This is a genomic window from Nocardia abscessus (assembly GCF_015477775.1).
GTDB lineage: Bacteria > Actinomycetota > Actinomycetes > Mycobacteriales > Mycobacteriaceae > Nocardia > Nocardia abscessus_A.
In genome coordinates this window covers 1-57,153 of the sequence record NZ_JADLQO010000026.1, presented here as the reverse complement: position 1 = coordinate 57,153, position 57,153 = coordinate 1, and the positions used below count along the sequence as shown (strand labels likewise).

Here is a 57,153-nt window from a genome sequence, read left to right as displayed (position 1 = left end):
CGGGTCGGTCGATGTCGCCGCGCTCGACTCGGATCGCACCGCCGGCGATGCGGACGCGGAAGCGGTCGTCGCCGAGTCGTAGAGCGACCGCCATCGCGGCGCCCGCAGCGGCCTCGGGATCGAATGTCGCTCGCAGCGAGAGCATGAGCGAGTCGACGCTGCTGTGGATGTCGTGGCGCAGCAGCGGGGATCGTCCACCCCAACGCCCGAGTTGGGTGACCACGGGCGCCAGTTCGGCTCCCCACTCGGTCAGCTCGTAGACCCATGCGGCCGCTGGTGGCGGCAGCCGATGCTGCCGGACGACGCCGGCCTGCCGCAATTCGCGCAGCCGCTGCGACAGCATGTCAGGGCTGGCTCCAGGAAGGCCCGAGCGGAGGTCGGTGAACCGCTTCGGTCCGAGCAGCAGTTCGCGCACCACGGGCAGCGCCCATCGGTCGCCGATGAGGTCGAGGGCGTGCGACACCGCGCAGCCGTCGTTGTACCAGCGCTTACCTGCCATGGCCCCCACCCTACCAGCCGTTATCCCGAAGAACCCACTTCATAGTTGACTTTTCCTACTATTGGATCTTATATTCCAACTTATGGTTGCTGATCCGACGCAGGACACGAGTAAGGCATTCGTAGTGCGGTACCGAACGCATCCCGACCGGGCCGAGGAGAATCGGAGGCTGATCGAGCAGGTATTCGCCGAGTTGACGGACGAGAACCCGGGTGGCTTGCGATATGCCACATTCCAGCTGGAGGACGGCGTGACGTTCGTCCATGTCGCTCTGCACGAGGGGGACGGGCGAACACTGGCCCGATCACCGGCGTTCGCGAGATTTCAACGCGGGATCGGCGGCCGCGTCACCGAACCGCCGATGGTCGCGGAGGCCGCCGTCGTCGGATCCTATCGATTTCCGGTCAACTGAGAACAGAGGAGTGCGTCATGCCGCAGATTTTCATCGAGGCTCCATCGGGGGTCCGAGGGGAGGCCAAGCGTGCCATGATGGCCGCGATCACCGAGGCGGTGGACGAGGTGTTCCACATCGACGACGTACGGGTCTGGCTGCGCGAGTATCCGGCGGAGAATGTCGCGCTGGACGGCCGGATCAATGCCGAACCGCTCAAGCCGCTCTGCGTCCTGGAGGTGCCTGAGCTGCATGACATGGGCGCCAGGCGCATGTTGGCCGAGAAGCTGCACGCGGCGATCCATGCCGCTTACCAAGGTCTGGCGAACACCGACGAGACCCTGATCCTGATGAACCACTACCCGTTGGAGCACACCGGCTGGGCGGGTCGTCTGCAGTCCGATATTCCCGAGATGGTCGAGGCGGCCGCGAATCTGGGCAGAGGTGGCGATCTCGGCGCGGATCGTCACCACGATGCTCATCCGGCTTGACGAACGTGTGTTGCCCGAAATCGCGATGGTGACGTCCCGTACTGCTGGAGGAAGGCGAGGCGCAGCGTCTCCGCTGAGCCGAACCCACACCGCCGTGCGATGCCCGTCATCGGCAGCGATGTCGTGATGAGCAGATTCGCTGCCGCGTCGACGCGCGCCTTGCGGACGTATCGGCCGGGCGGATATCCGATCTGGTCCACGAAAAGTCGGGCGAGGTGCCGCGCCCCGACACCGACGTGCGCCGCCAACGCGGCCGTGGAGAGGTCATCGTCGAGGTGGGCGGTCACGTAAGCGGTGACCCGGCGGACGAGATCGTGCTCCGGCGGAGGACTCGCGGTGAACACACTCATCTGCGCTTGATTGCCGGGCCGTTGCAGGTAGGTCACCAGATAGCGGGATACCGTTCGCGCCACGTCGGCGTCGTGGTCTTCCTCGATGAAGGCGAGCGCCAGATCCAGCGCGCTGGTTACTCCGGCCGCTGTCGTGACGTGTCCGTCGCGGATGAAGATCGGGCGCGGGTCGACCATGACTTCGGGGTAGCGGGTGGCGAATAGACCGGCGTACTGCCAATGCGTAGTTGCGCGCTTGCCGTCGAGGATGCTTGCCGCGGCCAGGATGGTGACGCCGGTGCAGACGGACGCCACCCGTCGGCTCTCCTTGGCCAGACGCCGGACGTGACCGACCAGTTGGGGATTGGCGGCGGCGGCCTCATGGCCCAGCCCGCCCGAGACGATCAACGTGTCCAGCGGCCCTGTGAGGCGTTCGAGGGAACTCGGACCGGTCAGTGTCAGACCCGAGTGCAATTCGATCGGCCGACCTCCTGGGGTGGCGACGACGATGCGGTACGGGCGGTGGGCTCCCATGTTGTTCGCCATCCCGAGGGCTGTTGTCACACAGGCGATGTCGAGTAGCTCCGCGCCGTCATAGCCGACCACCACCACGATCCGCTCCCGCACAGCCCGACCCTACAGCGGAAAGACGAAGATCCCAAGATTTCGGACATCGACCGTCGGCCCACTCGCGTGGCGTCGCGCCGGTCAGAACTGTGAGCTGTATGAACATCTCTTCCGCCGCGCGAGTCGGCATAGTCAAGAGTCGCTGGCCGACGCTGGCCGCGGTCGTCGCCGTCGTCGTCTTCTTCGCCGACGGGGCTTCGGAGCTGAGGCCCTTCACTGTGCTCTTACCCGTCATGGCCGTCTTCTACCTGCTGTTCGGCGCGTTTCGAGGCGACCTGTGGCACCGCGGCGAATTCGCACTTCAGGTGGCGGGACTGGCTGCCTTCAGCGGCATCGCCCTCGCGGTTTCGACCGCGGACGAGAGTCTCGGCCGCTACCTGCTCGCGGGCGGCTGGCTGGCGCACGGCGTCTGGGACTTCGTCCACCATCGCCGCAACCGCGTCGTGCCCAAGGCGTGGTCGGAGTGGTGCGGGGTGGTCGACGTCCTCGGAGCGGCGGCGATCGTCTTTCTTCCGTGATCGCGTACGAAGGGAACAATCGTCGACAACAGGAGGGGAGTCGATGAGGGGCCCCGCAGGCACGATCATCGCGGATGATCGGCATGATGCCGCCGAGGTCTTCGTCGGCCGGGAGCCCGAGCTGGCGCAGGTCGTCAGCTTGCTACTCGGCCGGGCGCGGCTGATCACCTTGCTCGGGCCGGGCGGTATCGGCAAGACCAGCCTCGCCGCGGAGGCGCTACGGCGGTATCGGCGATCCATCAAAGCCCCGGTCCATTGGGTGCGACTCGCGCGGCTGGCCGCTGGCTCGGATACCGACCTGGTGGCCGAGGAAATTCTGCAGGCTGTGGTCGAGGCGGACTTCTCCGGCCGGACCTCGTGGGAGTCCTTGACCACCGCTCTGAGCCCCACCGGCGGTCGCGCGAAACTGCGTCGGCCCCTGCTGGTCATGGACAATTGCGAGCATGTTCTGAGCGCAGCGGGCGAGGTGGTCAGCCGCTTGCTCGCCGCTGTGCCACAGCTGACCATCCTCACGACAAGCCGCGAAGCGATCGATTGGGTCGACGAGTATCGCGTCGTAGTCCCGCCTTTGGCCCGGCGGGACGCGATCGAACTCTTCCGGCAGCGATCCGAGATGGTCGGACACCGAGTGACGGGCGAGAGCGGAGACCACACGATCGGCGCCATCTGCCGACATCTCGACAATAACCCGCTGTTCATCCGTTTGGCCGCGGCCAGGCTGATCCGTCGGTCACCGGCGGCGGTTCTGCGCGAACTGAGCGCCGCCTCCTCCGACGACATGCGGATGGACTGGACGCACGGTTCGCAGTTGGGCGTCGAAATCCGGCACCGACGAGTGGGCGACGTGATCAAGTGGTCGTACGATCTGTGTCCGCCCGAGGAGCAGTTGCTGTTCGAACGCCTTTCGGTGTTCGCTGCCGGTACGGCGGTCGACGCGGATGATGCTACCGATCTGTTCGGCGCGGATGTGGAGGCCATCGAAGCCATCTGCGCCGACGACACTCGGCCCGGACGCGATCGGGAAGACGAGTCCGGGGCCACCGAAACGGTCGCTCTGGCGGCGACCGAGGTTCGGCAGCTACTCGACCGACTGTGCGATCGCTCCTTGGTCACCGTCCACATCGCATCGGACACCGTGCGCTACTCGCTGCTCGAGAGTCTGCACCTCTTCGCGCAGCGAAGGCTCCGTCTCCGGTCGAGCGGTGGAACAGACGAATCGGCGCGACTGGCTCGACGGCATATACGGTACTACCGCGACCGGGTCGCGTACGCGGCCGCTCACTGGTTCGGTCCGGCCGAATCGGAGTTGCAGGATTGGGCGCAGGCGGCGTGGGACAACATCCTCACCGCGGTCGAACGGAGTCTTTCCCTTCCCGGCGAGGCAGTTGCGGGCCTGGAAATCTGCGCGGGAGTGCTCGCACTGCAACTCCCATTCCGCAAGGGCTCGTTCAGGGAAGCGCGCCGTTTGACCGAGCTGGCGCTGCGCTCGACGCACGCATCGGCGCAGGCGCCGGTCGAGCTGCAGATTTCTACTAGGGCTTTGACGGCGTGGATCGCACTGTGCCAGGGCGAGCTGGATGAGGCAGAGCGGCTGTTGGCGATGTGCGTCGAGGCATACGCACCCGAGAGTGACTTGCGCGAGAGTTGGCGAAGTACCCCCGAAATCGACATCGGACTTCCTGCTGCGGTGGAATTTGCTTGGGGCAATTTGCTTTTCGTTCTGCGGGACACGAGGTCGACCATCGTGCTCTGTCGTGCCCGCGCGAAGTTCGCCCGAGTCGGAGACGGCAGTGCCGCATCGATCAGCGAACTGATCGCTGCCCTCTCGGCGGCCCTACTCGGGCCTGCGGACCGAGCCATGGCGCTTGCCGCTGCCTACCTCGACAACGCCGATGCCTCGGGCACGTCGTTCGCGAAAGGTTGGGCGGACCTCGTCTGGGCGATCACGCTGACCAAGCATGGTGATGCGTGTTCGGCTCTGCATCCCGCACGCCGAGCCCTGGACTTGCAGCTGAGCAGGCGCGACGAATGGGGTGCGTTATGGTCCGTGCAAGCCCGTGCCTGGGCTCTCGCACGAATCGTCGACGACGGTGCCCGCGGCGCGGCAGTCGACCGTGCTCGAATGGTGGAGTCGGCCACCGAGATCGCCCGACTCATCGGCGGAACTTCGGCTCTGCGAAGCAGGCTGGGCATCGATATCACGGGGTTGGGGCCGTTTCAGGACGAAACGGTGCATGCCGTGCGGGTCGCGCGAAAAATACTGGGCGCCAGAGGTTTCGCCGCCGCAGAAGCCGACGGCGGAAGCTTGCGGCCCGAGATGCACGAAGTCCACCAACTTGCTCTGGGCACGCTGCCGCCCGCCCGCCTGTCCATCGCACATGGTGAGCGGCAGCACGCTCCATGGCAGCGGTTGACCCGGGCCGAGCGGGATGTGGCGGTCCTCGCCGCCGCGGGCTGGCCGAACAGCGCGATCGCGGTACGCCGCGGAAGCGCGCCCAAGACCGTCGACGCACAGGTCGCCGCCATCCTGCACAAACTCTCGATACCTTCCCGCGAGCACATCATCACCTCGGTCCCGCCCGGCCTCGCGGATCGAGTCGAGGCCGAAGCCGCTCGCCGACCACCCCGGTGACAACCGCCCGCCCAGGCAGGCCACTCGTCGGCTAGCGGTTTCGTTCGGGAAGTCGGCGAGCGGCGGCCGCGCGCACGCGGCGCGTTCTTCCCTGGCCGGCGAGCAAGGTGAGGACAGTGGGGGAGGTCGCGATCTCCACGGCTTTGCGCTGGAACCAGTCGGAGGTGCCGCGGACCTGGTCGGCAGTCCACTCTTCACCCGTGCTGATCGACCTCAGTAGAGCCCATTCGCGCAGGCGGCGGGCGACGTACTCGCGCTCACCGATCGCTTGCGCGATGGCGCGTGCCCATACGTGGAATCCGGGGTCGGTGAGCAGTATCGCGGCCCGGCGGTCGAGGTGTCCGACCACCGCGGCCTCCGCCATCGCCTTGTCCGGATCGCCGAGGACGGCGCTTATCATGTCGCTTTCGTGCTCCGGCAGCACCCGCGCCAACTCTCGGCGGTAGCGAGCGTATCGCTGATGCTCGTCATCCGGAGGGAAGGCAGAGTCGGTCTCGCTCAAACTTCGACTCCTCACGACCTGATTCGGCCGACGAGTTCGTCGGCGATCCGGATCGCAGCGGTCTCCGGTGACTCGAACACCGCACTCGTTGTGGGCTGCGCGGCGGTTCGACAGCTGGTTGGCGAGACATCCAGGGCAGTCCTGATTTCGGTGCGCTTCTCGATCGCCATCACGCTGACGGACCAAGTCCGGGTGAGGACGAGAACGCTGTTCGCTGACCCGCATCGATTCGCAGGATAACCGTGGTCAGTAGTACGGCGGCGAGCGCGTACAGCAGGGCGGACGTCCACAGCATTGGAGCCACCAGGTATGCGAGCCCGATCCATCCGACGACCCACGCCGCGACCCAAGCCAGCCACCACGCCACCACCGGCCCGCGAAAAGGTGACGAGCCGCGGTAACTCACGCGGTACACGTCGTCCACGACGATGGCGGGAACAATGAAATTGCCCACCGGCACGAACCATCCGCCGAGAGCCCAACCCCTGCCGAGACGCTGCGCAGCCGGGTCCAATATCTCGGCGTTGATTCGGGCGCGCAGGAGCCAGAAGAGGAATACGGATCCCGCCGCAAAGAGAGCAAGCGTCCACACGGCGAGACCGGACAGTATCCAAGGCGCCCAATCATCCATGGCCGCTTCGTATTCGGCTGTTCCTTTCGTCGTGTTCTGCACGTCCCCGGATTCGGACACAGCCATCGCGACAACGGCAGTCGCGGCAACTACGGTCAGCGACAAGCCCGCGGCCACGTTGCCGAGCACGCCGACAGGCTCGAGCGGTCTCATCGGAGCCGGGGCGGTGTGCTGCCCGAGGTTTCGCTGGACTGCAACGGGCGGCTGTAGGTGAGCATTGCCATCGGCTTGTACGGTCGCCGACGCGCGCGCCTCTTGCCAGCGGGTGACGCGGACAACGATCACGGCCAACGTGACGGCCGCCGCGACGAGCAGCAACATGCCGCCGAAACCGATCAGCATGCCGAGGGCCGCGCGATCGGTCCCGGCGGCGCCCGACCGGGGTGCGATGCCGAACAACGAGGCGGCGAAGAGCAGGGTCGAGCCCGTGACGAACCCGATCCACCAGATGACGACCAGCGGCGTCGTCGAGTTGGCCACGAGCCGGTGGGCGTTCGGCGGCGTCGCCGGGTCGCTGGCCCGTTGGATGTCATCGACCACGACCGGTGGCAGGAACCAGTTCACGATCGGCAAGAAACCGGCTATCGCCCATCCGCTCGACAGCCGATGAGTTGCCGCACACAGTAATTCGGTGTTGCGCCGCGACCGATAGGTCCAGATGACGAACAGTACGCCACACACCATTTGTGCAAGCCACGCCACCGACGAAGCCCAGGACAACGCCGTCTGGCCCTCGATCTCACGCAGGTACTGCTCCGCACTCGACGCACGGTTCTCGAAGTCGCGAATCAGCGCATAGTTACGCCAGTACTCCACCAATTCGACCGCACGGGCGACCACGACGACAGCCGCGGCGAGGATTACCGCAACGGCCCAGCCGAGGACGCTTCGGAACGTCTGTGGCGTCGACCGGCCCGGAGTCGTCATCGCGACGTAGCCGGTATCGTCCCGTCCGGAATACTCGACCTGCATCAAATCCCTCCCGTGGAAACACACCTCGACGCTCCTGGAACCCGCATCCGAGGCGCACAGTGACCAACGACCTGCCGCGCCGATCAAGGGTCGCCGAGGCGGCCGTCATGCACCGGCACAACAGTGAGTCTCGGCTACCCATCGAGGCGAACGCATCGGTAGGCCGTAGGTAGTTCGGTCGAGACGGGTCGGACGACCCACCAGGCGATCGCGGTCCATATCGAAGACAGCAGGACCGCGCCGAGGACGTCGGTGGGATGGTGCGCACCGGCATAGATGCGCTGCACGCCCACCAGCACGGGAATCAGAATCGGTGCGACGGCGAAAAGCCGGTACCGGCCTCGGCGGGCGGTGGCCCACAGGAGCGCGGCGGTGCCTCCGTAAAGCGTCAGGGAGGCAGCGACGTGCCCGGAGGGAAAACTGGCGGTGGGTGGAAGCTCGGGATCGAGGTGTGGGACCTGAGGGCGGTCGCGGTCGACGATCGCGGCGGTGGCGAGAAACAGCGTGATCTCACCCAGCAGTGCGATGCCGAGGAACAACACCGGTCGCCAGCTGCGCATCAGGCCCACCGCCAGTGCGGCGACGATCAGGGCGACCGTGATGACCGCGGTGGTATTGCCGAGTTCGCCGAACACTCCGAGGACGGAGGTGAGCGTGGGGTCACGATGCTCGGCGAGCGCCGCCACAATGCTGTGGTCCCACCGCAGGACAGGGGTCTCGGTCTCCGGGGCGCGCACCAGCATGCCGATTCCGACGAGCAGCCCGACGAGCAGCACCCACGCGACCGCGAGTTCGCCGATCCCGCGCCATGGGTGGGGCAGGGTGGGCGGATGCCGAAGCGGGACCGGCCGCAAGTCGTCTTCGTCGGCCGGCGGTACGTCACCGGGTAACGGGCCTGCGTTGTCGACTCGCGCGTCGCCACGCCAGCGGTGGAACGCGACGGTGGCCAGCACGAGCCAGAGCGACCCGAGTAACCAGCCCGCGAGGACGTCGGTGAGGTAGTGCACGCCGAGGGCTATCCGGCTGAGCCCGACCCCGATCACGATCAGGATTGCGAATCCGATCAGCGCGCGGCGTGGGCCCGCTTGCAGGGCGGGTGCGAAAACCAGCAGGACAACGCCGTAGCACACCAGTGAGCCCATCGCGTGTCCGCTGGGGAAACTCCACCCGCCTGAGCTGTAGACGGGAGCCTCCACCACCGGACGTAGCCGTGCGACAAGCTCTTTCACGACCGGGTTGAGAATCAGTCCGCCCGCGCCTGTGAGCACCACGTAGACGGCGAGTCGTGGTAGGCGACGCAGCAGCAGCCAGAGCCCGCCGACGGCGAGCACCAAGACCAGCGTGCCGGTCCCTCCGAGATCGGTGATACCGATGAGAATCCTCTGCAGAATCCTGTTCTCCGCCACCACGGAGACCAGGCTGTCCGTGACCGCCTGATCCGCGGTCTGCAGTGGTGCCCACCGCGCCCGGACCAGTGCTGTGAGCACACCGAACCCGATACCGACCGCCGCCACGCCCAGCAACGCCGCGGTACTGCGGACAGCGAATCGTTCGGCGGCCGCGGCCTCACTTCGATGGACCGGGCCGCCGGGGCGGTCAGCGCCCGTCCTGGCATACCTGTCGTGCCGGTCGACAGACAACGCAACACCTCCTGCGATCGTGCGACACCCGCCATGCAGCGAAGACCCACGACAGGCCGCCGGAGACCCTTCGGGTCCGGATGTCGTTCGTTGTCCACGGTTTCCCGTTGGTAACGGCCGCAATCAATCCGGAAAGTCGTGGGTCGACACTCCCCGCAATCTCCGCGATGAGGCTGGGCCCTCGTACGTGCTCATAGCAGCGCCGCCGCGTACCGTTCAGCAACCCGGCCTCTGGTGATCACGCAGGCAACAGCGCCAGCGGCGCGGCGTCACCGGCGCAGACCACGAGCAGTACGTGGTGTTCGGGGCCCGATGCCCCGGGATCCATCGAGGGCGCAGCGGCAGCGACCGAAAGCGTTGCGGTGGGGTACCTTCCGTTGCTCAGCGGTCCCAGCGCCGCGACGCCTACGCGGCCTGCGGGGCGCGTCCGGGGTCGCCGGGTAGATCCTGCTGAAGGGTACGGTGCGACTCGCATCGATGTACCGGACCGGGCGAGATGAACGCGGGGTCCAGTCGTTGCGCGAAGCTGAGGTTGTCACGGCGCCAGCAATCGGTGCACACCGGCTTGTCCATGGGGTCCTCCTCAGGTCTCACGGTGCGAGGCCTCGAGGCTTTAATTCCCTTTTGCGTAGGAGATTGAACACCCGTTTCCATCCGCTCCACCGGAAGCTGCCGGATCGTTACCGCACGGCGCCGCGGCGGGTTGACCTGGATGGCGCGGGCGGGCATGGTGGCCCGGTGGGCCAGGAAGAGGTGCGCCACGGCGTGGCGCTGTCCAACCTTGATCAACCGCTGTTCGACGGTGCCGAGGCGACCAAGCGAGATCTGGTGGACTATCTCGAGGCAGTAGGGGAGCGGTTGGTGCGCGTGCTGCGGGACCGGCCGCTGTCGGTGGTGCGTGTGCGACCGGGCCAGGACCCGTTCATGCAGAAGAATTTGCCCAAATACACGCCCGACTGGGTACGGCGGGTGACAGTGTGGGCCGAGAGTTCGCGGCGCGAGATCTCGTATGCGTTGTGCGATGACCTGCGGACCCTGGTGTGGTTCGGTAATCAGCGTGCCGTCGAGTACCACCCGACGCTCCTGCCTGCCGACCATGCTCTCGGTCCGACGCATCTCGTGCTCGACTTGGACCCGTTTCCCGGGCAGACGTTCCGGCATGCCGCGGAGGCGGCGAAACTGATTCGCGCGGCGCTGGCGAACGAGGGTTTGGCAGGCGCGGTGAAGACCAGTGGCGCCAAAGGGGTGCACGTGTTCGTCCCGGTTGAGCCGGGCACGGCTATCGAGAACGCTGCCGCGGCCACCCGAGCGATCGCGGCCAGGGCAGAGCGGCTCGATCCCGATCTCGCCACCACGGCGTTCATCAGAGACGACCGTGAGGGGAAGGTTTTCCTCGACTCGACACGCGCGGGCGGCGCGACGGTGGTCGCGGCCTACAGCCCGCGCATCCGTCCCGGGACGCCGGTCTCGTTCCCGCTCGCGTGGTCGCAACTCGACGATGTGGTGCCCGCGGATTTCACGGTGCGGACGGCGCCCGGCCTGCTGGCCGAGCGCGATCCGTGGGACACCGAAATGCCTGCTCCGCAGCGGCTTCCGGCCGAGCTGGTCGCCGAGGGCCACACCATTCCGGTGGCGCGGGTTCAGGCGATGCACGAGGGCAAGCGGCGCGCTCGCGCCCGTCGCGCCGGTTCGGACGGGCTGCCCCCAGCCGATACCGAGTGAGCGCCCGCGGAGAAGGTCGGTGACTCGTCGCTGCGGGGCGGGGTTTCACGATACGAGAACTGTCAGCGGTTGATCCACCGCTGCATGTGCTCGGGGTAACGGTCTCCCTCGATCTTCACCCGCTCGGCCGCGGTGTCGATGTCGGCGAGGTCCTCCGGGCCGAGGTCGACATCGACGGCGGCACCCGGACGTCGGGGCCCTCGAGTTCACCTACGAAGGATTGGCGCTGCCGGACGACCTGGGATGGATGATGTTCGTCTACACCACCGCCCCCGGGTCACCGACCGAGGAGCGTATGAAACTCCTCGGGAGCCTCGCAGCGACTGCCACCACCGCGGCCAAGGAAGCACCCGAGGACTGACCGACCGAGAGGCGGGCCACCTCAGTGTTATCGAAGATGGTGCGCCGCTCACCCCGTCGAGAACTACCCGCGAATCAGCTCTGAAGCACAACGGATCTCGCATCCGGCATGCCGGACAAATCTCTTGGATTCTCGGCGATTACTACCGGAATCCCTTTTCGGAGCCGCAAACCCACGCAAATGCGCGCCATCTGACCAGGCGTTTTCTGCAAACTGGAGCTGTTGGGTCCGGCGGGTGGCTGCGGGCGCAAGCGCCCGCCGGTCCCAACCCCTTTACAACACACGCGACACCTGTGAAGTGCGGTTTCAGGCACATCGGGGTGGGGCCGATCTACCATCCCTGCCGTCCCGAGTTCCGCTCCAAGACTCGTGACAGCGCAGAGGACAACCACGCACGCCGGGGCCTCGTTCGGCACCTCCCTCGTTGGGCGGGTCCCTGGGCGTGTCCGCCGATGCGAATCCCCACGTGATCCACAAATTCACAGGCGATGGCAGGCCCGCTCGATCCGTAGCGAACCCTTCAAGGGCGGGCCTTCACGCCTCGGGGCTGTCTGTTGCCTCGGATGTGTTGATCGGCCAAACTCTCTTGGGTCGGCCCTCACTTCAGGTGCCGGGCGAAGAATCGGTTCCCGTCGTCCCCCTCGAAGTCTGGGACGCCGGTGTGCCCGCCCATATTGGCGTGCAGCGTCTTCTCTGCGGAACCGAAGGCGTCGAACAGGTCCAGGGCCAGTTGCCGGTCGTTTCCTTCGTCGTCCCACTGCAGCAGGAGCTGCAGCGGAATGGTGATCTGGCGGGCCTCCTCGAACATGGTGCGGGGCACGAAACTCCCGGCGAACAAAAGGGCGGCCGAGATGCGCGGCTCGAGCACCGCCAGCCGGATGCCGATGGCGATCACCCCTCCCGCGTACCCGACCGGGCCGCCGATCTCGGGCAGCGAAAGTAGGGCGTCCAGGGCAGCCCGCCATTCCGGGACCGCCTTGTCGACCAGCGGGAGGACGAGCCGGTCGACGATGTCGTCGTCGACCGGCTCGCCGGCCTCCAGCGCCCGGTGCAGGTCGGCGCGGGCCTGCTCGGCGGCGGCGGAACGGGGACGGTCACCGCTCCCGGGGAGCTCGATGGTGGCCGCGGCATGTCCCTCCGCCGCGGCGTGCCTGGCCCGGGCCACCAGTCGGGGGTACATCATGTGCAGTCCGCCGGGGTGGCCGACCAGGATCAGCGGGGCCGGTGCGGATGCGGATGCGGGCGTCCACAGGATGCCGGGAATCTCGCCGAGGGTGAATTCGCGTTCGAGAATGTCGTCATCGAGGCGCTGTTCGGAAGTGAATTGCATGGTCGTGCCTTTCGGGAGTGCTCTCGAGCGGCGCTCCCGGACGACCTATCGCCCGACCGTGACCCTGGAGGGGAGCACCCATGTAGATACTGCGTTCACGGGTACCACCTCCTCGTTCTCTGGCACGGCTTCCGGAAAGGTAGCAGTGGTCGCCGCAGTCTGCCAACGGGTTTTGCGGGGCGTCAGACGAGGCAGATCAAGAACGCGTTGACATTCACGGCGGGCGGGAGGATCAAGGGCAAGCAAGGTGGGGCCGAGAACCCGGCCATGGCTTCCTGGCGCTGTGCCGTTGCCGGAGCGGCCGCCGGGTCGGCCGTGGCCGCACTCGACGCGATGACGATGCCGAAGGCGATCGCCAGGGCTGATACCGTCGCACGCACCTTCTTGTTCATGACGCACCTCGCTGTCGTGGGTGCCGGGCGCCCCCCTCCGGCGAATTCGGTTGCTGACGGAACTGGGGCCGCCGAATCGGCGACCCGACGGCGAGGCGGGATATCACCCGCGTTCCTCAATTACCTCGCTTCGCGGAGTCGCCCGCAAGGGGTGATCCCGGAGTGAACGATCTCGGGTGCGCTCACCGGCGGAGTCCGGCCGCACACTGCACGTCGGGGTTATTCTCGCCTGCAGAGTATCTCGATCATGGAGAGATCCGGCGGAGGGAGAGACGATGGCGGCACCGAGCGCACGGGAAGAGACCTTGGGTGCGCTGCGCGAAGAGTTGCGGAGGCAGGCGACCCAGACGGTGGTGTTCCATTCGGCGGTCGCCGGGCGGCTCGGTATCACGGTCACCGATCTCAGTGCGCTGAATCTGCTCAGCATGCAGGGCCCGCTCACTCCGGGCCAGCTGGCCGACCAGCTCGGCATCACTCGCGGCGGCGCGATCACCACGGTTGTCGATCGGTTGGAGCGGGCGGGATATGTGCGGCGGAGCCGGGATTCGGAAGACCGGCGGCGGGTCCGGGTCGAACTCGTGGCGGTCCGGGCCGAGGTCGCGGTGGCCCCGCTGTACGGGGAACTCGCCGCGCTCGACGAAGGCCTGCCGGACGACGACGCGACATTGCGGACCCTGCTGGGGTTCGTCCGTGACGTGAACGCGGCGCTCGTCCGGGCCACGAGCCGGGTTTCCGGAGCGCACACCGTCTGACTCGTGGGGACCGACCCGGCGTATTGCGACTTTCCAAAATGAGAATGATATTCTCTGACCAGTGCACGCGGTGCTGCGACAGGGAAGAAGGTCGACATGCTGTTCGAGTTCGACGCCGACCAGCGACTATTGCGCGAGACGGCGCGGGAGGTCACGGCGAAGCAGTGCCCACCCGCTCTGATTCGTGACATCGTCGACAAGGATGTCGAACCCGATCCGCTGTGGCAGACGTATGTCGACGTCGGCTGGACCGAGCTGACGGAGCCGGCCCTCTCCGTCGAATTGGGTATTGTGCTCGAGGAACTCGGCCGCGCCACCGACCCCACCCCTTTCCTGGCCTCGATGTCGCAGTTCGCTCCTCTCGTCCCGGATGAGGCGCGGGTCGAACGCCCGTGCGCGGCGGTCTATTCCGGGGTTGTCGCCAGGCGTGACGGCTCGGGATGGCGGTTGGACGGCACGGCGCACAATGTTCTCGACGGCGACCGGGCGGAGCGGTTCGCCGTGGTCACCGATGCCGGTGTGTTCGTCGTGCCCGCCGCTGCGGTGACCGCGCACCGCGTCTCGGTCTTCGATCCGGTGCTGCACGTCGCGGAGGTGCGCTTCGCCGGCGTGCGGGTCACCGATGGTGACCGCAGCGAGGTCGATCCCGAACGCGCTAAGCAGCACGCGCTCACCGGCTTGGCGCTGACCACCGTCGGCGCCTGCCAGCGCATCCTCGACCTCGCCTTGGAGCACGTGCGCGGCCGACGCCAGTTCGACACGATCATCGGCTCGTTCCAGGCGGTGCAGCACAAGGCCGCCGACATGCACATCGCGATCGAGCGGGCCAGGGCGCTGGGCTACTTCGCCGCGTTGTGCCTGGCCGCGGACGACCCGCGGCGCCGGATGGCGGCGTCCATGGCCAAGGCCTCGGCGGGGGAGTGTCAGGCGCTGGTCTTCCGCCACGGCCTCCAGCTGTTCGGCGCCATGGGGTTCACCTGGGAGAACGACTTGCAGTTCGCGCTCAAGCGAGCCAAAGCGGGCGAGCTGATGCTCGGCGGCGCGGCCGAGCACCGAGCGCTCATCGTGGAGGAATACCGTGCAGCTCACCTTTGATCCCGACGTCGAGGCATTCCGCGCCGAGTTCGTCGCGTTCCTGACCGAGCATCTACCCGGCGAGGCCGACGCGGCGGAGCGCTCGAAATCCAGTGCGCACGTACCGGAATGGGCGCGTCGGTGGCAACGTCTGCTGTTCGACAACGGCTGGCTGCTCCCGGCGAATCCGCCGGAGTTCGGTGGGCGCAATGCCACGGTGCTGCAGCAGTACGTGCACCTGGAGGAACTGTCCAAGCGGCGGATCTATCACAGCTTCAATCCGCAAGGTGTGGGCATCGTGGCGGCCTCGCTGCTGTCGTTCGGCACCGAGGAGCAGAAGCGGCGCTGGGCGGTGCCGATCCTGCGGGCCGAGATCACCGCGGCGCTCGGGATGAGCGAGCCGGGAGCGGGGTCGGATCTGGCCTCGCTGCGCACCAGGGCGGTGCGGGACGGAGACGACTACGTGGTCGATGGGCAGAAGGTGTGGACCTCCGGTGCGCACGACGCCGACGTGCTGCTGACTTTCGTCCGCACCGATCCCGCCGCTGCGAAGCATCGAGGGATCAGCGTTCTGCTGATCCCGACCGACATTCCCGGGGTCACCCGACGTCCGTTTCCGTCGGTGTGCTCGCCGGACGACCTGGATTTCAACGAGGTCTATTTCGAAGGCGTCCGGATCCCGGCCGCGAATCTGATCGGCGCGCCGAACCAGGGCTGGTCGGTGGCCACCGGCTCACTCGGTCACGAACGCACGCTGCTGTGGCTGGGATACGCCGACCGGCTCGGGGACCTGCTCGGGGACTTCCGCCCGCGGACCGTGCTCGACCGCGACGCCTACGCCAAGCTGGTGATGGACTCGCACGCCCTGCGGTTGCTCGGGTCGGCGGCTCTGGCGCGGGAGGCGCGCGGCGAACAGGACGTGCCTGCGCTCTCGATCCTCAAAGTCCTCGGTTCGGAAGCCGTGCAATCGGCGTCGGAACAGGCGCTGAACGCCGTCGGGGTGGACGGGCTGGCCCACCCCGCGATGAGTTCACGCCCGAATCCCTTGAATCTGGACCACTTCTCGTCCGGTTGGTTCGAGCGCTACATCCGGAGTTTCGCGGGCACCATCGCAGGCGGCACCTCGGAGATCCAGCGCACGATCATCGCGGAACGAGTGCTCGGCCTGCCGCGCGGCTGACCCCCCCGGAACACCATGCCGACCCGGGGATCTCGCCGGGATCGCCGGGTCGGCGCGGCCGCTAGTGTTCGACCTGCACGCCGAAGGTGTTGAAGGCCATCGCCAACGTCGTGTATCCGCCGACCGTGAAGACGAGATCCATGCGTTGCCGCTCATCGAGACGTTCGCCCAGGGCGGCCCAGGTCTCCTCGGACAGCGCTGATTTCTCCCCGAGTTCGTCCACCGCCCGCAGCAGCAGGCGGTCGAACTCGTCCGCGGTGGCTGCCTCGCCTCGGGCCGCGGCGATATCGCCCTCGGTCAGCCCGGCCTCGGCGCCCATCCGGACGTGGTGGTGCCATTCGTACTCGCAGCCGCGCTGGTGGGCGACCCGCAGGATGGCGAGTTCCCGCAATCGTGGCGCCAATGTCGACCCGAACAGCAGATGGACGTTGAAGCCCAGGAAAGCCTTCGTGAGGGCAGGATGGCGGACCATCGTCGCGAGTGCGTTTCCCGCCGCGCGTGGGTTGCGGCGATCCGCGGGCAGCATGCGGGACAGTGCGGCATCCACCGCGTCGTCCCATTGGTCCTCCGGAAGCGGGGTCACACTCATGGGCTTTCTCCTGTCAGTTAAGAGAATCTAACTCTCAAATTCGACTATTAGATTTCCAAAGGGGCGGATCGTAGTCAATGCACGGGTCGGGCGGGTGTGCGAGGCTGCGTGTTGCACGGAGGGGCTGGCGGTCCGCTCCGAACGTATGGGCCGTGCAGGCCCCTCGATGCGACACTTTGCGTATTGATTCTCTCTTAAAGAGAAGCTACGTTTCATTACACGAGAGTGTGCTGCCGAACACAATCGGTCACCTCCGCGGGGCACGGCCCCACCGCTCGAGATCGGCCGATGGGCCCAGTGCAGGGAGGGTGAGCATGGCTGCTCAATACTTCGACTCCGACCAGAGCTTCGGTGGAGCGCATTCGGTCGCCGGGTGGCGCGCGCACGCGCGCAAGCACCTGCTGCGATACCGGCTCGCCGTCGTCGCCGCGACGGCTGTCGACGTGGTGCGGCATGCGGGCGGCTGGCTGTGCGACCGGACGATGGCGGGCTGGGAGGTCACCGTGCTGCTGGCCGACTGCTCCGACGTGCGACCGCTGCAGATTCTCGGCGCCACCGTCCTGGATCTCGAGGGTTCGCTGGCGACGCCGGTGCACGACACCTGGCCGCATGCGGTGGCGGTGGCGCCGGAGTTGTTCGCCTCCGACGCCCGCGTCCGGCACGGGGTGCTGGACTGCTTGGATCACGGTCTGATCGAAGTCGCGCTGTGGGGCGAGGATCTGCCCGAGGAACTCGACGGCAGACTGGGCGCGGTGCATCATCGGCTGAGCGTCGCCGCGCAGGCGTTCAAGGGCTGTGCGTTGGCGGCGGCGGGCGTGCCGGCCGCCGGCATCGCCGAGGCGGAGATGTTCCGCAGCGGGGAGCTGCTGCTTACCGGACTGTGGGGCGGCACCGATCTCGTCGCCGTGGGCTGAACGCGAAAGACGAACGCGGGCAGCGAAAGGCGCCCGGCCTGTCCGGGCGCCGCGACGGGTTCGCGGTCTATTGCCGCGCCGGAGCCGAGCCGGTTCCGCTCATGGAGATCTGCGGGCTTCCCTGCCAGCCGCAGGGAAGCCCGCAACTGGGTCGAACCTCGGTCTCGATCCGTCCGTCGCGCAGTTCCCGGACCGTGGCCGACGCCTGCGCGGGGTATCCGCACTCGGGGCATTTGGCGAAGTAGTCCAGCACGTCTCGGACCGTCACGCGCAGCGGGGCGTCGCTGTTCGGCGCGTCCGCCCGCGACGGCCGGCTGTGTTTCCACAAGCGACCGCGAAGCTCGCGGGCTCGTGGCGCGCCCGGCCGCGCGGCCTCCGGGGTGTGCGCCGGCGCCGGAGTGTGTGCATGTGGCTCGTCGGGCGCGAAATCGCCTCGTGTGGCGCCGGTTCCGCTGTGCCGGGCGGGCACCCCTCCGTCGTTCATGCAATGAGAATACCACTCTCGAATTTGAATATGACCATTCCGCTCATTGTGATCACGAAGCTGGACGCAGGCTCGTGCGGCGTCGCCTGGCGCCGCGATCGTCGCGCTTATCGCCTGGGCGCAGGCGTGGTTCGGGACCGAGGACGTGGCCGCCCTCCCGTTCAGGCCGCGATGAGGACGCCGCAGGCCGCGAATCAGCCCAGATTCGCGGTGAGCGGGGGTAAGTCGAGCGTGGTGCGGATACCCGGTGGCGCGGCGCACAGGTACGCGACGGCGTTGACGGCGCGGTTGGCGGCATACCGCGGCGAGATGGCGCTCATCCCGCTCGGGTCCACCGGATAGCGCAGATCCATCTCGATCGGAGTCTCGCCGTCGATCGCCACATGCCATCCGGTGGCGCGTACCGGCCACGCGGGCCGAAGCGCGGAGGTGCAGTACCAGGTGGACCGCAATCGCAGCAGGACCCGACCGCCGCCCCGCCCGGAGACCGTGATGCGCTGTGCGGCCACCGTTCCCGCCGCGAGCGTGGTGAACTCGAGCGGTACGTCGCCCTCGGCGAGCGCCACCTCGCCGAGGACGTCGAACGCGTCGAGGGGCAGCCGGACGGCGTCGGCGACCAGCCGCAGCGAGGGGCCGAAGGTCTGTTCCGCGTGAGCCAGGCGCTGTTCGTCGAACGGCGCGGGTGCGGCGCCGAAACCCATTGTCTCCAAGAGCAACCGCGACGTCCCCGGCCGGGCGAGGTCGACGCTCTCCTCGATCGACATCCGGTCGATGCTGCGCTGGATCGAACTGAGCGCGACGGGAAGGGTTTCGGTGACGAAGCCGGGAGCGATGCCGGTGCTCAGGATCGAGGCGCCGCCGAACCAGCATGCGGCTTCGACGCGGGCGCACACCTCGGGGTCGACGGTGTCCGGGTGCCGGAGGTCGCCGTGGGTAGTGACCACGTTGACGCCGGCCACCAGAAGACGGCAGACGTCGTCGACGTCGAACAGCCGCGGCATGTACAGCACGCAGTCCGCACCGAGTGCCAGGACCTCCTCGACGTCCGTGGTGGCCGCGACGCCGGTGGTGACGCCCGATCCGCACAGGGCGCCCGCGTCGAGGCCGGCCTTGGCGGGATCGTGGACCCGCACACCCGCGAGCACGAGATCGGGATGATCCAGCACGGCGCGCAGCGCGTGCGCACCGACGCCACCGGTTGCCCACTGGACGACTCGGTAGGGGCGGGACTGGGGATTCGGGTCCATGGCTCGTCCGTTCCGTGCGTCGAGGGGGGGCGGGAGGCTGGTCACGGGCGGAACCGCAGCAGGCCCTCCTGGGCGAACGAGGCGACGAGCGTCCCGTCCTGCGTGAGGATGTCGCCTTTGCCGAAACAGCGGCCGTGCGCGACGAGCGGGCTGTGGTGGCGCAGCAGCAACCAGTCGTCGGTGCGGAACGCGCGGTGGAACCAGACCGAGTGGGTGGTCGTCGCCGAGGTGAACGCGGTGCCGTTGCCGCTCTGGCCGACGCCTTTCAATGGACGCAGGGCGGTTCCGATCGGACTCGAGTCGGTGGCGTAGGCGGCCAGGGCGGCGCCGAATTCGTCGGCTACCCGTGGGGTTCGCATCCACAGCTCGTAGTCGGGCGGGTGCGTGCCTGTCGAGTTCAGATCGGCGGTCGACCGGGTCTCCCACGGCAGGATGGGTACCTCGGTGTGGTGCCGCGGTCCGGGCACCTCTGGAATGTCCGGAACGGTCTGGTGTTCCGGGCCGTCCTCGTGAGCGTGCATCGAGACGACCGCTGTGGCGACGATGTCTCGTTTCTGCCGGGCCGTGACCGTGAGCGCCGCGAACGAGCGGCCTTCGTGCTGGCGCTGCACGATGTAGAAGACGGGGGCATCGCCCTTGCCTTCGTGGGCGGACACCACGTGCAGGGATTTGACGGCCTTGGCGGGGCAGGCGCACATGGCCGCCCGCACGATCTGCGCCAGCAACTGCCCGCCGTACAGCCAACCGTGGTCCAGCCGCTGACTCGATCCCTCGTAGACGGTCAGGGTCTCCCGGCGGCGGCCTCCGGCTCCGGGGCGGGTGTCCGCCGCTCCGGGCGACGGAGACGTCGGCCGCTGGCGGAGGTCGAGACAGGCGAGCAGCTCGCTCCAGAGGTCAGGCATACCTAAATTGTAACCTGTTCTCCGGAAAAGAGAATGAAATTTCCCCAGCGGCGCGGCGCCAGGCTACGGAGGGGCTAGACCGGGTCGAACGCCGAGATCCGCCAGGCGTCGTCGGCCTTGCGCAGCGTGACCCGGACGCTGCTGGCGGCCAGCGCCGGATCGGGCTTCTCCGCACTCGTGGTGGTCTGGTTGATGAACACCAGGACCACCGCCTCGTCCGTGCGCAGTTCCGACACCGCCGCGCGGACGACGGTCGCGATCGTCCGGACCGACTTCTGCTTGGCGGCCGGTGCCACCACCTGCTGGGTGAACTGGCTGTAGTACGCCAGGAAGTCGCCGGTCAGGAAGGACTCCGCCGCGCCGAGGTCATGGTCGAGGGTTTCCGGCGCGTAGGACAGCAACGCGACCGTGCCGCGGGAGGCGGCGTCGAGCGCCGCGGCGTTGTCGTCGTCGGCGCGGCTGTCCGGCCGGTATTGGAGGAAGAACAGACACGCGGCGGTCGCGACCGCGGCGACGACGAGGATCGCGAGCAGGGCCAGCCCGTACCGCGCCCGCGCTTCCTGCTTCGATGCGGCCGCTCCCGCGACGACCGATGTGCTGTCAGCGGTCATGGGACGAACTCGACTTTGGACATCTTGAGCTGATCTCCGTCCCGGCTCACCGTCACGCTCAATCGCCAGGCGCGCGGCTCCTGTCGCGCACCCGCGGAATTGGTGACCTGTGACGTCGCGGCGACGAGTACGACCGCGGAGTCCTCCGTCATCGACTCGATCGCGCTGGCGTTCACCTTGCCCTCCGTGGCGACCTGCGACTGCTGGACCACGGTCGTGAAATCCGCGGCTCGTGCCTGGAAGTCGCCGCGAAAGGGCCCGGTGGAGTTGTCCAGGACCCGCTGCACGTCCTCTTTCGCCCGGTTGAAGTCGAGCGTCGTCAAGGCCACCACTCCCTGCCGTGCGGCGGCGGTGAACTCGGCTGCGCGCCGGTCTTTCTCGGTGGCTTCGTGATGGTGCCACACCGTGTATCCGCTGCCCGCGAGCGCGAGTGCGATCACGGCGATGGCGCCGACGACCATCGCGGAGCGGCGGTGCAGACGCTCGGTGATGATGCCGCGGAGCCGCGCGCGGCGCGGAAGGGATTCGGGCTCGGCGGTATCCGCGGTGGCGTCGCGGTTCTCCCCGGCCGACGCGCTCGCCTGTGCGCCGCCCGTCGGGTCGGTGTCGGAACGGCCACCCGGAGCGTGATCGTTTCCGGGATCGTCGGCCTCGTCGGCCGGGTCCGAGTTCTTCGGCTGCCCTTCCGACTCCGCGGGACCGGTGCTGTCGGTGCGCCTCGAAACGGCGCCCGCGCTGCGGCGCGCCTCGGCTACGCGCACCCGTGCGCGGGCCGCTGCGGCGCGCGCCTCGGCCGCCTGTGCCTCCGCCTCCGCCGCCTCGGCGGCCAGCGCGAGTTCGTCGACATCGGCGTCGCCGCCGGAGACCCGTTCGTCGCCGTCGGGTTCGGGTGGTGAAGTCACGTTGGTTCCGGTCCTCGGGCTCATCACCACCTCCGCGGCATCGCAACGGATCGCGCGAGCCGACTCGGCCGTCGTCAGATCCGGATGGGTAGGGCAAACAGTGAGAATGAAGTTATCACAGAGGACTGTGACTCAGCTCGCAGATGGGCGATGTAGACGGTGTGCTTATCGCTTTTGCTGCGTAAATGTTGTTTCCGTATAGATTCGTCGAGAGTGGCGGGTTAAGGCTCGGCGAGGGTTCGGCCCACGCATCGCCCGATGCCCCGGGGTGTCCGCTCGGTGCGGATGGCGGGTCGGCCGTTCCCGCGCGAGGCGGTTGTCGATGCGCTGCGCCGGTGTCGGCCGATCGGATCGTCGCGGGCTGCGGCCACCTCGCATGGATATGCTATTCTCCGCTGACGAGAATGCCAATATCGTTGTGCGCCCGGCAGGCGCTCGCGGAGAGGGTGCGGAATGAGCGTTTCGCTCTTGCTGGACATGGCTGCCTCGAGCAACCCGGACCGGCCTGCGGTGGTGTGCGACGAGGTGCGCTGGACCGCGTCCGAGCTGAACGCGCGGGCGCGGGGCGGCGCGGCGGTGATCGGGGACTCCGGCGCACGGAGCGTGGCCTATGTGGGGACCGGCGGCCATCTGCTCCCGCTGCTGATCTTCGCTGCGGCAGGGGCCGGAATTCCCTTCACGCCCTTGAACTATCGGCTCGGCGCCGACTCCTTACGTGAGCTGATCGCTCGGCTCGATGATCCGCTGGTGGTTTGCGACGACGAGTACCACGACATCGTCGCCTCCTTCGGAGGCAGGATCATGCGGTCGCGGGCATTCGCCGATGCGGCCGTCGCCGCCGATGCGCTCGTGGACGCCGAGCCGCCCGACCCCGACCAGGTGGCCGTGGTGCTGTTCACCTCGGGGACGACCTCGCGGCCCAAAGCGGTCGAGCTCTCGCACAACAATCTGGTCAGCTACATCACCGGGACGGTCGACTTCGACTCGGCTGGACCCGCGGATGCCGCGCTGATCTGTGTGCCGCCCTATCACATCGCCGGTATCGGCGCCGCGCTCTCCAACCTGTACGCGGGCCGGACGATGGTGTACTTGCGCAACTTCGACGCCGCGCGATGGATCGAGTTGGTCGCCGACGCGGGGGTCACCACCGCGACCGTGGTCCCGACCATGCTCGATCGCATCGTGACCGAACTGGAGCGCTCCGGTGCACGGTTGCCCACCCTGCGTAATCTCGCCTACGGCGGATCGAAGGTCGCGCTGCCGCTGGTCCGTAAGGCGCTCGACCTGCTGCCCGAGGTGGGCTTCGTCAACGCCTACGGCCTGACCGAAACCAGTTCCACGATCGCGGTGCTGGGACCGGAGGACCACCGGGCCGCGCACCGCTCCGCCGACCCGGCGGTCGCGCGGCGGCTCGGCTCCGTGGGTCAGCCGGTGCCAGGAATCGAGGTGCAGATCCGGGACGACAGCGGCCGAGTAATATCCGCGGGCGCGACGGGGGAGTTGTTCGTACGAGGGCCGCAGGTGTCCGGCCGGTACACCGGGATCGGGTCGGTGCTGGACGACGAGGGATGGTTCCCGACCAAGGACGTCGCGATGCTCGACGCCGACGGCTACCTGTTCATCGGCGGCCGCTCCGACGACACGATCATCCGTGGCGGCGAGAACATCGCGCCTGCCGAGATCGAGGATGTGCTGGTCGAGCATCCCGCGGTGCGCGAGGTCGCGGTCATCGGCGTGGAGGACGCGCAGTGGGGCCAGATCATCGTGGCGGTGGTGGTGCCCGCCGACGGCGCGACACCCGATCCCGCCGCGCTGCGCGACTACGTCCGGGCCGGGCTGCGCGGCTCACGCACGCCCGACCTGGTCGTGTTCCGCGATTCGTTGCCCACGACACCGACCGGAAAGGTGCTGCGCCGCGAACTCGTCGAGGAGTACGGCTCACGGCCCGCGGCGGATGTCGCCGCCACTACGTAGTCACCGTCAGGAAAGGATGACAATGGTCAAGAACGGCACTCGCCTGCGCAGTCAGGTGTGCGACACCGAGGTGATCGTAGTGAAGGCCGCGGACAGTCTCGACGATCTTCGCGCCGGGGGTGTTCCGATGGTCCCGATCGGCGCGGAACGCACCACCGGCGCCGAGCCGGCAGCGGACTTCGCCGACGGCAATCTGCTGGGAAAGCGCTACGTCGACGATTCCGGCGCCGAGATTCTGGTGACGAAGGCCGGGGCCGGCACGCTCAGCGTCGGCGCCACCCGGTTGGCGCTGAAAGAAGCCAAGCCCCTCCCGGCCAGCGACTGACCGGTCCCCGATCGGCTGTGGGTCGTGCGAATCGCCGCAATGCGGCGCCCGCTCGGCCCGTCGCCGTTTCCCGCGCACTCTGCAAGCAAGATTCTTACGATCAGAAAGTAATATTCTCATCGTCTCGAGAGCCCGGCGCAGCCGAGGCAGGGAGACGGAGCGGAAGGACGCGAAACGTGGCGGAATCGAAGATGCTGGTGTTCTCCAACGCCGTGGCGGGGCAGGACGAGGAGTTCAACGAGTGGTACGACACCAAGCACCTCGCCGAGGTGGTCGCCGTGCCGGGCGTGTCGAGCGGGCAGCGCTTCGAACTCGTGCCCGCCGCCCTGCCCGGCGGGAACGCCGCGGCACCCGCGCACCGGTATCTCGCGGTGTACGAGCTGAGTGATGATCCGGACAAGGTTGTGCAGGCGTTTCTGTCCCGCGCGGGTAACGGGGAGATCGAACTCAGCAAGGCACTGGATGTCTCGACGCTGGCCGTGTCGGTGTGGCGTGCCAGGGGTGCGGGGCAAACCGCGGACTGAGCCACGGCCCAGGGGCGTCGCCGCATCGAGCGCGACGCCCCCGGGTCGCCGGTATCAACGCCGTGCCACCGCCAGCATCTCGTCCACGGAGAAGAATTTGACGCGGGGGCGGGTGGCCGCGGCGCCGCGCTCGCGCTCCGCGGCATCGATGGCACGCCATCCCGTCCATCCGACGGCATCGGCGCCGCGCTCGATCATCCGCGCGCGCAATGCTTCCCGGTCGCCTACCTGCCGATCCAGTGCCCCACGGTGGAAATCGGCCAGCAGCGCCGCGACGGTTTCCGCGGCGCAAGCGCGGTTGGTCCCGATGACACCGCGCGGCCCGCGTTTGATCCATCCGGCGACGTAGACACCCGGCAGGGCGGCGCCGGTGTCGTCGACGACGCGGCCCTGCTGGTTCGGCACGGTGCCGGTGCGCGCGTCGTACGGCAGGCCGCCGACCGGATCGCCCTGGTAACCGATGGATCGAAGCACCAGCGACGTCTCGATCGAAGCCGTCTCGCCGCCGACGGAGCCCGCGACGAATGTTCCGTCCTCGGTGATCCGATTGCGCACGGTGCGCAGTTCTGCCACGTGTTCCTCGCCGACGATCTCGGCCGGCGAGGTGAGGAACCGGAACACGATCCGCTTGTGGCCCTCGGTCGCCGGACGCGCGGCGAATTCGCGGGCGATCTCCAGTTTGAGCGCCGTCTCCACATCGTCGTCCGGGTGCGCCGTGAGGTCGCCGCCTTCGATGATCACGTCGATGCCGGTCAGATGTCCGAGCGCGTGGAACTCGCCCACCGAGAACGCGGCGTCGCGCGGACCGCGCCTGCCGAGTACGATCACCTCCTCGATGTGACTGTGCGCCAGCGCCTCCAGCGCGTATTCGGCGATGTCGGTGGCGGCGAGGTCCTGCGGTGACATCAGCAGCACTCGGGCCACGTCGAGCGCGACGTTGCCGTTCCCCACGACGACCGCCCGGCGCGCCGACAGGTCGAACCGGCGCCCGGCGTGGTCGGGGTGGCCGTTGTACCAGCCGACGAACTCGGCGGCCGCGTGATGGCCCGGCAGGTGCTCTCCGGGGATACCGAGGTCGCGGCTCGCGGAGGCCCCGACGGCGTAGATCACCGCGTGATGGTGGGCGAGCAGATCGGCATGGGTCAGCGTCTTTCCGATCTCCACGTTGAGGTGGCAGCCGAAGCGGCTGTCGGCGAAGGCGGCATCGAAGATCCGCACCACCGACTTGGTGCGCTGATGGTCGGGCGCCACACCGGCCCGGATCAGGCCGAACGGGGTGGGCAAGCGCTCGAACAGATCGACATCGACGCCGCCGATCTCCAGCAGTTCGGCCGCGGCGTAGCAGGCCGCGGGCCCCGCGCCGACGATGGCGACACGCAGCGCGCCCGGCTCGATCGATGTGCGTTTGGTCAGCGGCTCGATCATCCCGGGTTCCAGGGGGTGGTGCCGGAAGTACGCCGCGTTGATCTCCCGGAACCGTTCCATCTCGGGCGGCAGGTCGAACTCGGAATAGATCGCGTCGACCGGGCACTCGTCCGCGCAAGCGCCGCAGTCGATACAGGTCTCCGGATCGATGAACAGCATCTGCGTGCCGCGCTCGTCGCCCACGGGCCGGATGCAGTCCACCGGGCATGCCGCGACGCAGCTGGCGTCTTTGCAGCAGTTCTGGGTGATGACGTAAGCCACCGGCTGACCTCCTCGAAGTGTGGCGCTGAATCCGCCAGGGCACACCGGTAGTGTAAACTACATTCTCGATAATGGAGAGGATAATTCTCGCTCAAGTCGTGGTGCGCTGGCCCGTGATGCCGTGGGCGCAAAAGTTCCAGACCTCCTCGGGAGTGAGCGGCCGAGCCTCGGGATCCGCGTTCGCGGGCTGCGAGGTGAACATCACCGTGTGCATGATCATCGCCGCGAGCCTGCGCGGATTGGCGGCGGCGGTCAGCCTGCCCGCCGCCTGCGCCTCGGTCATCAAATCGGCGAACAGCGCGAACAGCGAGGCGTGCGCCATCCGTACCTCCGCGGGATGGGAACTCAGCAATTGCGGTGAGAACTCGGTGAACAGCGGCCGCCGTGCGTCCGGATCCGGCCTGCACAGCTGGAACAGCAACTCCACCGCCGTCCGCAGCCGGTCCAGCGGCTCGCCGCTGTTGATCGTGGCCGCGCGGATCTGCTCGACCGTGCGGCCCAGCGCGTCCTCGTACAACGCGAGCAACAGTTCGTGCTTGCCGTCGAATTGCAGATAGAAGCTACGCAAGGACTGTCGCGACCGGTCGACGACCTCCTGCACCGTGAAATCCGTACTGCCCTTCTCGGTGATGATCGCCTGCGCGGCGTCCAGGAAGCGCTGTACCCGCTGACCGGCCCGCAGCTTGGCCGTGCGCAGCGACCGTTCCACGGCACGCTGTTTCCAGGCGGGTTCACGCCGCCCCTCCACATCAGTCATGGCCGCCACGCCCCGCGCGCCGACTCGTTCGCACCCGTCGCAAACCATGCATCAGCGCATGATACTCGCTCGGAATCATGATTCTTCCTCTTCAGGCGTTAGCATCTGCGAATTGAAACTACTATTATCGTTAGTGAAGAACTATATTCTCGCGTTAGGTCGAGGGAAGTGGTTCCGGACAACGTCGAGGAGGGCGATCGGATGTTGCTGGAGTTCGACGCCGATCAGCGGTTGTGGCAGGACACCGTTCGCGAGGTGGTCGCGAGGCACTGTCCCGTCGCGCTGATCAGGGACATCGCCGATCGTGGCGCGGATCCCGGACCCCTGTGGAAGGTCTATCTCGACCAGGGTTGGACCTCGCTCACCGATCCGGCCGAGACGGTCGAGCTGACGATCGTGCTGGAGGAACTGGGGCGGGCCACCGATCCCACCCCGTACCTGGCCACGATGACCCACTACGCGCCCTTGGCCGGTGACGCCCACCCCGCGACGGCGGCATCCGCGGTGTTCGACGGCATCTCGGCGCGGCGCGACGGCTCGGGGTGGACGCTCGACGGCACCGCTCACGTGCTCGACGGCGACCGCGCCGAACGGTTGGCCGTCGCGACCGGGGCCGGGGTATTCGTGGTTCCCGCCGACCGGGTCGCCGCCCGCCGGGTCACGGTGTTCGACCCGCTGCTGCACGTGGCGCAGGTGACGCTGGAGCAGGTGCGCGTCGGCCCGTCCGACCGGGTGCACCGCGATGTGCGACAAGCCAGGGAGATAGCCCTGACCGGGCTCGCGGCCACGATGGTCGGCGCGTGTCAGCGAGTGCTGGATCTGGTCGTGGAGCACGTGCGCGTGCGCCGCCAGTTCGGCGCGCCGATCGGCGCGTTCCAAGCCGTCGCGCACAAGGCCGCCGACATGCATGTGGCCGTTCAGCGCGCCCGCGCGCTGACCTACTGGGCCGCGCTGACCATCTCCGCCGACGACCCGCGGCGGCATCTGGCCGCCGTGATGGCCAAGGCGGCCGCGGGCGAGTGCCAAGCGGTGGTCTTCCGCAACGGCCTGCAACTCTTCGGCGCCATGGGCTACACCTGGGAGAACGATGTGCAGTTCGCGTTGAAACGGGCCAAGGCCGGGGAACTGCTCCTCGGCGGCGCCGACGAGCATCGCGCGACGATTGCGAGGCAGTACCGTGCAACTGACCTTCGATGACGATGTGGAGGCGTTCCGCGCCGAGTTCGTCGAGTTCCTCGACCGGCACCTGCCGCCGGAAGCCGCGGCGGGCGAGCGCCCGCGATCGACCGCCCATGTCCCGGAGTGGGCGCGGCAGTGGCAGCGGCTGCTGTTCGAGCACGGTTGGCTGGTGCCGGGCAACCCACCGGAGTTCGGCGGCCGCGATGCGGGGATCCTGCAGCAATACGTGCACCGCGAGGAACTGGCCCGACGGCGCGTCTACGAGAACTTCAATCCGCAAGGCGTCGGTATCGTCGCCGCCTCCCTGATCACCTTCGGGACGCCGGAGCAGCGGCAGCGCTGGGCGATACCGATCCTGCGCGGCGACCGCACCGCCGCACTCGGGATGAGTGAGCCGGAGGCGGGCTCGGACCTGGCGGGTCTGCGCACCCGGGCGGTGTTGCGCGGCGACCATTTCGTCGTCGACGGGCACAAGATCTGGACCTCGGGTGCGCACGATGCCGATGTGCTGCTCGCGTTCGTGCGGACCGATCCCGACGCGCCGAAGCACCGGGGAATCTCGGCCCTGCTCATCCCCACCGATCTGCCCGGGGTGCGCCGCAGGCCGTTCGCCTCGGTCTGCGACCCGGCGGACCTCGATTTCAACGAGGTGTTCTTCACCGAGGTCGAGGTACCCGCCGAGAACCTGGTCGGTGAGCTGAACCAGGGCTGGCGGGTCGCCAACGGGTCGCTCGGGCACGAGCGCACGCTGCTGTGGCTCAGCTTCGCGGATCGGCTGGACGGTCTGCTGGCCGATTTCCGGCCGGATACCGCCGTGGCCGCCGATCGTTACGCCGAACTCGTCCTCGACGCGCACGCGCTGCGCCTGCTCGGATCGGACGCCCTGGCCAAGGCGGCGCGCGGTGAGGACGCCGGACCCGGACTCTCGGTGCTGAAACTGCTGGGTTCCGAAGCCGTGCAACGCGGGGCCGAACACGCGTTGGCGGCCGCGGGGACGAGCGGGCTGGCGCACCCCGATATCACCGCGCGGCACAGCGTGTTCAATCTGGAGGAGACCGCGCCGGGATGGTTCGAGCGATTCGTACGCAGCTTCGCGGGAACTATCGCGGGCGGCACGTCGGAGATCCAGCGCAACATCATCGCCGAGCGCATCCTGGGTCTGCCCCGGCAGTGACGGGTGCTCCGGACGGTGGACGGGCGCTCACCCGGCTCACTCGACGAGCGAGACGGCCGCGCGCGGGCATTGCGCTACCGCGTCGCGCACGCGCGATTCGACGTCCGGGGTCACCTCCGACTGCAGGAGGTGCAATTCGTCCTTGTCGTCCAGCTCGAACACCTCTGGGATGATGCCCATGCAGATGCCGTTGCTCTCGCAGGTGCGGTAATCGACTTCGATTCTCATCGCGCCGCTTTCGTCTCGCAGTGGTGGTGGCCGGCCGTGCGACGTGCCGGTGTCGCCGGACCTGAGGTGTCGGCGCACGCCGATGTCGTGCTGCTCGCTCATCGCGGCGGCTCCTGCCCGAGCGGCTGCGCCGCCGAAGTCGCCGGGGGAGGGCCGGTTTCGGGCTCGGGGACGGCGATGATGGCGTGGACCGGGCAATCCAGCAGCGCGCGCAGCACCCCGTCCTGGTCTGCCGCCGCCACGACGCCGGTTCCTTCCAGGGCCGCGTAGCCCCAGTCGTCGAGCGAGAAATGGGCGGGCGCGTGCTTGGCGCACAGGCCGAATCCGTCGCACAGCGTCCGATCGAGCCGAATTCTCATGCCTGCATCACCGCTTCCACGTCGAACGGCCGGTCGGCCAGGTAGGCACCGCCGGCGCAGATGGAGCACCGGCCTTCGAGATGTGCGGTGACCTCCGCGGAGAATCGCGCCAGCAGCGTGGCCGCGGCGTTGGCCGCGCCGTCCAAGGTGCCGCATGCGCCGCGCCCGCGCAGCACCACCGACCATCGCTCCAGTCGTTCGATGTCCGCGGCGGTGGCGAGTCCGTCGCGCAGCGCGGTGGTCGCCGCCGCCATAGCCGCGGTGCCGTTGAAGCAGGATCCGCACTGGCCCGCGTTCTCGCGGTCGAAGTAGCTCAGCACGGCCGCCGCCACGGCGACCGGGCACTCGCCGGTGAGCAACGAGATCGCCCCGCACCCCAGGCCGCTGCCGAGGGCGCGGATCGTTTCGTGGTCCAAAGTGGCGGTGAGCACCGCACGATCCACCATGCCCCCGAAATAGCCGCCCAGCAGAGCGCCGCGCACTTCCTCGGGCGCCAGGCCGTGCAGGGCGAGCACATCGGTGAACCTCGTGCCGTGCGGCAGCTCGTACAGCGCGGGCGGACGCGCGCCGCCGGTGACGGTGGCCAGAAAAGTGCCCGGCGAATACGCGGTGCCCACCTCACGGAATGCCGCACCGCCGTACCGGTGGACGAATGACAGATGCGCCAAGGTCTCCACGTTGCTGACCACCGTCGGCAGTCCGTCGACGCCTTGTTGGAACGGGCGTGGGGGCTTGTCCGAGGGCTTGGCGGGGCCACCGTTGATGGCACGCACCGCCGCGGTCTCCTCCCCGGCGACATAGGCCGGGGCCACGGTGACGAGTTCGATGGCGACCTCGTCGAGGCCGGCCGCGTCCAGTTCGGTCAGCGCGGCGTCGATCCGGCGCGCGGACCGAGGGTCCGAGACGTAGACGTAGGCGCGCCGCGCGCCGACGATTCCGGCCGCCAGCCGCACCCCGTCCAGGACGAGGTGCGGGCGGTGACGCATCAGCCATTTGTCCTTGACCGAGGCGGGCTCACCTTCCTCGCCGTTGGCCACGACCACGGTCTCGTTCCCGCGCAGCCCGGCTTCCCGGACGCCGCCCAGTTTGACCGCGATCGGGAACGCCGCGCCGCCGCGGCCGAGCAGTCCGCTGTGCCGCACCTGCGCCAGCACCGTGTCTACGGAGCCGAGCGCCCGGTAGCCACCGGCCTCGCGGTATGCGGCGAGGTCTTCGCCGTCGCCGTCCGCCCGCAGCAGGCGGGGCGCGCAACCGGGCGCCGGAGCCACGATGAGCCCGGTGACCGGCTCGACAGTTTCTTGCATGGCAACCTCTTCTGGCTGATGGTGGGTCGCAAACCGGAACGATCTTCTCCGGTCTCGGCGGTTACGCTTGCGGACATGAGAACCGCAGTGCTGCGTATCAATGTCGACCCGGCCGGGCAGCTCACCACTGCGCAGCTGGCGGCCGGGATGCGGGCATTGCGCGTGCACGCCGCCTCGATTCCGGCCGAGACGCAGGGCAGCGATCTGCCGGGCGAGCTCGCCGCTCGGCGCGAAGTCCAATTGCTGGTCGCGACAGACGATCCCGACGCGGCGGTGCGCGAGGCGGTGCGGGTGTGCGCCGCGGCGTTCGGCACCACTCCGGCGGCCGGTGTGGTGACCTTCGTCAGCCGGGGGACCGATGACGACGCGCACGGCGTCCTCGCCGGTTTCGGGGTGACCGGCGAGATCACCCGGGCGCGGGACGCCGACGGCTTCGACGTGGTGTCGGTGACGCTGCGCGAATCCGATCTGGAACGGGTGCCCGAGAGCCGGATTCACACCGCCCTGGAGGCGTCGCTGAACTGCGAGGTCCGCATCCACACCCGGTGAGCAGGCCGGGCGGGCGCCGGACATCGAGCGCGCGGGCCCGGCCATCAGCCGTCCAGGAACTTCAGGATCGCGGGCGCCGCCAGCACCCAGGTGTCGAACAGGTTGTAGTGGGCGACTTTTCCGCTCGCGCGATCCTCGACCGCGCGCTCCCAGGCGTCCTCCGGCCACGGCGGATCGATCAGTGTGGATCCCTCGATCAAGCAGCTCACCTCGAGTGACGTGCGCTTGGGGTGGTCCAGGTCGCCCGCCCCGCCGCGGATGATCAGCGTGGGGACGCGGATGCGGTCGAACATCTCGTCGTCCACTCCGGGGATCGTCTGGCCCGGCTTCGGGACGTAGGCGCCGAGCCACCGCAGCGACAGTTTCACGAACTCGTCGCGATCCAGGTCCAGCAGGCGCTGCTCATTGGCCGGATTCTGGGCGATCCGCTCGCGCCACTCCCGCATCCGGGGCAGACCCGCGACCCCGCTTCCGCGTACCACCTGCAAGCTGGGCAGCACGTAATAGGCGCCCAGATTGAACATCCCGTAGATGCCGCCGACGATGTTCCACAGCACCAGCTTGCTGACCCGCTCGGGATACAGCATCGCCGTCAGCATCGAATCGCGGGCGCCGCCGGAGCCGCCCGCCAGCACGCAGGGGCCCGCGTCCAGTGCGGAGAGCAGGCCGTCGAGCGTGCGCGCCCGCATGTGCGATTCCGTCTGCCCGTAGAACTGCACGTCGGAGGCCCCGCAGTTGGGGCGGTCCCACAGCAGCACCGTATATCCGCCATCGACGATGGCTTCGGCCAGCGGGCGCAACCCGGGCACGTCCATGCCGAACCGGCCACCCGGCGTCAGGACGACGAGATCGCCGGAATCGCCGAGGATCTCGTAGACGACCTTGCCACCGTTGACCTCCGCCGAGGACACGCGGGCCGCGCCGCTTTCGCTGTTCACACGGGCGCCTCAGGCCATGACCACGACGTCGTCACCGACGATCCGGACCGGGTAGGTGCGGATGCTCCACTCGGGCTTCACCGCGGTGGTGCCGGTCGCCAGCTCGAAACCCCATTGGTGCCATGGGCAGTAGATGTATTCCTTGTCCCGCACCATGACCGCGTCGCCGGGAACGGACTCGTCGACGACGGTGCGTCCGCGGGCGCGGCCCGCGCACAGCGGCCCACCCTCGTGCGGGCAGTAATTCGCGATGGCGTAGAACGTCCCGTCGACGTTGTAGACGCCGACGCCGTGCCGGCCGATCGGCACCACCTTGGACGAACCAGGGGGGATCTCGCCGACGGTCGCGACGACATGTTCGCGCCCTTGCGCCAGCCGGGGCGTCTCGGATTCGTCCGGCACTCAGAACACCCGCCTCTGACCGTCGATCGCGGGCACCGTCTCCGGCAGGTGGTAGGTCTCGATGCCGTTGCGGTACATCACCCGTTCGCGTGCGTACTCCGGCAGATGCTTGACCAACCAGCGGGGATCGTCGAAGGTCCAGTGCGGGTAATCCGAGGAGTACAGCAGGATCTTGTCCGCCTCCATCCATTCGAACGCCCGGGTGAGTTCGGTCTTGTCCTCGGGATAGTCCAGCGGCTGGGTAGTGAACTTGATGTGCTGCTTGACGTATTCCGACGGCTTGCGCTTGATTCCGGTCCACGACTTGCGCGCTTCGTAGATGGCGTCCATCCGCCACATCAGCGGCAGGATCCAGGTGAAGGCGTGCTCCACGAACACGATCCGCAGCGCCGGGAAGCGGTCGAACACGCCGTCGAAGATCAGGCTCATGATCTGGTTCGCCGCCAGCAACGAGTAGGTGACCATGAAGTCGTGGTTGTAGCTGGGGAATCCGACCGGCGGCATGGGCATCGTCTCGTAGGCGCCGCGGCCGAGGTGACAGCTGACCACGAGGTCGTGCTCGGTGGCCGCCGCCCAGATCGGGTCGTACTTCGGATCACCCCAGGCCGGGCGAGGTTCGGCCTTGATCAGGATCTGCGCCATGTACGGGTGCCCGGCCCAGTGCTCGATCTCGCGGACCGCGCCCTGCGGGTCGTCGATCGCCGCGCAGATCGAGCCGCGCCACCGCTGGTGCCAGTTGTTCTTCGGGTCCAGCCAGTGGTTGGCCAGCCAGTGGTTGACGCCCGTCGCGAGTGCCTGAGTGGCCTCGGGGAGCCGGGTGGCCTTGACCGTCGGCTCCAGGATCGCGATGTCGGAGCCCGCGTCGACGATCAGCTGCCGGAAGGCCAGTTCCGGGTCACTGCCGGGGAATTCGCCGTCGGCGGGAAAGGTGTCCACCCGCATCGCGTAGGAGTGCGCGTAGTCGGGTGCGTCGTAGATGATCGTCTCGCCGACCCGGTGACTGAGAAAGTACGAGCTGCGGTAGGGCTCGGGGATGTATTCCACGAGTTCCCGGCGTCGCGGCACGGGGTGCACGTCCGAGTCGACGACCCGGACGGCGACCTGCTCGGGCGCCGGGGCGCGGTGCTGCTGGTGGGCCAGCGTCATGGTCGTCTCCCTTGTTCGCGGCTATTCGGTGACCAACTCGGCCGGGATGTCGATTCCGTAGAGCTGGGATGCGTTGCGCCAACAGAGCTTTTCGCGCTGCTGCGCGCTGAGCATGGACGGAAGTCCGGCGACGTCCCCGCAGTGCCAGTGCGGATAGCTGGAGCCGAACATCACCATGTCCTCCTTGCCGGTGAAACCGAGCCACTCGGCGGCGAATTCGGTGTCGCCGGGCCCGTCGAGGCTGCCCTGGACGAAGAACACGTGACCGGGCAGGTAGTCGCTGGGCATCCGTGGTGACCAGGGCGTCTGCTCCAGGTGCGGCCTGCCGAAGGTGTCCATCCGCCAGGTGAACGGGGTCAGCAGATCGGCCGCGCCGTCGGCCCAGACGAACCGCAACGACGGCAGTCGCTCGAACACGCCCTCGGCGATCATGTTCATCAGGTGATAGACGTAATTCAGCGACATGAACCCGAGGTACTGCTCGTAGGTCCGGGTGTGCCCGGACGGCGTGGGCGGGAAGCCGATGCTCTCGCCGGTCTCGATGTGCGCCGCCACCGGCAGTCCGGCCTCGGCCGCCGCCTCCCACAACGCCCAGAACTGCGGCTTGCCGTACAGTTCGCGCGACTGCAACGGGATACCGACCTGGACGACACCGGGATGGTCGGCCCACTTGCGGATCTCGCGCAGCGCCCCCGGGATGTCCTCGGGATTCACCCGGATGGTGCCGCGATACCGGGAGGCGTACGCGCCGGAATCCAGCCACCGCGACACCATCATCTCGTTGTGCGCGGCCAACATCGCCGTGGTCAGGTGCCGATCCGGCAGGACGCCCCGGGTCATGGGATGCAGGATCGCGACGTCCACGCCACGCGTCTCGAACAGGTGCCCGCCGACCACGTCCGGGTCGGACCCCGGGTACCCGCGGCCGGGCCCTCTGGTGCCCTCGGCGTACTCCCCGCCCGGCGCGCCGTACCAATCCATCTCGGCGTCCGGGATGCCGCGGCTGGAGAACGGTTCGCGCAGGAAGCCGCGCATGTCCTTGTTCGAGGCGAAGAAGATGTGCACGCTGGCGTCGATGACGGGGGTGCTGGTGCCGTCGGAAAGCGTTCTCATCCCATATCTCCCGGTGTGCGCGGGTACACGTCAGTCGATCCGCGCGATGTCGGGGCGCTCGGTCACCGGCGCCGCCAGTTGCTGCTCGTCACAGATCCGCTGCAGTTTCTCCAGGGTCTCCTCCAGCCCGGCGCCCAGGCGCGGTCCCGGCGTGAAGGTGGCGGGCAGGTGTCGCATGCCCTGGATGACCCCGATGGTCTCGTAGTGCACGGTGCCCTCGGGATCGCAGCGGTAGTCGGGCATCCGGTCGAGCACAGCGGTGAGCATGGACTTGAATACGGTGCGCGCGACGTTCGACCCGATGCAGCGATGCACGCCGAGGCCGAAGCTGAAGTGCCGGTTGCCCTTGCGATCCAGCACCACCTCGTTCGGATCGGGGAAGATCGCGGGATCGCGGTTGGCCATCGCCCAGGAAAGCCACAGGCGTTCACCCTCTTGGAAGCGGGTGTCCTCGACGACGCAGTCGGCCGAGATGGTGCGCCCGTCACCCGGCGCGGGCGTGAAGAAACGCAGGAACTCCTCGGTGGCCGAGTCGAGCAGGGTCTCGCGCTCGCGGCTGAGCAGCTCGCGTTGGTCCGGGTGGTCGGACAGCCATTCCAGCGAGTGCGCGGTGAGCGCGGTGGTGGTGTCGAATCCGCCGCCGATGATCAGGCCGAGCATCCCGAGAAGTTCGATGTCCGGTGCGGGCTCGCCGTCGATGTGCAGCTCGGTCAGCGCGCGCACCAGGCCGGGGCGCGGATTCTGCTTGATCTCGGCGAGGTTGGTCAGCAGGTCGATGCCCATCGCGCGGTGCATCTCGGCCACCCGCGCCGCGTCCGGCGAATCCTCCGGCGTGTACACCGAGGCGTGCACCGGCTCGCTGTAGATGGACCACTGCCGCAACGGAATACCGAGCATGGCCAAGGTCAGCACGGCCGGGACGACGTTGGCGAGGTCGTCGACGAAGTCGATTCGCCCGCTCTCGATCTTCTCGTCCAGACTGGCCCGCACGATCTCATCGATCACCGGCTCCCAGCGCCGGACCGCAGCGGGGGAGAGGTAGGGATTGAGCACCTGGCGGTAGAGCCGGTGCTCCGGATCGTCCATCTCCAGCATGCCGCCACGAACGACCTGTGCGCGCCGGGCGGGCGGAATGGAGATTCCCTTGTAGCCCTTGCGTTCTCCGTGCAGATCGTGATCGTTGGAGACGTGCGGGCAGCGGGCGAGCTCGAAGACCGCGTTGCCGCCGCTGGCCACCCAGTGACCGTCGTAGGTGTCGCTCCACGCGATCGGGCACTTCGCGTGCAGTTCCTCGGTGATCTCCTGGAACCGGTGCCGGTATTCCGGGGTGTGGCGGTCGAAGTGGTACCGGTTCTTCTTGCGGTCCTGATCGGCGACCGCGTCGTCACTGCTCACGATGATGTTCCTCTGCTGCTCACGGAATTCGGCGCGCCGGCACGACGGCGACGGGGCGTTCAGGAGAGGGATATGGCGCGCTCCGGGCACGATCGCACGGCTTCACGCACCTGCTCCCGCTGATCGGACGGGACTTCGCCGGCGATGGCCGTCGCGTGTCCGTCGACGTCGCTGAGCTCGAATGCCGCCGGTGCGTTGATCGCGCACAGGGTGTGTCCCTGACACCGATCCGGATCGACTCGGACCTTCACTGATGGTTCCTCCGCACTCGTGGTGGGTTCGCGGGCCTGCGCCGATCAGATGTGGTAGTCGTACCACTTCAGGTAGCCGCCGCCGTCCACCCGAATTTGCAGGCCGGTCACGTATCTGGCCTCTTCGGAGGCGAGGTAGACGATGGCGTTGCTGATGTCCTCGGGCTCCACGTACGGGATGCGCATGGCCTGCTGCACGCCGAAGGCGGGTTCGGCGTCGGCGCGGGTCGGATGCTCGAGGTCGGGACGGAACGAGCGATACATCGGCTCGCTCTGCAGCATCGGGGTATTGCAGTTCGTCGGGTGAACGACGTTGGCGCGGATGCCGCGCGGGGCCAGATGGCGCGACAGCTCGTAGACGTAGGCCGTCAGCGCCCGCTTCGAGTGCACGTACGCCATGCCGCCGAGATCTTTGCCCGGCTGGTCGATCTTCGAGATGTCGATGAGTGAGGCGGTGGAGCCGGTCGCGATGATCGAAGCGCCCTCGGCGAGGTGCGGCAGCGAGACCTGGATCGCGTTGATGGTGCCGATCAGGTTGGTGTTGATCACGTCGGACCACGCCTGCAATTGCGGTTCGCCCTTCATGCCCGCGATACCCGCCTGGGCCACGACGATGTCGAGCCGGCCCAGCTCGCGGATACCGTTCTCCAGCGCGGCCTGCAACTGCTCGGCGTTGCGCACATCGGCCTTCGCGGCGAAGACGCGCCGTCCGGCCTTGCCGACCAGGTTCGCGGTCTCCTCCAGGTCCTCCGGCGTCGCAAGCGCGTAACCGATGGTCGCGATGTCCTCGCAGAGGTCGACCGCGATGATGTCGGCGCCCTCCTCGGCCAGGCGCACCGCGTGACTGCGGCCCTGCCCGCGCGCCGCGCCGGTGATGAACGCGACCTTGCCCTCGACACGTCCCACAGCTGAACCTTCCGTTCTCTTCGATGGCCCACGACGGCCACGCGGTGACGACGGGTGACGCGTCTGCCGCGATGCCGAGGCGCACACGCTGCGGTGAGCCCGGGGATGGGCAGGCGGTCCGTCTGCCGTGCACCGGGCGGCGGCCTCGCGGCCGGGGCTGTCCGGGCGCATGGCTCGCTTGCCGAGCTCGTGGTCGACCCGCCGTCTCGCTGGCAAGAATTATACTTGCCATTGATGAGAACGGTACTCTACCGAAAGATTCACTGCAAGCCTCGTGCGCCCCGTGGATCTCGTCGGCGATCACGGAGTCGCTGTGTGCCTTCCGGGTGGAGTGGTCTATTTCCAGCAACTCCCGATCGACTGTGGCGGATGTACTACTTTCAGTTGGGGAGAATGATATTTCCGTCGATCATGGGCGCGGGCTGCTCCGGCCCGGCGGCCGACTGCCGTCCTGCGACCCGGTTGTTGCCGCCGATGTCGAAGGGTCGCGCGCGTGCCGTGCCCGAGTAGTGAGTGAGAGTCGAGATGCGAACGGTCCCCGAGCAATTGAGAGCCCGCTACGAGCGGGAAGGCTGGTGGCGGCGGGAGACGCTGGGTGAGCTGCTGAGCCGAGGTCTCGCGGCGGCCCCCGGGGTCGAGTTCCGAGTCCATTCCGATGTGCGCCCGTGGTCGGGCACCTTCGCCGATGTCGAGCGGGTGGCTCGCAGGCTGGCCGCGGGGTTGCGGACGCGCGGCGTGCGTCCGGGTGACGCGATCGCTTTCCAGCTGCCCAACTGGATGGAGGCCGCCGCGGCCTTCTGGGCCTGCGCGCTGCTCGGCGCGGTGGTGGTGCCGATCGTCCATTTCTACGGGCGCAAGGAGGTCGCGCACATACTCGACGTCGTCCGGCCCGCGGTGTTCATCACGGTGCACCGGTTCGGCAAGCTGAGCTTCGACCCCGAGGTGAGCGCCCGGGTCCCGCTGGTCGGCCTGGTGGAGATCGACTTCGAGGAGTTGCTCGCCGACGAGCCGATGGCGGGGGTGATCGCCGTGGATCCGGCGAGTCCCGCCCTGATCGCTTTCACCTCGGGAACCACCAGCGCCCCGAAGGGCGTCGTGCACAGCCATCAGACGCTGGGATGTGAAGCAAGGCAGCTCGCCGAGCAGAACGAACTGGATCGGGGCAAGCAGCTCACGGCCACCCCGGTGGGGCATTTCATCGGCATGGTCGGGGCGTTCCTGATCCCGGTGCTGCACGCCAAACCGGTGCATCTGACGGATGTCTGGGATCCCGGCCGTGCGCTGGCCCTGATGCGCAGCGATGGCCTCTCGGTGGGCGGCGGACCGCCCTACTTCGTCACCAGCCTGCTCGATCATCCGGAGTTCACCCCCGATCACCTCCGCCACGTCCGGTACGTCGGACTCGGTGGCTCCGCGGTCCCGGTCTCGGTGACTCGCAGGCTCGCGGATATGGGCCTCGTTCCCTTCCGCGCCTACGGCAGCACCGAACACCCGTCGATCACCGCGTCCCGGTACACGGCTCCGGAACGGGAACGACTCACCACCGACGGCAGGCCGATGCCGGGTGTCGAGATCCGGTTGGCCGAGGACGGCGAAATCCTCAGCCGCGGGCCGGATCTGTGCCTCGGCTACACCGATCCCGAGCTCACCGCCTCCGCCTTCGACGACGACGGCTGGTACCACACCGGCGACATCGGCGTCCTGGACGCGGACGGCTGCCTGACGATCGCCGACCGCAAGTCCGACGTGATCATTCGCGGGGGCGAGAACGTCAGCGCGCTGGAAGTGGAAGAGGTGCTCGCCGAGTTGCCCGCGATCGCCGAAGCGGTGGTCGTCGCCGTGCCCGACGAGCGCTTCGGGGAGGCGGTCGGCGCGGTGCTGCGTGTCCGTCCTGGGCGCGCGCTGCCGTCCATGGACGAGGTGCGAGCGCATTTCGCGGCGGCGGGCATCGCGCGTCAGAAGTGGCCGGAGCGGTTGTTCGAGGTCGAGGACTATCCGCGGACGGCGAGCGGCAAGGTGCAGAAACATCTCCTCCGCGAAAGGATTGCCACATCCGCTCGATGAGAATACCATTCTTCTCAGTTGCAAATGGAGGTCTCGCGAACCTCGGGCGCCGCTGGTGAGCCGCTCGAAGCATCCGCCCGTCCCGGTCGGCTCCGTGATTCCCCCACATGAATTCCTCCGGGCGGAAGCCTCGGGGTCGGCCGCGCCACGTCGAATCCGCGCGGTCTCGTCTCCCGGGTTCTCGGCCCGGTGAGGGCTTCGAAGCGCCCGCCGCGTTCGGCTCGGATGAGCGGAGCCGGTGGGCCCGGGGCTTGCCCGTCCAGCCGAAAGGAATCGCGCAGTGCCTTCGCAGCAGCAGGAACGATCCGCCACGACGGCGGACGTCGAGGTCGATGTCGTGGTCCTCGGCAGCGGCGCCGCCGGCCTGACCGCCGCTCTGAGCGCGGCGGTGCACGGGGCGTCGGTCGCCGTATTCGAGAAGGCGGCCACGGTCGGCGGAACGAGCGCGGTGTCGGGCGGGATCGCGTGGATCCCCGCCCACGACCGCAGCGCCGACGGACCGCTGAGTGTGGCCGACGCGCTGAGCTACCTGCACGCCCAATCCCTGGACTCGATGGACGACGAGCTGGTCGAGGTCTTCGTGCGTACCGGCGCGGCGATGGTGGACTTCGTCGAGGCGCACAGCGGTGTGCGTTTCGAGATCGCCGAGGGCTTCCCGGATTACAAACCGGAGCTGCCCGGCGGCAGGCCGGGCGGCGGGCGATCGCTGAGCCCGGTCGCGTTCGATCCGGCCCGGCTCGGCGAATGGCGCGACCGCATCACCGCCTTTCCCGCGGACTGGAGCAACGTGGGGTTCGACGCCGAGACGCGGGCCCGGCTGCACGCGACGGTCGCCGACGAGTCGGCCGATCTCTGCGTGGCGGGAACCGCCCTCATCGCAGGGTTGCTCGCGGGGGTGCTCGACGCCGGAGTCGTGCCACGGACCGGGGTCAGGGCGACGGAACTGATCGCCGAGGACGGGGCGATCAGCGGGGTCCGGATCGTCACGGCCGCAGGCGAATCGACGGTCCGGGCGCGCGGCGGTGTCGTCCTGGCGACCGGCGGATTCGAGTGGGACCCGGTCCTGGTCCGCTCCTACTTGCGTGGACCCATGCACGGCGCCGTGTCGCCGCCGAACAACACCGGAGACGGGCTGCGCATGGCGATGGCGCACGGCGCGGACCTCGGCACGATGAGCGAAGCCTGGTGGGTGCCGATCGTGCGGATTCCCGGCGACACCATCGACGGCAAGCCGCGCAGTCGCAGTGTGCGCCTGGAACGGACGCGCCCGCGCAGCATCATGGTCAATCGCGCGGGCAAGCGGTTCGTCAACGAGGCGTCGGAGTACAACTCGATGGCGGGCGCCTTCCACTATCTCGATCCCAAGGGCGGTTACGTCAACGACCCCGGCTGGATCGTCTTCGACGCCGTCCACCTGCGCCGGTACGGCTTCCTCGGCGTCGCCCCCGGCGATCCGGTCCCCGAATGGTTCCGCGAATCCGCGGATCTCGCCGAACTCGCGGCCAGGGCCGGCATCGATCCCGATGGGCTCGCCGCGACCGTCGCCGCGTGGAACCGCCACGTCGCCGCCGAGGCCGACCCCGATTTCGGGCGCGGCTCGAGCGCCTACGACGGCTGGTGGGGCGACGAGCGCGCCGCCACTGTCGCCGGGCGCACCCTCGGCCCGATCGACACCGCCCCGTACTACGCCGTGCCGGTCACCGTGGGCGCGATGGGAACGAAAGGCGGCCCGCGAACCGACCGGGACGGAAGGGTCCGGCACGTCAGCGGGGCGGTCATCCCCGGTCTGTTTGCGGCGGGCAACGCCATGGCCGGTGTGACCGGGCGGGCCTACGGCGGAGCGGGCGGAACCATCGGTCCCGGGATGGTGTGGGGTTTCCGCGCCGGGTACGCCGCGGCGACCGGCAAATCGGTCGAGATCTGAACACAGCGAACGACATCGGGCCGGATTCGCCGCGTCGGCGGCGCACCGGCCGGGGTTCTACGGAGGTTACGAGTTGCCGGAGTACGAGAGCATCTGGAGCGATCTTCAGGGCGTCCCTTTCACACAGGGATACCTGGAGGTCGGCGGCGTCCGAACCCGCTACCTACATGCGGGCGATCCCACCTACCCGGCTCTCGTTCTGCTGCACGGGTCCGGCGGGCATGCCGAGGCGTATGTCCGCAATCTGGAGTCACACGCCGCGCACTTCTCGACGTGGTCGATCGACATGCTCGGGCACGGCTACACCGGCAAGCCCGGTCATCCGCTGGAGATCTCGCACTACGTCGAGCACGTCATCGGATTCCTCGACGCGGTCGGCGTGCGGCGCGCATCCGTCAGCGGAGAATCACTGGGCGGCTGGGTGGCCGCCCGCGTGGCGATCGACCATCCGGAGCGCGTCGAGCGCTTGGTGCTCAACACCGCGGGCGGGTCGCAGGCCGACCCGGAGGTGATGCGGCGCATCGTCACGCTGTCGATGGCGGCCGCCGCCGACCCCGCCTGGGAGACGGTGCAGGCCAGGATCAAGTGGCTGATGGCGGACAAGTCGAAGGACTACGACGACGTGGTCGCCAGCAGGCAGCGCATCTACCGCCAGCCCGGCTTCGTCACGGCCATGCGCGACATCATGGCGTTGCAGGACCCGGAGATCCGGCAGCGAAACCTGCTGGGCCCCGCCGAATACGGCCGAATTTCCGCGCCGACGCTCGTGTTGTGGACCAGCGACGACCCCACCGCCGACGTCGGCGAGGGCAGGCGGATCGCGTCGATGATCCCCCGTGCGCGATTCGAGGTGATGGCCGACTGCGGGCACTGGCCGCAGTACGAGGACGCCAAGACTTTCAACGCCCTGCACCTCGATTTCCTGCTGGGCGGCTGACCGTGGCCGAGCAGACTTCTCCCAGCACGCCGACCGACGTCGACGTGCTCGTGGTCGGTGCGGGCCCGGTGGGTCTGACGCTGGCCAACATGCTCGGGATGTACGGGGTGCGCACCCGGGTGGTCGAAGAACGCCCGACGCTCATCGACTACCCGCGCGGCGTCGGCCTGGACGACGAGTCACTGCGGACGTTCCAGGCGATCGGCTTGGTCGACCGCGTCCTGCCGCACACCACGCCGAACCAGATCATGCGGTTCGTCGACAACCGCCGCAGGCTCCTGGCCGAGATCGCGCCGACCGACGAGCAGTTCGGCTGGCCGAAACGCAACGGATTCGTCCAGCCGATGGTCGACGCCGAACTGCTTGCCGGACTGGACCGTTTCCCGCAGGTCGAGGTGGCCTGGGGGACGTCCATGACCTCGTGCGCGGACTCCGGCGGGCAGGTGACGGCCGAACTGGCCACCGACAGCGGGCCGTCCGCGGTGACCGCCCGATACGTGGTGGGCTGCGACGGCGGGCGCAGCGCCACGCGGCGGCAGATGGGGGTCTCGTTCGAAGGGACGACGTCGCCGACTCGCTGGCTGGTGGTCGACCTGGCCTCGGATCCCTTGGGGCACCCGAACATCGAGGTCGCGGCCGATCCGGCGCGGCCCAACGTGTCGGTGTCGATCGCGCACGGCATCCGGCGCTTCGAGTTCATGATCCACGACGACGAGCCCGACGAACTGGCCGAGGATCCGGCGTTCGTGGCGAAGATGGTCGCGCCGTTCGTCCCGCATCCCGAGCGGCTCGAGGTCATCCGGCGCCGGGTCTACACGCACCATTCCCGGATCGCGGGCGCCTTCCGGCGCGGCCGCCTGCTGCTGGCCGGCGACGCCGCGCACCTGATGCCGGTGTGGCAGGGGCAGGGCTACAACAGCGGCATCCGGGACGCGGCGAACCTCGGATGGAAACTCGCCGCGGTCGTTCGCGGGCAAGCGGGCGACGGTCTGCTCGACAGCTACGACCTGGAACGGCGCAAGCACGCCAGGGCCATGATCGATCTGTCGACGATGGTCGGGCGGGTGATTTCGCCGACCGATCGCAAGGTCGCGGCGGTGCGGGACGTGCTGGTTCGCGCGGCCGCCGCGATTCCTCCGGTGAAGCGCTACGTGCTCGGCATGCGGTTCAAGCCGATGCCGCGCTACGAGCGCGGCGCGGTGGTGCACGGCTGGTCCCGCTCACCGGCCTCGTCGGTCGGCACCCTGTTCGTGCAGCCCCGGGTGGACACCAGGGACCGCGCCGACGTGCGGCTCGACGAGGTGCTCGGCCCATGGTTCGCCGTGCTGTGCTGGAACAACCGGCCCCGCGAAGTGCTCGGCGCGGCGGCGTTCGAACGGTGGAAAGCCCTGGGAGCGCGGTTCTTCGAAGCTCGACCGTCCGCCCAGCTGCACTGGACCGGCCACGACGACCCGGACGTCGTGGTGGTGGGCGACCGAACCGGAGCGCTGAAGCGCTGGTTCGACGGCCAGCGCGACTCGGTGCTGTTCCTGCGGCCCGACCGCTGTGTGGCGGGCGCGTCCATCGCGCAGCTGGCGCCGGAACTGAGCGCCGACCTGCTCGACACTCTCGACTTGCTGCAGGGAGGAAATGATGCCGCTGGCCCTGTGCTGCGTCTCGCACAGCCCTCTTCTTGATCTCCCCGGCCCGGAACGGGAGCTGCTCGACGACATCGAGTCGGCGCTCGACGGGGCGGCGCGGTTCGTGCGTGCCTTCGACCCCGAACTGGTCGTGGTGTTCGCGCCCGATCACTACAACGGGTTCTTCTACAAGCTCATGCCGCCGTTCTGCATCGCGGCGGCGGCCACCGGAGTCGGTGACTACGGTACGCACGCCGGGCCGCTCGACGTCCCCGCCGAGCGGGCTACCGAACTGGCCGAGGCGGTGCTCGCCGCCGGGGTCGACGTCGCGGTCTCGCTGACGATGGACGTCGACCACGGGACCGTGCAGCCGTTGCAGCGGCTGCTCGGCGACGCGACGGCGCGACCGGTCGTCCCGATCTTCGTCAACTCGGTGGCCGTGCCGCTGGGGCCGCTGCATCGCGCCCGTGCGCTGGGCGCGGCCGTCGGCGCGCACTTGGCGACACTGGACAAGCGGGTGCTGGTGCTCGGCTCCGGTGGGCTCTCCCACGACCCGCCCGTGCCCGCGCTCGCCACGGCCACCGGACCGGTGCTGGAACGGATCGTGCACGGCGGGCACATGACCCCGCAGCAGCGGAATGCGCGGCAGGAGAGGGTGATCGAAGCCGCGCGCGAATTCGCCGCCGGGCGCGGCTGGCTGCGGCCGCTGAACCCCGAGTGGGACCGGCGCTTCCTCGACATCCTCGACCGGGGTCGGCTCGGCGAGTTCGACGACTGGTCCAACGCGGAGATCACCGAGGCGGCGGGCAACTCCGGGCACGAGGTCCGCACCTGGGTCGCCGCCTTCGCGGCCCTCGCGGCTCAGGGGCCGTACCGGACAATCGCGCGCTATTACCGCTCCGCGCCCGCGCTGATCGCCGGATTCGCCGTGCGAACCGCCCTGCCGGAACGCGACCAGGACAACGAATCGACCGCCAGGAGGCGAGCGTGACATCCGAACCGACCGACGCGCCCGCGTCCGGTACCACCGAGCAACCCGGAAACACCGGGGCCCACGCGGCTTTCGACCATTCCGTCGATGTGCTGATCGTCGGCTCCGGCGGCGGCGGGCTGACCGCCGCGCTCGCCGCCGAGGCGGCCGGACTGTCCACCCTGGTGGTGGAGAAAGCGGCGTACTACGGCGGATCCACCGCACTGTCGGGCGGCGGAATCTGGGTGCCCGGCGCGCCAGCCCAGAAGCGCGACGGCTACTCGCCCGATCCGGAGGGGGTGGTCGAGTATCTGCGCGCGATCACCGAGGGTTCGGTCGGTGACGCGCGCCTGCGGGCCTACGTCACCAAGGCGCCGGAGATGATGGAATTCCTGGAGCGGCGCAGTCCGTGGCTGGAGTTCGTGTGGAAGCCCGGCTACGCCGACTACTACCCGGAACTGCCCGGCGGTTCCGCGCAGGGCAGCACCATCAACGTGCCGCCGATCGATCTGCGCGAGCTCGGCGAGGAAGAGCAATACCTGCTGCGTCCGCTGGCTCTGGCCCCGAAGGGTATCTGGCTGGGACCCAAGGATCTCCGGTTGTTCTACCAGGTGCGCCAGTCCTGGCGCGGCAAGGCCGTCCTGGTGAAGCTGGTGTGGCGGATGTTCCGCGCCCGGGTGTTCGGCGACCGGATCGCCGCCATCGGGCAGTCCCTGGTGGCCCGGCTGCGACTGGCGCTGCGGGAGCGCGACATTCCGCTCTGGCTGAGCGCGCCGATGACCTCCCTGATCACCGGGGCCGACGGCGGCGTGGTGGGAGCGGTGGTCGAGAAAGGCGGGCAGAAGCTGCGAATCCGCGCCGAGCGCGGGGTGATCCTCGCGTCCGGCGGATTCGATCACGACATGGCCTGGCGCAAGGAGCACCAGCCGGTGGTGGAGCAGGATTGGAGCTTCGGCAATCCGGAGTCCATGGGCGACGGTATCCGCGCCGGGCAGCAGGTCGGCGCGGCCACCGACCTGCTCGACGAGGCATGGTGGTTCCCCGCCGTCCAATGGCCCGACGGCCGGCTGCAATTCATGCTGAACGAGCGCATGATGCCCGCCCAGTTCATCGTCAACGGCGCGGGCGAGCGGTACATCAACGAGGCCGCGCCGTACATGGATTTCGGCCACGCGATGATCGAGGGCCAGAAATCGGGGACCCCGCACATCCCGAGCTGGCTGATCACCGACGTGCGGTCCTGGCGCCGGTACGTCGTCGCGGGGCATCTGCCGCTGCCGAAGATCCCGTTCGCGCCGGTGCCGACCGGGCGGAAGATCCCGCAGGCGTGGCTGGACTCGGGTGTCGTGGTGGCCGCCAACTCCTGGACGGAGCTCGCGGCGAAGATCGGCGTACCCGAAGAGCGCCTGCGCGCCACCGCGACGCGGTTCGACGAACTCGCGCGCAAGGGCCACGACGACGACTTCCAGCGCGGCGACAGCGTTTACGACAACTATTACGGCGATCCCACGCTGCCCAATCCCAATCTGTATCCGCTGGGCAAACCGCCGTACTACGCCTTCCGGATGATCCTCGGCGATCTCGGTACCTCGGGCGGCCTGCGCACCGACGAGCACGCGCGGGTGCTGCGGCCCGACGACACCGTTATCCCGGGTCTCTACGCCGTGGGCAACACCTCCGCTGCGGTCATGTGCCGCAGCTACGCGGGCGCGGGCGCCACGATCGGGCCCGCGATGACGTTCGGCTACCTCGCGGTCGAGCACCTGGCCGGAAAAGCCGACCGCGACACCGGGGCGGCGCAGGACACCGAATCAGCCCGCACCGACTCGACGTTCGATTCCATCGGAGGAAGTAAATGAAGATATCCCTGTTCTACGAATTCGCGCTGCCGCGGCCGTGGGTCCCGGACGACGAGCGGCAGCTGTTCAAGGAAGGGCTCGCGGAGGTGGAGGCCGCCGACCGGGCCGGATTCTCCACCGTCTGGTTGACCGAGCACCACTTCCTCGAGGAGTACTGCCACTCGACGGCGCCGGAGATCTTCCTCGCCGCCGCCAGCCAGCGGACCAAGGACATCCGGCTCGGCTTCGGCGTCATGCACCTGCCCCCGGCGATCAACCATCCGGCACGGGTCGCCGAACGCGTCGCCACGCTCGACCTCATCTCCGATGGACGGGTGGAGTTCGGTACCGGTGAGTCGTCGTCGGTGGGTGAACTCGGCGGTTTCACCATCGATCCCGCCGACAAGCGCGGGCAGTGGGAGGAGGCCTTGGAGGTCGCCATCCGCTGCATGGTCGAGGAGCCGTTCACCGGATTCGAAGGCGAGCACATCGAGATGCCCGCGCGCAACGTGATTCCGAAGCCGCACCAGCGCGCGCACCCGCCGGTGTGGGTGGCGTGTACCCGGCCTTCGTCGGTCCAGATGGCGGCGCGGCTGGGCGCGGGCGCGCTGAGCTTCGCCTACACCGGACCGGGGCCGCTGGCGGACCGGGTCCGCGGGTACTACCAGGAGTTCGAGGACAAGGCCGAGCCCTGGCTGCCGGTGCTCAATCCGAACATCCTGGCCATCGGCGGCGACCTGTCGATGATGGTCGCGCCCACCGACGAACAGGCTCTGCAGCGGCTCGGGCTCGGTGGCGGCTTCTTCTCCTTCGGGATCATGCACTACTACATGACCGGCCAGCACACGCCGGGCCGCACCGGCGTCTGGGAGCGCTACCTCGACGCGGTGAAGGAGGACGAGACGCTGGCCTACGGTCCGGGCCGGGGCGCCATCGGATCGCCGGACACCGTGCGCGAATTCCTGCGCGGCTACGAGGAGAGCGGCGTCGACGAGATCATCCTGCTGCTGAATCCGCGCAGCCACGAGGCCACCATGGAGTCCATCGAGCTGATGGGCAAGCAGGTGCTGCCGGAGTTCATCGAGCGCGACGAGAAAGCGGTCGCCGCGAAAGCGAAGCGGCTCGAGCCGGTCATCGAGAAGGTCGAAGCGCGGCGTAAGCCGTTGCCCTCGCCCGCGTTCGACGAGAACTACGCGTTCGGCGGCCTGCCCACCGGCCGCGGCGGCAGCTTCACCGCGAGCGAGATCCCCGAAGCCATGGCCGAGATCAACGAGGGCCGGGTCCAAGCCGCGCAGCGCGCCAAGGAAGAAGCGCAGTGACCAGCGGCCCGCGCGGCCGCGACCCGACCGCGCGGGCGTGACCGGACGACAGCGGAGAAAGACGAGGTGCCCGAGGTGGAACGAGCCGATGAGCTGTGGCGCTACGACGGCAGGCGGGTCGTCGTGACCGGTTGCTCCTCCGGGATCGGCGCGTGCGTGGCCGGCCAGGTCACCGAACTCGGTGGCCGGGTGGTCGGACTGGACCTGGTGGAGCCGACCGGTGCGCTCGACGAATTCCACCGGATGGACATGGCCGATGCCGCATCGATCGACCGGGCCGTCGCCGCGCTCGGCGGACCGGTGGACGCCTTGTTCAACGTCGCGGGCGTCTCCTCGGGCATCGGTGACCCGATCCGTGTGGTCACGATCAATTTTCTCGGCCTGCGGCACTGCACCGAAGCGATCGCGCGGTCGATGGGCCACGGCGCCGCCATCGCGAGCGTGTCCTCGCTCGCGGCGGCGGGCTATCTCGAGCACCGCGAACAGGTCGGCGGCCTGCTGGAGACCGCGGACATGCAGACCGGAATCGCTTGGTGCGAAGACCATCCCGACGCCGTGGCCGACGGCGGCTATCGGCTGTCGAAGGAAGCGATCATCTACTACACGATGCGCAACGCCGTCGCCTTCGGTGCGCGCGGCATCCGGATCAACTGCACCGGCCCGGGGGTGACGGAGACACCCATCCTGGAACAGCTGCGCTCGGCATACGGCTCCGAGTATCTCGACACCATTCCCAAGCCGCTGGGCCGGGTCTCCGAACCGGCCGAACAGGCGGCCGCCCTGCTGTTCCTCAACAGCCGGGCGGCGAGTTACGTGACCGGCCAGGTGCTCTGGGTCGACGGCGGCAACGTGGGCGCCCGGATCGCCGGTGTCGACCTCGGCTCGTGATCGCGGGCATCCGAGCAATCAGCGTGGAAGGAGAATCATCGTGGCCGATCTGACGGAATTCCGGCGTGTCGCCGACGGTGTGCGCAATTGGGGCCGATGGGGCGCCGCCGACGAACTCGGCACGCTCAACTTCATCACCCCGGACAAGGTCGCTCAGGCGGCGCGCCTGGTGCGGCACGGGCGGGTGTTCCCGCTCGGCGTCGACTTCGGCTCGTCCGGGCCGCAAGGGGCGTTCAAGTTCCGGCACAACCCGGTGCACGTCATGACCGTGGACGGCGGCGACGCGGCGACGCTGACCGAATACGGCCCGAAGTGGTTGCGCAACAGCGTCGGACGGGAACTCAGCGGCTTCTTCGAGGACAACCCGTTCCGCTTCAACGACGACCTGATCATCATGCCGCTGCAGGCGGCTACGCAGTGGGACGCGCTGTCGCACGTCTACTACGACGATCACCTGTACAACGGTTTCCCGGCCAGCTCGGTCACCAGCCTCGGCGCATATCACTGCGGCATCGACAAAGTCGACGGCAAAGGCATCACGACCAGAGGTGTGTTGCTGGACTTGGTTCGGCACCGGGGCGCCGACACCTTCCTGGAAGCGGGCGATCCGATCACGCCGGACGAGCTGGACGAGGTCGTCAGGGCGCAAGGGGTCGAGGTCGGCCGCGGTGACATCCTGCTGATCCGCACCGGGTGGTGGGCCCGCTTCCTGGAAGCGGGCGACGGCACCGAGCCCTACTCGGGCCTGGACTGGCGGTGTGCCACCTGGCTGCACGAACGCGAGATAGCGGCCGTGGCCGCGGACAACCTGATGGTCGAGGACCCGGTGTCCGGAGTGGACGGCACGTTCCTGCCGATGCACATGCTCTGTCTGCGGGACATGGGCCTGATGCTCGGCGAGTACTGGGACCTCACCGCGCTCGCGGCCGACTGCGCCGCGGACGGCGTCTACGAATTCCAGCTGATCGCACCGCCGTTGCGCGTCATCGGCGCCGTCGGATCGCCCATCAACCCGATAGCCATCAAGTAGGACCCGAGGAAAGAACGAGGTTTCGGTCATGACCGCAGGCACGACACGTGCGAGCGCCACCGAGGTGGCCGCGGACGGACGACCGTTCGTCGTCGGCATCGGCGGCACGTTGCGGGCGGGCTCGTCCACGGAGCAAGCGCTGCGGCACTGCCTGGCTGCCGTCGAGCGCCACGGCGGGCGCACCGCGCTGTTCTGCGGCGAGGAGATCAACCTGCCGATGTACAACCCGCACGACCCGGTCCGCACCGAGAAGGCGACCGCGCTGGTGGAGGCGCTGCGTCGCGCGGACGCCGTGGTGATCGGCTCGCCCGGGTACCACGGCGGCGTTTCCGGCTTGGTGAAGAACGCCCTGGACTACATCGAGGACCTACGCGGCGACGCGACGGTGTACCTGGACAACAAACCGTGGGGCTGCATCACCTGCGCGTACGGATGGCAGGCCGCCGTGGGAACTCTCGGCCAGCTGCGGGTGATCGGTCACGCGTTGCGGGCGTGGCCCACCCCGCTCGGCGTCGCGATCAATTCCGCGGAGCCGATCTGGGATGCCGATGGCAGGCTGACCGACGACGCCGTCAGCGCCCAGCTCGATCTGCTCGCCACCCAGGTGCTGACCTTCGCTCCGGCCGGTGGGGCACTGGCATGACGGCTTCGCCCCGGCCGAACGGCCCGACCAGGGTGGCCGAGGCCACGGCCGCCCTCCGGTCCGGGCGGATGATCCTCGTCCTGGACGAGGCGGACGGTGTGTGCCGGGGCGATCTGGTGATGGCGGCCGAGTGCACGACCGCCGAAGCGGCGAACGTCATGGCCACCCTCGGGTGCGGACTGATCCACGTGTCGATGCGCTCGGCGGCGCTCGACGTCCTCGGGATACCCCCCGCCGACCCGACCGCCACCGGCCCGGACCGCGAGCTGTTCCGGGTGTCGGTGGGACTGGCCGGAGCAAGCGGTGTCAGTGCCTCCCGGCGCGCCCGGACCATTCGCGCGCTCGCCGACCCGGCGAGCACACCGGCCACGTTCGCCCGGCCCGGACACGTCTTCCCGCTCGGCTGCGCCGCGGGCGGCGTGCTGTCAGTGCCCGCGCGCCCGGAGGCGGCGGCCGACCTGGTCGAGCTGGCCGGAATGGCGCCGGTCGGCGTGCTGTGTGAGGTCTGCGGCTCCGACGGCGAACAAGCCGGGCGCGCCGAGCTGCTCGAACTCGGTCGCGCACATGGGTTTCCGGTGGTGTCCATCGACGATCTGGTCGCTTACCGCCGGCGCGAGCTGTGCCGGGTGAAGCGTCGCGGAGTGGCTCGTATCCCGCTGCCGATGGGAGAGTTCCGGGCGATCGGCTTCACCGACGGGCTGGATCGCGAACACGTCGCGTTCGTCCACGGCGACCCGGCCGCGGGCAGCGCGCCGCTGGTGCGCCTGCATTTCGAGTGCCTCGCCGGTGACGTGTTCGGTTCCCGGCACTGCGGTTGCCGGGCGAAACTCGAAGAAGCGCTGGATCGGATCGCGCGCGCCGGAGACGGCGTGCTCGTCTACGTCCGCGCGCGCAGCACCGCCGTGCGGGATACGTTGCGCGCCTGCGCCACCGAGGGCGAAAACCGCTGTGCCGAGGCGCATCCGGTCGGCCACAGTGATCTCCAGTCGGCCTTCGACATCCTCGACGCACTCGCCATGCGCGAGATCCGATTGCTCAGCGACGTGGCCGAGGCATCGCTCGAGCCGGAGCAGGTGCGCGTCGTCGAACGGATCCCGCTGTCGGACACTTCGGCCCGCTCCGGCGCGCGAACCTTCGCGCCGCGGCCACCGCACACCGACGACCGGATAGGGAGCATGTCGTGATCGCGCAGCGCAGAACCGTCGTGGTGGACGGCTCGACAACCGCGTATCTGGAAGCGGGATCTGGCGAACCGGTCGTGCTGCTGCACGGCGGCGAATTCGGCGTATGCGCGGAACTGGGCTGGGAGCACACCATCGACGCTCTCGCCCGCCGCTACCGGGTCGTGGCGCCGGACATGCTGGGTTTCGGCGGGTCGGCGAAAGTGATCGACTTCAACGACGGCCGCGGCCTGCGCATCCGGCACATCGCCCGATTCCTCGCCGTCCTCGGCATCGAGTCGGCGCACTTCATCGGCAATTCCATGGGCGCGATCAATCTCCTCGTCGACGCGACCTCGACCGCGCCGAAGCTTCCGATGCGCAGCTTGGTGGCGATCTGCGGCGGCGGCGAAATCCAGCGCAACGAGCACATGCAGGCGCTCTACGACTACGACGCCACGCTTCCCGGGATGCGCGCCATCGTCCGAGCACTGTTCTATGCCGAGTCCTTCCCCGCCGACGAAGCCTATGTGCGCAGGCGGTACGAATCGAGCATCGCCCCCGGCGCGTGGGAGGCCCTGGCGGCGGCGCGATTTCGCCGCCCTGGCGCCGAGGCGCCGCCCGCTCCGTCGAGCAAGCGCCCCTACGAGCGCATCCACGTTCCCGCCCTCGTCGTCGAAGGCGCCCGCGACAAGTTGCTGCCTGCCGGGTGGTCCGCGCAGATCGCGGAGCAGATCCCGGACGGGCGCGCGGTCGTCGTGCCGGACGCGGGGCACTGCCCGCAGATCGAGCAGCCGGAGGTCGTCAACGACCTGCTGCTGACCTTCCTGCGCGAGCAGCCCGGCCCGGCCGAGAAGCCGAACGGCGCACGCCCGGGTCTGCCGACCCCAGTCGCGGGTACGGCTCCGGCCGGACCGAAACGAAAGGAATGAACCCATGACCGACGAATTGGCGGGCAAGGTCGCCATCGTCACCGGCGGCGCGTCGGGAATCGGCAGCGCGACGGTGGCGCGGTTCGTCGCCGAAGGCGCACGCGTCGTGGTCGCCGATGTGGATCTCGAGCGTGGCGCGGCCTCGGTGGCAGGCTACGGTGCGGCCGCGGTGTTCCAGCAGACCGACGTCGCCGACCCGGAGCAGGTCGAGCGGCTGGTCGACACCGCGGTGCGGACCTTCGGCGGGCTGCACGTGATGTGCAACAACGCGGGCATCTCGGGCACGATGCACAAGAGCCTGCTGCACGACGATCTCGCCGACTTCCACCGCGTCCTCGGCGTGAACCTGCTCGGCGTCATGGCGGGCACCCGCTTCGCGGCCCGGCACATGGCCGACAACGGCGGCGGATCGATCGTCAACGTGTCCTCGGTCGGCGGCATCCAGGCGGGCGGGGGAGTGCAGAGCTACCGTGCGTCCAAGGCGGCGGTCGTGCATTTCACGAAATCGGCGGCGATCGAATTGGCGCAGTTCGGCATTCGCGTCAACTGCATCGCGCCCGGCAATATACCGACCCCGTTGCTCGCCTCCTCGGCCACGAAGATGTCCGCGGAGCTCAGCGAGCGGTTCACCAAGGCGGTGCGCGAGTCCATGGAGGCCGACCGCCCGTTACGGCGCGACGGCACACCCGAGGACGTCGCGGAGGTAGCCGTCTATTTCGGCGGTGACCGATCCCGGTACGTCACCGGAACCGTGTTGCCGGTGGACGGCGGCACGGTCGCAGGCAAACCGCTGAAACCGCACAGGAAACCGGCGGAGCAATCGCTGGCGGCGGGGCCGCGATGACCCGCCGCACCGGAGTTCTCGTCGTCGGTGCCTCGGCCGCGGGCCTGGCCGTTGTGGAGGCGCTGCGCAGGGAAGGATATCGGGAGCGCATCACCCTGCTGGGCGGTGAGCCGCACCTGCCCTACGATCGTCCGCCGCTGTCCAAGCAGATCCTCTCCGGCGCCTGGCGGCCCGAGCGGACGCTGTTGCGCGCACCGCGCATGCTGGCCGGACTGGACGCCGACCTCGTGCTCGGCTGTCGCGCCACCGCCCTCGACGTCACCAGCCGCACCGTCCACACGACGACCGGCGCGGTGACAGCGGACCATATCGTGATCGCCACCGGGGCCGCCCCGAGGATGCTGCCCGCGCCGCCCGGATCGCGCGGGGTCCATGTGCTGCGCACGCTGGACGACGCCCTCGGGTTGCGCGACGACCTGGCGGCCCGAGCGCGCGTGGTTGTGGTGGGGGAGGGTGTGCTCGGCGCGGAGATCGCCGCCACCGCGAGGCAAACCCGTCACGACGTCACGATGACCGGTCCGCAGCGCGCTCCGATGGCGGCTCAGCTCGGCGGTTTCGCCGCCGGACTGCTCGCCGACCTGCACACCGGCAGCGGAGTGCGCCTGCGGCTCGGCGTCGGCGTCTCCGGCCTCACCGGCCGCGGCGGCCAGGTCACCGGAGTCGTCCTGGAGAACTCCGAGACCCTGCCCGCGGATCTGGTGGTGGTCGCGATCGGGGCGGTGCCCGCCACCGACTGGCTCGTCGGCAGCGGGCTCTCGCTCGCCGACGGCGTTGTGTGCGACGAGCGCTGCCGCGCCGCCGACGGCATCTACGCGGCCGGTGACGTCGCCCGCTGGCATCATCCGGCCCTGGGGACGACACTCCGTCTGGAGAACCGCACCAACGCGACCGAACAGGCGGGCGTGGTGGCGGCCAACATTCTCGGCGCCGAGCGGGCGTATCAACCGATTCCGTACTTCTGGACCGACCAATTCACCACCAAGATCCAGGTGTACGGGACCATCACGGCCGACGCGCAGGTGACCGTCGTCGACGGAGATCCGGCCGACGGCCGGTTCGTCGCGCGGTACGAGCGAGGCGGCGCCGTCACCGCGGTGCTGGGCTGGAACATGCCCAAGCAGGCCCGGATCCAGCGGCAGCAGTTGGCGCAGGCGCACGCGCTGCTCACCTCGCCCTCTACCCCAGCTCATTCCCCGTAGGAAGAAGGTCCCGATGAAAGTGACTGTCGACCAAGTCAAATGCGTCGCGGCCGGGCATTGCGTCATGCACGCGGCCGATGTGTTCGACCAGCGAGACGAGGACGGCATCGTCGTCCTGCTCGACGAGAACCCGCCGGACGAACTCGCCGAGGACGTGCGCCAGGCCGCGGCGGTCTGCCCGGCCATGGCCATCCACATCGAGGAATGAACCGGCAGCCTGCGGTTCGCCGCAGCCGATCACCCAGGAGTGCACAGTGTCCGAAGCACTGACCGAAACGACCGCCTCAGCCACGGAGGTCCCCGACTATCCCATGCCCCGCTCGACCGGGTGCCCGTTCGCGCCGCCGCCGGAGGCGTTGCGGCTCGGCAAGACCAAGCCGCTCAACCGCGTCCGGATCTGGGACGGCAGCACACCCTGGCTGGTCACCGGATACGCCGAGTTCAAGACCCTGATGTCGGATCCGAGGGTCAGCGTGGACGATCATCGCCCCGGCTTCCCGCACTGGAACGAGGGAATGGCGGCGATCGTCGACAGCAGGCCGAAGTCGCTGTTCACCACCGACGGCGAGGAGCACAGCCGGTACCGGCGGATGCTGACCAAGCCGTTCACCTTCAAGCGGGTGGAGGCGCTGCGGCCGGTCATCCAGCAGATCACCGACGAGCACATCGACCGGCTGCTGGCCGGACCGCAACCCGGCGATCTCGTCGAGGCGCTGGCCCTGCCGGTGCCGACGCTGATGATCAGCGAGATGCTCGGCGTGCCCTACGAGGACCACGAGTTCTTCCAGAAGCACGCCACCGTCAACGTCGATCGGTACGCGACCAAGGAGCAGGCCGCCGACGGTCGCGCCGGGCTGGCGCGGTACCTGGTCGAACTGGTCAAGAAGAAGCTGGAAAGCCCCGCCGAGGACGTGGTGTCCGATATCGCCGAGCGGGTCCGCGCCGGTGAGATCGACATGAAGGAGGCCGCGCAGCTGGGCACCGGCCTGCTGATCGCCGGGCACGAGACGAGCGCCAACATGATCTCGCTCGGTGCCCTGGCCCTGATGCGCAATCCCGATCAATTCGCCCTGCTGCGCGATACCGACGATCCGAAGATCGTGGTCAACGCGGTCGAGGAACTGCTGCGCTACCTGAGCATCATCCAGAACGGCCAGCGGCGCGTCGCGATCGAGGACATCGAGATCGCGGGCGAGACCGTCCGCGCGGGTGACGGCCTGATCTTCGACCTCGCTCCGGCCAACTGGGACGAGAAGGCCTGGGAGCAGCCGGATCAGCTGGATCTGCGCAGGCCCGCCGCCCAGCATCTGGGGTTCGGATTCGGCCCGCATCAGTGTGTCGGGCAGCAGCTGGCCAGGGCTGAACTGCAGATCGTCTTCCGGACGCTGGTGCGGCGGATTCCCACGCTGCGCTTGGCCATTCCGTTCGAGGAAGTCCAGTTCAAGCACGACCGGCTCGCCTACGGGGTGTACGAGCTGCCGGTGAGCTGGTAGGCCCGCACGCCGAAACCGCACTGTTTCCGCCCATCCGGCACTGACACCAGCGACCGCCGGGCCGCCGCCGGCATCCGGCGGCTGCGCGGCGGTGGCGCGTTCACCGGGTGGGTGTGGGCCGACCCTCGGTCGAGTCCGACGGGCGATGAACGCGAACCGGCCCTGAATCTGAGACCAGTCGGATTCATATGTGCCGGTAATCGTGTTACTCTACGGTAGGCCAGCAGCTGTGGCATGTCTCATGTCGAACCGCTATTGAGGCCGAGGACACTTCGGCGACGGTGCCGGGTGGAGTTCATGGAGAGTTATCGATGCAGCGACAGCAGGGGCAGTCTCGGTCGGGGTGGCGGCGGTGGGCCGTTGTGGTGGCGGGGGTGGTGGCCGTGGCGTG

General features: G+C 68.6%; 56 protein-coding genes and 1 pseudogene (1 of these 57 only partly in view). 32 read left to right on the top strand and 25 right to left on the bottom strand.

The annotated features are described in order from the left end of the window. A protein-coding gene (locus tag IU450_RS37200) for a winged helix-turn-helix transcriptional regulator (protein WP_195154410.1) crosses the window boundary here: on the bottom strand, positions 1–499 show its 5' portion. It extends 179 nt beyond the left edge of the window; 499 of the gene's 678 nt are visible here — the first part of the coding sequence; its start codon is at positions 497–499; its stop codon lies beyond the left edge, outside the window. 82 nt (positions 500–581) lie between these two features. Here IU450_RS37200 and IU450_RS37195 point away from each other — a divergent pair, with 82 nt between their 5' ends. Then, a complete protein-coding gene (locus tag IU450_RS37195) occupies positions 582–911 on the top strand; it encodes a hypothetical protein (protein ID WP_195154409.1) in 330 nt (109 codons plus the stop codon). Between the two features lie 77 nt (positions 912–988). Then, entirely contained in the window at positions 989–1,381 is a 393-nt protein-coding gene (locus tag IU450_RS37190) for a tautomerase family protein (RefSeq protein WP_228835656.1), read from the top strand. Here the strand turns inward: IU450_RS37190 and IU450_RS41150 are convergent. Continuing rightward, entirely contained in the window at positions 1,369–2,337 is a 969-nt protein-coding gene (locus IU450_RS41150) for a GlxA family transcriptional regulator (RefSeq protein WP_195154407.1), read from the bottom strand. The two genes, IU450_RS37190 and IU450_RS41150, sit on opposite strands and share 13 nt — an antisense overlap. A 98-nt stretch (positions 2,338–2,435) precedes the next feature. Here IU450_RS41150 and IU450_RS37180 point away from each other — a divergent pair, with 98 nt between their 5' ends. Both IU450_RS37180 and IU450_RS37175 read left to right on the top strand, forming a co-directional pair. Beyond that, positions 2,436–2,855 carry a hypothetical protein gene (locus IU450_RS37180; protein ID WP_195154406.1) on the top strand — a complete coding sequence of 140 codons (420 nt, stop codon included), beginning with the start codon at positions 2,436–2,438 and terminating at the stop codon, positions 2,853–2,855. Positions 2,856–2,898: 43 nt separating this feature from the next. Further along, on the top strand, positions 2,899–5,487 hold the full coding sequence (locus IU450_RS37175; RefSeq protein ID WP_195154405.1) for an ATP-binding protein: 2,589 nt from the start codon (positions 2,899–2,901) through the stop codon (positions 5,485–5,487). 31 nt (positions 5,488–5,518) lie between these two features. Here the strand turns inward: IU450_RS37175 and IU450_RS37170 are convergent, their stop codons facing one another. The 3 genes from IU450_RS37170 to IU450_RS37160 form a co-directional block, all read right to left on the bottom strand. Further along, the gene (locus IU450_RS37170; RefSeq protein WP_195154404.1) at positions 5,519–5,989 is read right to left on the bottom strand and encodes a hypothetical protein; all 471 of its coding nucleotides are present in this window, start codon (positions 5,987–5,989) and stop codon (positions 5,519–5,521) included. Positions 5,990–6,158: 169 nt separating this feature from the next. After that, positions 6,159–7,592, bottom strand: coding sequence for a DUF4328 domain-containing protein (locus IU450_RS37165; protein WP_195154403.1), 1,434 nt, complete (start codon positions 7,590–7,592; stop codon positions 6,159–6,161). Between the two features lie 134 nt (positions 7,593–7,726). Continuing rightward, positions 7,727–9,232 (bottom strand): phosphatase PAP2 family protein, encoded by a 1,506-nt coding sequence (locus IU450_RS37160; RefSeq protein ID WP_195154402.1) that lies wholly within the window; start codon positions 9,230–9,232, stop codon positions 7,727–7,729. A gap of 738 nt (positions 9,233–9,970) precedes the next feature. Here IU450_RS37160 and IU450_RS37155 point away from each other — a divergent pair. Together IU450_RS37155 and IU450_RS37150 are read left to right on the top strand one after the other, a co-directional pair. Further along, a complete protein-coding gene (locus tag IU450_RS37155; RefSeq protein ID WP_195154401.1) occupies positions 9,971–10,954 on the top strand; it encodes a DNA polymerase domain-containing protein in 984 nt (327 codons plus the stop codon). A 166-nt stretch (positions 10,955–11,120) separates the two neighbouring features. After that, positions 11,121–11,315 (top strand): annotated as a pseudogene (locus IU450_RS37150) (transcriptional regulator); the annotation flags it as partial. A gap of 598 nt (positions 11,316–11,913) precedes the next feature. Here IU450_RS37150 and IU450_RS37145 read toward each other — a convergent pair. After that, positions 11,914–12,645: an alpha/beta hydrolase gene (locus tag IU450_RS37145; protein WP_195154400.1), complete on the bottom strand. Its 732-nt coding sequence runs from the start codon at positions 12,643–12,645 to the stop codon at positions 11,914–11,916. A gap of 182 nt (positions 12,646–12,827) precedes the next feature. Continuing rightward, positions 12,828–13,037, bottom strand: coding sequence for a hypothetical protein (locus IU450_RS37140; protein ID WP_195154399.1), 210 nt, complete (start codon positions 13,035–13,037; stop codon positions 12,828–12,830). Positions 13,038–13,312: 275 nt separating this feature from the next. Here IU450_RS37140 and IU450_RS37135 point away from each other — a divergent pair, with 275 nt between their 5' ends. The 3 genes from IU450_RS37135 to IU450_RS37125 all read left to right on the top strand — a co-directional run bounded on the left by IU450_RS37135 (position 13,313) and on the right by IU450_RS37125 (position 16,043). Next, positions 13,313–13,789: a MarR family transcriptional regulator gene (locus tag IU450_RS37135; RefSeq protein WP_195154398.1), complete on the top strand. Its 477-nt coding sequence runs from the start codon at positions 13,313–13,315 to the stop codon at positions 13,787–13,789. Positions 13,790–13,885: 96 nt separating this feature from the next. Further along, positions 13,886–14,884: an acyl-CoA dehydrogenase family protein gene (locus tag IU450_RS37130; RefSeq protein WP_195154397.1), complete on the top strand. Its 999-nt coding sequence runs from the start codon at positions 13,886–13,888 to the stop codon at positions 14,882–14,884. Next, entirely contained in the window at positions 14,868–16,043 is a 1,176-nt protein-coding gene (locus IU450_RS37125) for an acyl-CoA dehydrogenase family protein (RefSeq protein ID WP_195154396.1), read from the top strand. The genes IU450_RS37130 and IU450_RS37125 overlap by 17 nt, the downstream gene beginning before the upstream one ends. Positions 16,044–16,104: 61 nt before the next feature. On the opposite strand, the gene IU450_RS37120 is transcribed toward IU450_RS37125, so the two are convergent. After that, entirely contained in the window at positions 16,105–16,632 is a 528-nt protein-coding gene (locus tag IU450_RS37120) for a carboxymuconolactone decarboxylase family protein (RefSeq protein WP_195154395.1), read from the bottom strand. A gap of 401 nt (positions 16,633–17,033) precedes the next feature. Between IU450_RS37120 and IU450_RS37115 the strand changes: the two genes are divergently transcribed. Next, a complete protein-coding gene (locus tag IU450_RS37115; RefSeq protein WP_195154421.1) occupies positions 17,034–17,546 on the top strand; it encodes a hypothetical protein in 513 nt (170 codons plus the stop codon). Positions 17,547–17,613: 67 nt separating this feature from the next. On the opposite strand, the gene IU450_RS37110 is transcribed toward IU450_RS37115, so the two are convergent. From IU450_RS37110 to IU450_RS37090, 5 genes are all read right to left on the bottom strand, one after another. Continuing rightward, positions 17,614–18,030, bottom strand: coding sequence for a hypothetical protein (locus IU450_RS37110; protein ID WP_195154394.1), 417 nt, complete (start codon positions 18,028–18,030; stop codon positions 17,614–17,616). Between the two features lie 194 nt (positions 18,031–18,224). Then, positions 18,225–19,277: a dihydrodipicolinate reductase gene (locus IU450_RS37105; RefSeq protein ID WP_195154393.1), complete on the bottom strand. Its 1,053-nt coding sequence runs from the start codon at positions 19,275–19,277 to the stop codon at positions 18,225–18,227. Between the two features lie 41 nt (positions 19,278–19,318). After that, positions 19,319–20,179: an acyl-CoA thioesterase gene (locus IU450_RS37100; protein WP_195154392.1), complete on the bottom strand. Its 861-nt coding sequence runs from the start codon at positions 20,177–20,179 to the stop codon at positions 19,319–19,321. A gap of 74 nt (positions 20,180–20,253) precedes the next feature. Beyond that, entirely contained in the window at positions 20,254–20,790 is a 537-nt protein-coding gene (locus IU450_RS37095) for a twin-arginine translocation pathway signal (RefSeq protein ID WP_195154391.1), read from the bottom strand. After that, positions 20,787–21,716 (bottom strand): hypothetical protein, encoded by a 930-nt coding sequence (locus tag IU450_RS37090; protein ID WP_416382941.1) that lies wholly within the window; start codon positions 21,714–21,716, stop codon positions 20,787–20,789. The genes IU450_RS37095 and IU450_RS37090 overlap by 4 nt, the downstream gene beginning before the upstream one ends. A 429-nt stretch (positions 21,717–22,145) precedes the next feature. On the opposite strand from IU450_RS37090, the gene IU450_RS37085 reads away from it, so the two are divergent. The 3 genes from IU450_RS37085 to IU450_RS37075 all read left to right on the top strand — a co-directional run bounded on the left by IU450_RS37085 (position 22,146) and on the right by IU450_RS37075 (position 24,515). Next, positions 22,146–23,666: a class I adenylate-forming enzyme family protein gene (locus tag IU450_RS37085; RefSeq protein ID WP_195154389.1), complete on the top strand. Its 1,521-nt coding sequence runs from the start codon at positions 22,146–22,148 to the stop codon at positions 23,664–23,666. 22 nt (positions 23,667–23,688) lie between these two features. Next, a complete protein-coding gene (locus tag IU450_RS37080) occupies positions 23,689–23,991 on the top strand; it encodes a hypothetical protein (RefSeq protein ID WP_195154388.1) in 303 nt (100 codons plus the stop codon). Between the two features lie 176 nt (positions 23,992–24,167). After that, the gene (locus IU450_RS37075; RefSeq protein WP_195154387.1) at positions 24,168–24,515 is read left to right on the top strand and encodes a DUF4286 family protein; all 348 of its coding nucleotides are present in this window, start codon (positions 24,168–24,170) and stop codon (positions 24,513–24,515) included. 54 nt (positions 24,516–24,569) lie between these two features. Here the strand turns inward: IU450_RS37075 and IU450_RS37070 are convergent, their stop codons facing one another. Both IU450_RS37070 and IU450_RS37065 read right to left on the bottom strand, forming a co-directional pair. After that, positions 24,570–26,201, bottom strand: a complete 1,632-nt coding sequence (locus tag IU450_RS37070; RefSeq protein WP_195154386.1) for an FAD-dependent oxidoreductase — start codon at positions 26,199–26,201, stop codon at positions 24,570–24,572. A 91-nt stretch (positions 26,202–26,292) separates the two neighbouring features. Next, positions 26,293–26,958 carry a TetR/AcrR family transcriptional regulator gene (locus IU450_RS37065; protein WP_195154385.1) on the bottom strand — a complete coding sequence of 222 codons (666 nt, stop codon included), beginning with the start codon at positions 26,956–26,958 and terminating at the stop codon, positions 26,293–26,295. Between the two features lie 201 nt (positions 26,959–27,159). Between IU450_RS37065 and IU450_RS37060 the strand changes: the two genes are divergently transcribed. Both IU450_RS37060 and IU450_RS37055 read left to right on the top strand, forming a co-directional pair. Then, positions 27,160–28,155 (top strand): acyl-CoA dehydrogenase family protein, encoded by a 996-nt coding sequence (locus IU450_RS37060; RefSeq protein WP_195154420.1) that lies wholly within the window; start codon positions 27,160–27,162, stop codon positions 28,153–28,155. Continuing rightward, positions 28,136–29,311: an acyl-CoA dehydrogenase family protein gene (locus tag IU450_RS37055; protein WP_195154384.1), complete on the top strand. Its 1,176-nt coding sequence runs from the start codon at positions 28,136–28,138 to the stop codon at positions 29,309–29,311. Before IU450_RS37060 ends, IU450_RS37055 begins: the two co-directional genes overlap by 20 nt. A 36-nt stretch (positions 29,312–29,347) precedes the next feature. On the opposite strand, the gene IU450_RS37050 is transcribed toward IU450_RS37055, so the two are convergent. From IU450_RS37050 to IU450_RS37040, 3 genes are all read right to left on the bottom strand, one after another. Continuing rightward, the gene (locus IU450_RS37050) at positions 29,348–29,539 is read right to left on the bottom strand and encodes a ferredoxin (protein ID WP_195154419.1); all 192 of its coding nucleotides are present in this window, start codon (positions 29,537–29,539) and stop codon (positions 29,348–29,350) included. Between the two features lie 98 nt (positions 29,540–29,637). Continuing rightward, the gene (locus IU450_RS37045; protein ID WP_195154383.1) at positions 29,638–29,898 is read right to left on the bottom strand and encodes a ferredoxin; all 261 of its coding nucleotides are present in this window, start codon (positions 29,896–29,898) and stop codon (positions 29,638–29,640) included. Beyond that, positions 29,895–31,202 carry an NADH-ubiquinone oxidoreductase-F iron-sulfur binding region domain-containing protein gene (locus IU450_RS37040; protein WP_195154382.1) on the bottom strand — a complete coding sequence of 436 codons (1,308 nt, stop codon included), beginning with the start codon at positions 31,200–31,202 and terminating at the stop codon, positions 29,895–29,897. The genes IU450_RS37045 and IU450_RS37040 overlap by 4 nt, the downstream gene beginning before the upstream one ends. A 75-nt stretch (positions 31,203–31,277) precedes the next feature. Here IU450_RS37040 and IU450_RS37035 point away from each other — a divergent pair, with 75 nt between their 5' ends. After that, on the top strand, positions 31,278–31,751 hold the full coding sequence (locus IU450_RS37035) for a hypothetical protein (RefSeq protein WP_195154381.1): 474 nt from the start codon (positions 31,278–31,280) through the stop codon (positions 31,749–31,751). Positions 31,752–31,795: 44 nt separating this feature from the next. Here the strand turns inward: IU450_RS37035 and IU450_RS37030 are convergent, their stop codons facing one another. From IU450_RS37030 to IU450_RS37000, 7 genes are read right to left on the bottom strand one after another with little or no spacing between them, the layout of a single operon-like run. Beyond that, positions 31,796–32,662, bottom strand: a complete 867-nt coding sequence (locus tag IU450_RS37030; RefSeq protein ID WP_195154418.1) for an alpha/beta fold hydrolase — start codon at positions 32,660–32,662, stop codon at positions 31,796–31,798. A 36-nt stretch (positions 32,663–32,698) separates the two neighbouring features. Then, entirely contained in the window at positions 32,699–33,091 is a 393-nt protein-coding gene (locus tag IU450_RS37025; RefSeq protein WP_195154380.1) for a Rieske (2Fe-2S) protein, read from the bottom strand. Then, positions 33,092–34,237 carry an amidohydrolase family protein gene (locus tag IU450_RS37020; RefSeq protein WP_195154379.1) on the bottom strand — a complete coding sequence of 382 codons (1,146 nt, stop codon included), beginning with the start codon at positions 34,235–34,237 and terminating at the stop codon, positions 33,092–33,094. Between the two features lie 21 nt (positions 34,238–34,258). Continuing rightward, a complete protein-coding gene (locus IU450_RS37015; protein ID WP_195154378.1) occupies positions 34,259–35,350 on the bottom strand; it encodes an amidohydrolase family protein in 1,092 nt (363 codons plus the stop codon). Between the two features lie 30 nt (positions 35,351–35,380). Beyond that, positions 35,381–36,745 carry a cytochrome P450 gene (locus tag IU450_RS37010; protein ID WP_195154377.1) on the bottom strand — a complete coding sequence of 455 codons (1,365 nt, stop codon included), beginning with the start codon at positions 36,743–36,745 and terminating at the stop codon, positions 35,381–35,383. A gap of 59 nt (positions 36,746–36,804) precedes the next feature. Then, the gene (locus IU450_RS37005) at positions 36,805–36,996 is read right to left on the bottom strand and encodes a ferredoxin (RefSeq protein ID WP_195154376.1); all 192 of its coding nucleotides are present in this window, start codon (positions 36,994–36,996) and stop codon (positions 36,805–36,807) included. A 45-nt stretch (positions 36,997–37,041) separates the two neighbouring features. Further along, a complete protein-coding gene (locus tag IU450_RS37000) occupies positions 37,042–37,902 on the bottom strand; it encodes a mycofactocin-coupled SDR family oxidoreductase (protein ID WP_195154375.1) in 861 nt (286 codons plus the stop codon). A gap of 525 nt (positions 37,903–38,427) precedes the next feature. Between IU450_RS37000 and IU450_RS36995 the strand changes: the two genes are divergently transcribed. The 16 genes from IU450_RS36995 (at position 38,428) to IU450_RS36920 (ending at position 56,762) form a co-directional block, all read left to right on the top strand. Then, positions 38,428–39,966, top strand: coding sequence for an AMP-binding protein (locus IU450_RS36995; RefSeq protein WP_195154374.1), 1,539 nt, complete (start codon positions 38,428–38,430; stop codon positions 39,964–39,966). A 280-nt stretch (positions 39,967–40,246) separates the two neighbouring features. After that, positions 40,247–41,890 (top strand): FAD-dependent oxidoreductase, encoded by a 1,644-nt coding sequence (locus tag IU450_RS36990; RefSeq protein WP_195154373.1) that lies wholly within the window; start codon positions 40,247–40,249, stop codon positions 41,888–41,890. Positions 41,891–41,963: 73 nt separating this feature from the next. Then, positions 41,964–42,827, top strand: a complete 864-nt coding sequence (locus tag IU450_RS36985; RefSeq protein WP_195154372.1) for an alpha/beta fold hydrolase — start codon at positions 41,964–41,966, stop codon at positions 42,825–42,827. A 2-nt stretch (positions 42,828–42,829) separates the two neighbouring features. Further along, the gene (locus IU450_RS36980) at positions 42,830–44,503 is read left to right on the top strand and encodes a bifunctional 3-(3-hydroxy-phenyl)propionate/3-hydroxycinnamic acid hydroxylase (RefSeq protein ID WP_195154371.1); all 1,674 of its coding nucleotides are present in this window, start codon (positions 42,830–42,832) and stop codon (positions 44,501–44,503) included. Then, entirely contained in the window at positions 44,457–45,437 is a 981-nt protein-coding gene (locus IU450_RS36975) for a 3-carboxyethylcatechol 2,3-dioxygenase (RefSeq protein ID WP_416382940.1), read from the top strand. The genes IU450_RS36980 and IU450_RS36975 overlap by 47 nt, the downstream gene beginning before the upstream one ends. After that, on the top strand, positions 45,434–47,275 hold the full coding sequence (locus IU450_RS36970; RefSeq protein ID WP_195154369.1) for an FAD-binding protein: 1,842 nt from the start codon (positions 45,434–45,436) through the stop codon (positions 47,273–47,275). The genes IU450_RS36975 and IU450_RS36970 overlap by 4 nt, the downstream gene beginning before the upstream one ends. Continuing rightward, positions 47,272–48,573, top strand: a complete 1,302-nt coding sequence (locus IU450_RS36965) for an LLM class flavin-dependent oxidoreductase (RefSeq protein ID WP_195154368.1) — start codon at positions 47,272–47,274, stop codon at positions 48,571–48,573. The genes IU450_RS36970 and IU450_RS36965 overlap by 4 nt, the downstream gene beginning before the upstream one ends. Before the next feature lie 75 nt (positions 48,574–48,648). After that, positions 48,649–49,461, top strand: coding sequence for a coniferyl-alcohol dehydrogenase (locus IU450_RS36960; protein ID WP_195154367.1), 813 nt, complete (start codon positions 48,649–48,651; stop codon positions 49,459–49,461). Between the two features lie 40 nt (positions 49,462–49,501). After that, positions 49,502–50,491, top strand: a complete 990-nt coding sequence (locus IU450_RS36955) for a cyclase family protein (RefSeq protein ID WP_195154366.1) — start codon at positions 49,502–49,504, stop codon at positions 50,489–50,491. 28 nt (positions 50,492–50,519) lie between these two features. Next, positions 50,520–51,134: an NADPH-dependent FMN reductase gene (locus tag IU450_RS36950; protein WP_195154365.1), complete on the top strand. Its 615-nt coding sequence runs from the start codon at positions 50,520–50,522 to the stop codon at positions 51,132–51,134. Next, the gene (locus IU450_RS36945; RefSeq protein WP_195154364.1) at positions 51,131–52,318 is read left to right on the top strand and encodes a 3,4-dihydroxy-2-butanone-4-phosphate synthase; all 1,188 of its coding nucleotides are present in this window, start codon (positions 51,131–51,133) and stop codon (positions 52,316–52,318) included. Before IU450_RS36950 ends, IU450_RS36945 begins: the two co-directional genes overlap by 4 nt. Next, positions 52,315–53,226, top strand: a complete 912-nt coding sequence (locus tag IU450_RS36940; protein WP_195154363.1) for an alpha/beta fold hydrolase — start codon at positions 52,315–52,317, stop codon at positions 53,224–53,226. Before IU450_RS36945 ends, IU450_RS36940 begins: the two co-directional genes overlap by 4 nt. Before the next feature lie 4 nt (positions 53,227–53,230). Further along, the gene (locus tag IU450_RS36935; RefSeq protein WP_195154362.1) at positions 53,231–54,070 is read left to right on the top strand and encodes an SDR family NAD(P)-dependent oxidoreductase; all 840 of its coding nucleotides are present in this window, start codon (positions 53,231–53,233) and stop codon (positions 54,068–54,070) included. Then, positions 54,067–55,269, top strand: a complete 1,203-nt coding sequence (locus IU450_RS36930; RefSeq protein WP_195154361.1) for an NAD(P)/FAD-dependent oxidoreductase — start codon at positions 54,067–54,069, stop codon at positions 55,267–55,269. Before IU450_RS36935 ends, IU450_RS36930 begins: the two co-directional genes overlap by 4 nt. A 13-nt stretch (positions 55,270–55,282) precedes the next feature. Continuing rightward, positions 55,283–55,477, top strand: a complete 195-nt coding sequence (locus tag IU450_RS36925) for a ferredoxin (protein ID WP_043701659.1) — start codon at positions 55,283–55,285, stop codon at positions 55,475–55,477. A 46-nt stretch (positions 55,478–55,523) separates the two neighbouring features. After that, positions 55,524–56,762, top strand: a complete 1,239-nt coding sequence (locus tag IU450_RS36920) for a cytochrome P450 (RefSeq protein ID WP_195154360.1) — start codon at positions 55,524–55,526, stop codon at positions 56,760–56,762. Positions 56,763–57,153 lie beyond the last annotated feature (391 nt).

Coding starts and splice junctions, on each gene's coding strand:
- IU450_RS37195 (WP_195154409.1), top strand. CDS start 582: ATGGTTGCTGATCCGACGCAGGACACGAGTAAGGCATTCGTAGTGCGG.
- IU450_RS37190 (WP_228835656.1), top strand. CDS start 989: ATGGCCGCGATCACCGAGGCGGTGGACGAGGTGTTCCACATCGACGAC.
- IU450_RS37180 (WP_195154406.1), top strand. CDS start 2,436: ATGAACATCTCTTCCGCCGCGCGAGTCGGCATAGTCAAGAGTCGCTGG.
- IU450_RS37175 (WP_195154405.1), top strand. CDS start 2,899: ATGAGGGGCCCCGCAGGCACGATCATCGCGGATGATCGGCATGATGCC.
- IU450_RS37165 (WP_195154403.1), bottom strand. CDS start 7,592: ATGCAGGTCGAGTATTCCGGACGGGACGATACCGGCTACGTCGCGATG.
- IU450_RS37145 (WP_195154400.1), bottom strand. CDS start 12,645: ATGCAATTCACTTCCGAACAGCGCCTCGATGACGACATTCTCGAACGC.
- IU450_RS37140 (WP_195154399.1), bottom strand. CDS start 13,037: ATGAACAAGAAGGTGCGTGCGACGGTATCAGCCCTGGCGATCGCCTTC.
- IU450_RS37135 (WP_195154398.1), top strand. CDS start 13,313: ATGGCGGCACCGAGCGCACGGGAAGAGACCTTGGGTGCGCTGCGCGAA.
- IU450_RS37130 (WP_195154397.1), top strand. CDS start 13,886: ATGCTGTTCGAGTTCGACGCCGACCAGCGACTATTGCGCGAGACGGCG.
- IU450_RS37120 (WP_195154395.1), bottom strand. CDS start 16,632: ATGAGTGTGACCCCGCTTCCGGAGGACCAATGGGACGACGCGGTGGAT.
- IU450_RS37110 (WP_195154394.1), bottom strand. CDS start 18,030: ATGAACGACGGAGGGGTGCCCGCCCGGCACAGCGGAACCGGCGCCACA.
- IU450_RS37105 (WP_195154393.1), bottom strand. CDS start 19,277: ATGGACCCGAATCCCCAGTCCCGCCCCTACCGAGTCGTCCAGTGGGCA.
- IU450_RS37100 (WP_195154392.1), bottom strand. CDS start 20,179: ATGCCTGACCTCTGGAGCGAGCTGCTCGCCTGTCTCGACCTCCGCCAG.
- IU450_RS37095 (WP_195154391.1), bottom strand. CDS start 20,790: ATGACCGCTGACAGCACATCGGTCGTCGCGGGAGCGGCCGCATCGAAG.
- IU450_RS37090 (WP_416382941.1), bottom strand. CDS start 21,716: ATGAGCCCGAGGACCGGAACCAACGTGACTTCACCACCCGAACCCGAC.
- IU450_RS37085 (WP_195154389.1), top strand. CDS start 22,146: ATGAGCGTTTCGCTCTTGCTGGACATGGCTGCCTCGAGCAACCCGGAC.
- IU450_RS37080 (WP_195154388.1), top strand. CDS start 23,689: ATGGTCAAGAACGGCACTCGCCTGCGCAGTCAGGTGTGCGACACCGAG.
- IU450_RS37065 (WP_195154385.1), bottom strand. CDS start 26,958: ATGACTGATGTGGAGGGGCGGCGTGAACCCGCCTGGAAACAGCGTGCC.
- IU450_RS37060 (WP_195154420.1), top strand. CDS start 27,160: ATGTTGCTGGAGTTCGACGCCGATCAGCGGTTGTGGCAGGACACCGTT.
- IU450_RS37050 (WP_195154419.1), bottom strand. CDS start 29,539: ATGAGAATCGAAGTCGATTACCGCACCTGCGAGAGCAACGGCATCTGC.
- IU450_RS37045 (WP_195154383.1), bottom strand. CDS start 29,898: ATGAGAATTCGGCTCGATCGGACGCTGTGCGACGGATTCGGCCTGTGC.
- IU450_RS37040 (WP_195154382.1), bottom strand. CDS start 31,202: ATGCAAGAAACTGTCGAGCCGGTCACCGGGCTCATCGTGGCTCCGGCG.
- IU450_RS37035 (WP_195154381.1), top strand. CDS start 31,278: ATGAGAACCGCAGTGCTGCGTATCAATGTCGACCCGGCCGGGCAGCTC.
- IU450_RS37020 (WP_195154379.1), bottom strand. CDS start 34,237: ATGACGCTGGCCCACCAGCAGCACCGCGCCCCGGCGCCCGAGCAGGTC.
- IU450_RS37015 (WP_195154378.1), bottom strand. CDS start 35,350: ATGAGAACGCTTTCCGACGGCACCAGCACCCCCGTCATCGACGCCAGC.
- IU450_RS36995 (WP_195154374.1), top strand. CDS start 38,428: ATGCGAACGGTCCCCGAGCAATTGAGAGCCCGCTACGAGCGGGAAGGC.
- IU450_RS36975 (WP_416382940.1), top strand. CDS start 44,457: ATGATGCCGCTGGCCCTGTGCTGCGTCTCGCACAGCCCTCTTCTTGAT.
- IU450_RS36965 (WP_195154368.1), top strand. CDS start 47,272: ATGAAGATATCCCTGTTCTACGAATTCGCGCTGCCGCGGCCGTGGGTC.
- IU450_RS36950 (WP_195154365.1), top strand. CDS start 50,520: ATGACCGCAGGCACGACACGTGCGAGCGCCACCGAGGTGGCCGCGGAC.
- IU450_RS36945 (WP_195154364.1), top strand. CDS start 51,131: ATGACGGCTTCGCCCCGGCCGAACGGCCCGACCAGGGTGGCCGAGGCC.
- IU450_RS36935 (WP_195154362.1), top strand. CDS start 53,231: ATGACCGACGAATTGGCGGGCAAGGTCGCCATCGTCACCGGCGGCGCG.
- IU450_RS36930 (WP_195154361.1), top strand. CDS start 54,067: ATGACCCGCCGCACCGGAGTTCTCGTCGTCGGTGCCTCGGCCGCGGGC.
- IU450_RS36925 (WP_043701659.1), top strand. CDS start 55,283: ATGAAAGTGACTGTCGACCAAGTCAAATGCGTCGCGGCCGGGCATTGC.